Source organism: Roseateles chitinivorans, assembly GCF_002761755.1.
Lineage (GTDB): Bacteria > Pseudomonadota > Gammaproteobacteria > Burkholderiales > Burkholderiaceae_C > Roseateles > Roseateles chitinivorans.
The window spans coordinates 1-45140 of record NZ_PEOG01000049.1 but is presented as its reverse complement, the minus strand read 5'-3'; the positions used below and the strand labels follow the sequence as shown (position 1 = coordinate 45140).

At 68.7% G+C, this 45140-nt stretch carries 44 protein-coding genes and 1 tRNA gene; 17 read left to right on the top strand and 28 right to left on the bottom strand.

Translation table 11 applies throughout. The features are described from left to right. The 3 genes from CS062_RS27305 to CS062_RS27380 all read left to right on the top strand — a co-directional run. A partial coding sequence (locus tag CS062_RS27305; RefSeq protein WP_143742392.1) for a translocation/assembly module TamB domain-containing protein occupies window positions 1-4172 on the top strand: 4172 nt, incomplete at its 5' end. 124 nt (window positions 4173-4296) lie between these two features. Beyond that, window positions 4297-4371, top strand: a tRNA-Arg gene (locus CS062_RS17320). Between the two features lie 241 nt (window positions 4372-4612). Continuing rightward, window positions 4613-4786, top strand: a complete 174-nt coding sequence (locus tag CS062_RS27380) for an Arm DNA-binding domain-containing protein (protein ID WP_368372860.1) — start codon at window positions 4613-4615, stop codon at window positions 4784-4786. On the opposite strand, the gene CS062_RS26260 is transcribed toward CS062_RS27380, so the two are convergent. From CS062_RS26260 to CS062_RS26255, 3 genes are all read right to left on the bottom strand, one after another. Then, window positions 4712-4951 (bottom strand): hypothetical protein, encoded by a 240-nt coding sequence (locus CS062_RS26260; protein WP_158238817.1) that lies wholly within the window; start codon window positions 4949-4951, stop codon window positions 4712-4714. The genes CS062_RS27380 and CS062_RS26260 overlap by 75 nt on opposite strands. A gap of 247 nt (window positions 4952-5198) precedes the next feature. After that, entirely contained in the window at window positions 5199-5939 is a 741-nt protein-coding gene (locus CS062_RS17310) for an SOS response-associated peptidase (RefSeq protein ID WP_099862836.1), read from the bottom strand. Window positions 5940-5942: 3 nt separating this feature from the next. Further along, window positions 5943-6107, bottom strand: a complete 165-nt coding sequence (locus tag CS062_RS26255) for a hypothetical protein (protein WP_158238816.1) — start codon at window positions 6105-6107, stop codon at window positions 5943-5945. 1411 nt (window positions 6108-7518) lie between these two features. On the opposite strand from CS062_RS26255, the gene CS062_RS25905 reads away from it, so the two are divergent. After that, window positions 7519-8007: a hypothetical protein gene (locus tag CS062_RS25905; RefSeq protein WP_143742391.1), complete on the top strand. Its 489-nt coding sequence runs from the start codon at window positions 7519-7521 to the stop codon at window positions 8005-8007. A 27-nt stretch (window positions 8008-8034) separates the two neighbouring features. Next, complete coding sequence (locus CS062_RS25900; RefSeq protein WP_143742390.1) at window positions 8035-8907, top strand: RAD23 family protein; 873 nt, start codon at window positions 8035-8037, stop codon at window positions 8905-8907. Between the two features lie 72 nt (window positions 8908-8979). On the opposite strand, the gene CS062_RS17305 is transcribed toward CS062_RS25900, so the two are convergent. Beyond that, window positions 8980-10133 (bottom strand): IS3 family transposase gene (locus CS062_RS17305; RefSeq protein WP_099862835.1). Its coding sequence is split into 2 segments (ribosomal slippage): window positions 8980-9893 and window positions 9893-10133, totalling 1155 coding nucleotides; the frame shifts between segments, so codons are not numbered across the junction. A 259-nt stretch (window positions 10134-10392) separates the two neighbouring features. After that, complete coding sequence (locus tag CS062_RS17300; protein WP_099862834.1) at window positions 10393-10734, bottom strand: cupin domain-containing protein; 342 nt, start codon at window positions 10732-10734, stop codon at window positions 10393-10395. A 324-nt stretch (window positions 10735-11058) separates the two neighbouring features. Here CS062_RS17300 and CS062_RS17295 point away from each other — a divergent pair, with 324 nt between their 5' ends. After that, window positions 11059-12504 carry a S41 family peptidase gene (locus CS062_RS17295; protein ID WP_099862833.1) on the top strand — a complete coding sequence of 482 codons (1446 nt, stop codon included), beginning with the start codon at window positions 11059-11061 and terminating at the stop codon, window positions 12502-12504. A 163-nt stretch (window positions 12505-12667) separates the two neighbouring features. On the opposite strand, the gene tatC is transcribed toward CS062_RS17295, so the two are convergent. The 12 genes from tatC to argB form a co-directional block, all read right to left on the bottom strand. Further along, on the bottom strand, window positions 12668-13462 hold the full coding sequence (gene tatC, locus CS062_RS17290; RefSeq protein WP_099862832.1) for a twin-arginine translocase subunit TatC: 795 nt from the start codon (window positions 13460-13462) through the stop codon (window positions 12668-12670). Then, window positions 13459-13944, bottom strand: coding sequence for a Sec-independent protein translocase protein TatB (gene tatB / locus CS062_RS17285; protein WP_099862831.1), 486 nt, complete (start codon window positions 13942-13944; stop codon window positions 13459-13461). The genes tatC and tatB overlap by 4 nt, the downstream gene beginning before the upstream one ends. Window positions 13945-13955: 11 nt before the next feature. Continuing rightward, window positions 13956-14186: a Sec-independent protein translocase subunit TatA gene (tatA, locus tag CS062_RS17280; RefSeq protein WP_091725763.1), complete on the bottom strand. Its 231-nt coding sequence runs from the start codon at window positions 14184-14186 to the stop codon at window positions 13956-13958. A gap of 195 nt (window positions 14187-14381) precedes the next feature. Further along, complete coding sequence (locus CS062_RS17275; protein ID WP_099862830.1) at window positions 14382-14729, bottom strand: histidine triad nucleotide-binding protein; 348 nt, start codon at window positions 14727-14729, stop codon at window positions 14382-14384. A gap of 79 nt (window positions 14730-14808) precedes the next feature. Further along, window positions 14809-15210, bottom strand: coding sequence for a DUF4870 family protein (locus CS062_RS17270; RefSeq protein WP_099862829.1), 402 nt, complete (start codon window positions 15208-15210; stop codon window positions 14809-14811). Continuing rightward, window positions 15207-15575, bottom strand: a complete 369-nt coding sequence (locus tag CS062_RS17265) for a phosphoribosyl-ATP diphosphatase (RefSeq protein ID WP_099862828.1) — start codon at window positions 15573-15575, stop codon at window positions 15207-15209. The genes CS062_RS17270 and CS062_RS17265 overlap by 4 nt, the downstream gene beginning before the upstream one ends. Window positions 15576-15580: 5 nt before the next feature. Beyond that, window positions 15581-15973, bottom strand: coding sequence for a phosphoribosyl-AMP cyclohydrolase (gene hisI / locus CS062_RS17260; RefSeq protein WP_099862827.1), 393 nt, complete (start codon window positions 15971-15973; stop codon window positions 15581-15583). Between the two features lie 46 nt (window positions 15974-16019). Beyond that, a complete protein-coding gene (locus tag CS062_RS17255; protein WP_099862826.1) occupies window positions 16020-16502 on the bottom strand; it encodes an NUDIX domain-containing protein in 483 nt (160 codons plus the stop codon). Then, on the bottom strand, window positions 16495-17448 hold the full coding sequence (locus CS062_RS17250; protein ID WP_099862825.1) for an ATP-binding protein: 954 nt from the start codon (window positions 17446-17448) through the stop codon (window positions 16495-16497). Before CS062_RS17250 ends, CS062_RS17255 begins: the two co-directional genes overlap by 8 nt. Before the next feature lie 56 nt (window positions 17449-17504). Continuing rightward, a complete protein-coding gene (gene slmA / locus CS062_RS17245; protein ID WP_091725790.1) occupies window positions 17505-18143 on the bottom strand; it encodes a nucleoid occlusion factor SlmA in 639 nt (212 codons plus the stop codon). 164 nt (window positions 18144-18307) lie between these two features. Continuing rightward, on the bottom strand, window positions 18308-18997 hold the full coding sequence (locus tag CS062_RS17240; protein ID WP_091725793.1) for a response regulator: 690 nt from the start codon (window positions 18995-18997) through the stop codon (window positions 18308-18310). 214 nt (window positions 18998-19211) lie between these two features. Continuing rightward, a complete protein-coding gene (gene argB / locus CS062_RS17235; RefSeq protein WP_099862824.1) occupies window positions 19212-20126 on the bottom strand; it encodes an acetylglutamate kinase in 915 nt (304 codons plus the stop codon). Window positions 20127-20226: 100 nt separating this feature from the next. On the opposite strand from argB, the gene CS062_RS17230 reads away from it, so the two are divergent. The 3 genes from CS062_RS17230 to CS062_RS17220 all read left to right on the top strand — a co-directional run bounded on the left by CS062_RS17230 (window position 20227) and on the right by CS062_RS17220 (window position 22039). Further along, window positions 20227-21129 carry a cation diffusion facilitator family transporter gene (locus CS062_RS17230; protein WP_099862823.1) on the top strand — a complete coding sequence of 301 codons (903 nt, stop codon included), beginning with the start codon at window positions 20227-20229 and terminating at the stop codon, window positions 21127-21129. Then, window positions 21126-21563, top strand: coding sequence for a D-aminoacyl-tRNA deacylase (gene dtd, locus CS062_RS17225; protein WP_099862822.1), 438 nt, complete (start codon window positions 21126-21128; stop codon window positions 21561-21563). The genes CS062_RS17230 and dtd overlap by 4 nt, the downstream gene beginning before the upstream one ends. A gap of 92 nt (window positions 21564-21655) precedes the next feature. Continuing rightward, on the top strand, window positions 21656-22039 hold the full coding sequence (locus CS062_RS17220) for a VOC family protein (protein ID WP_099862821.1): 384 nt from the start codon (window positions 21656-21658) through the stop codon (window positions 22037-22039). 122 nt (window positions 22040-22161) lie between these two features. Here the strand turns inward: CS062_RS17220 and CS062_RS17215 are convergent, their stop codons facing one another. From CS062_RS17215 to CS062_RS17175, 9 genes are all read right to left on the bottom strand, one after another. Next, a complete protein-coding gene (locus CS062_RS17215; RefSeq protein WP_099862820.1) occupies window positions 22162-23127 on the bottom strand; it encodes a tripartite tricarboxylate transporter substrate-binding protein in 966 nt (321 codons plus the stop codon). A 139-nt stretch (window positions 23128-23266) separates the two neighbouring features. After that, window positions 23267-24550 carry a phenylacetate--CoA ligase family protein gene (locus tag CS062_RS17210; RefSeq protein WP_099862819.1) on the bottom strand — a complete coding sequence of 428 codons (1284 nt, stop codon included), beginning with the start codon at window positions 24548-24550 and terminating at the stop codon, window positions 23267-23269. After that, the gene (locus CS062_RS17205; RefSeq protein ID WP_099862818.1) at window positions 24550-24840 is read right to left on the bottom strand and encodes a hypothetical protein; all 291 of its coding nucleotides are present in this window, start codon (window positions 24838-24840) and stop codon (window positions 24550-24552) included. Before CS062_RS17205 ends, CS062_RS17210 begins: the two co-directional genes overlap by 1 nt. A 45-nt stretch (window positions 24841-24885) precedes the next feature. Then, window positions 24886-25692, bottom strand: a complete 807-nt coding sequence (locus CS062_RS17200) for an ABC transporter ATP-binding protein (protein ID WP_099862817.1) — start codon at window positions 25690-25692, stop codon at window positions 24886-24888. A gap of 172 nt (window positions 25693-25864) precedes the next feature. Next, complete coding sequence (locus CS062_RS17195; RefSeq protein WP_438270483.1) at window positions 25865-27211, bottom strand: ABC transporter substrate-binding protein; 1347 nt, start codon at window positions 27209-27211, stop codon at window positions 25865-25867. A 106-nt stretch (window positions 27212-27317) separates the two neighbouring features. Further along, on the bottom strand, window positions 27318-28382 hold the full coding sequence (locus CS062_RS17190) for a branched-chain amino acid ABC transporter permease (RefSeq protein WP_099862816.1): 1065 nt from the start codon (window positions 28380-28382) through the stop codon (window positions 27318-27320). 117 nt (window positions 28383-28499) lie between these two features. After that, a complete protein-coding gene (locus tag CS062_RS17185; RefSeq protein WP_099862815.1) occupies window positions 28500-29429 on the bottom strand; it encodes a branched-chain amino acid ABC transporter permease in 930 nt (309 codons plus the stop codon). A gap of 13 nt (window positions 29430-29442) precedes the next feature. Continuing rightward, window positions 29443-30414, bottom strand: coding sequence for an ABC transporter ATP-binding protein (locus tag CS062_RS17180; protein ID WP_099862814.1), 972 nt, complete (start codon window positions 30412-30414; stop codon window positions 29443-29445). Beyond that, window positions 30414-32360, bottom strand: coding sequence for an AMP-dependent synthetase/ligase (locus CS062_RS17175; RefSeq protein ID WP_099862813.1), 1947 nt, complete (start codon window positions 32358-32360; stop codon window positions 30414-30416). The genes CS062_RS17180 and CS062_RS17175 overlap by 1 nt, the downstream gene beginning before the upstream one ends. A 192-nt stretch (window positions 32361-32552) precedes the next feature. On the opposite strand from CS062_RS17175, the gene CS062_RS17170 reads away from it, so the two are divergent. Next, complete coding sequence (locus CS062_RS17170; protein WP_099862812.1) at window positions 32553-33344, top strand: Crp/Fnr family transcriptional regulator; 792 nt, start codon at window positions 32553-32555, stop codon at window positions 33342-33344. Between the two features lie 71 nt (window positions 33345-33415). Here CS062_RS17170 and CS062_RS17165 read toward each other — a convergent pair whose 3' ends face one another. Next, the gene (locus tag CS062_RS17165) at window positions 33416-34006 is read right to left on the bottom strand and encodes a GNAT family N-acetyltransferase (protein ID WP_099862811.1); all 591 of its coding nucleotides are present in this window, start codon (window positions 34004-34006) and stop codon (window positions 33416-33418) included. 323 nt (window positions 34007-34329) lie between these two features. On the opposite strand from CS062_RS17165, the gene CS062_RS17160 reads away from it, so the two are divergent. The 6 genes from CS062_RS17160 to CS062_RS17135 all read left to right on the top strand — a co-directional run bounded on the left by CS062_RS17160 (window position 34330) and on the right by CS062_RS17135 (window position 43326). Continuing rightward, window positions 34330-35013, top strand: a complete 684-nt coding sequence (locus CS062_RS17160) for a response regulator transcription factor (protein WP_099862810.1) — start codon at window positions 34330-34332, stop codon at window positions 35011-35013. Further along, complete coding sequence (locus CS062_RS17155) at window positions 35003-36385, top strand: sensor histidine kinase (protein WP_099862809.1); 1383 nt, start codon at window positions 35003-35005, stop codon at window positions 36383-36385. Before CS062_RS17160 ends, CS062_RS17155 begins: the two co-directional genes overlap by 11 nt. A gap of 111 nt (window positions 36386-36496) precedes the next feature. Then, window positions 36497-37345 carry a translesion DNA synthesis-associated protein ImuA gene (gene imuA / locus CS062_RS17150; RefSeq protein ID WP_099862808.1) on the top strand — a complete coding sequence of 283 codons (849 nt, stop codon included), beginning with the start codon at window positions 36497-36499 and terminating at the stop codon, window positions 37343-37345. After that, complete coding sequence (locus tag CS062_RS17145; protein ID WP_099862807.1) at window positions 37293-38768, top strand: Y-family DNA polymerase; 1476 nt, start codon at window positions 37293-37295, stop codon at window positions 38766-38768. The genes imuA and CS062_RS17145 overlap by 53 nt, the downstream gene beginning before the upstream one ends. 13 nt (window positions 38769-38781) lie before the next feature. Continuing rightward, on the top strand, window positions 38782-42057 hold the full coding sequence (locus tag CS062_RS17140; RefSeq protein ID WP_099862806.1) for an error-prone DNA polymerase: 3276 nt from the start codon (window positions 38782-38784) through the stop codon (window positions 42055-42057). Between the two features lie 459 nt (window positions 42058-42516). Then, window positions 42517-43326 (top strand): alpha/beta hydrolase family protein, encoded by an 810-nt coding sequence (locus CS062_RS17135; protein ID WP_143742389.1) that lies wholly within the window; start codon window positions 42517-42519, stop codon window positions 43324-43326. A 136-nt stretch (window positions 43327-43462) separates the two neighbouring features. Here CS062_RS17135 and CS062_RS17130 read toward each other — a convergent pair whose 3' ends face one another. Then, the gene (locus CS062_RS17130) at window positions 43463-44500 is read right to left on the bottom strand and encodes a hypothetical protein (RefSeq protein ID WP_233218112.1); all 1038 of its coding nucleotides are present in this window, start codon (window positions 44498-44500) and stop codon (window positions 43463-43465) included. A gap of 178 nt (window positions 44501-44678) precedes the next feature. Here CS062_RS17130 and CS062_RS17125 point away from each other — a divergent pair. Then, on the top strand, window positions 44679-45140 hold a 462-nt coding region (locus CS062_RS17125), incomplete at its 3' end, for a hypothetical protein (protein ID WP_143742388.1).

Sequence of the window (45140 nt, the reverse complement as noted above, 5' to 3'; positions counted from 1 at the left end):
GCCGCCGTGGGCGCGGACTGCTGTGGGTGCTGCTGGCCGTGCCGGTGCTGGTGGGCCTGCTGCTGCTGGCGCTGGTCTGGGCGTTGAAGACCGAAGGTGGCACCGCCTACGTGCTCGCGAAGGTGCCGGGGCTGTCGCTGCAGAACGCGCGCGGCCGCCTGCTGGGCGACTTCGATGTCGACCGCGCCGAGCTGGTGCTGCCCGGCACCGAGGACCGCATCGTGCTGGAGCAGCTGCAGTGGCGCCATGTGCGACTGGCCTGGAACCGATCGCCGCTGCTGTGGGGCGAGGTGCAGGCCGATCGGCTGGCCGTGGCGCGGCTGCGGGTGCAGATGGCGCCCAGCGCGTCGACCGAGCCGGCGAAGCCGCCGCTGAGCCTGCTGTCGCCGGTGGCGATCACGATCGCCGACCTGGAGATCGGCGAGCTCTTCGCACCCGGCCTGGACCAGCCGCTGCGCGGCCTGCGCGGCAGCGCGGCGCTGGGCACCGACGGCGGCGAGCAGCATGCGCTGACGGTGAAGTCGCTCGCCTGGCAAGGACTGACCCTCGCCGGCGAGGCCCGCATCGCGACGCGCGGCGACCTGAAGCTCGCCAGCCGCTGGACGCTGAGCCAGCCCACCGGCGAGCTGCCGTGGACGGCGCCGTTCCAGCTCGATGGCGCGCTGGCCGACCTGACGCTGAAGGGCTCGCTCGAGGCGGCGAAGCAGCGGCTGCAGGTGCAGGCGCGGCTGCAGCCGTTCGCCCCCTTCCCCGTCGCCCAGCTGCAGGCGCGGGCGCAGGAACTGGACCTGGCCGCGCTGCTGCCCGGGACCGACGGCGTGCCACGCACCGGCCTGACCGGCCTGGTCACGATGACGCCCAATGCCGACCGGTCGCTGAGCGTCAAGGCCGACCTCGACAACGGCGCGTCCGGTCGCCTCGACCAGGACCGCCTGCCGCTGCGCGCGCTCCAGCTGGACCTGCTGCTGGACCCGTCGAACTGGACCCGGCTGCGCCTGCCCCGGCTCGATGCGCAGCTGGCCGGCGGCGGCCGGCTGCAGGCCGTCGGCCAGACCAGCCAGGCCGACGGCAGCGCCCTGACGCTGCGCCTGACCGGCCTCGACAGCCGCCAGATCGATGCGCGATGGCCGCTGGTCCAGGCGCGCGGCGAATTGAAGCTGGGCACCCCGGCGAGCCTGACCCAGCGGAGCGCCGACCCGGTCCTGACGGTCGAGGGCGACCTCGCCGGTGTCCTCGGCCAGGGCAAGCTGCAAGCGCCGCTGGAGCTGACGCTGGCCGCCGAACTCCGCCAACGGTCCGTCGCGCTGCAGCGGCTGCAGGCCCGCTCCGGACCGGCGACGCTGAAGGCCGAGGGCGAGTTCACCCTCAACGAGACGCTCACCCTCGCCGAGGGCTGGAAGACGCGGCTGGAAGCCTCGGTGCAGGGGCTGGACCCACGCCGCCTGAGCGCCGAGCCGGTGGCCGACGGCGCGCTGCCGCAGGCGCTCAACGGTCGCCTGCGGGCGACGCTGCAATCGGTTCGCGGCAGTCTCTGGCCCCAGGGCAAGGCCGAGTTCGACCTGCAGCCCAGCCAGTGGCAAGGCCTGCCGCTGAGCGGTCAGGTCCGCTACAGCCGCAACGGCGCGGCCACGCCGGACCTGTTCGCCGACCTGAAGCTGGCCGACGCCACGCTGCTGGCGCGCAGTCGCATCAACGCTTCGGCGCGTCGCGAGCAGGTCGACCTCTCGATCGAGTTGAACGCGCCGAAGCTGGCCAGCCTGCAGCCAATGCTGCGGGCCCAGTTCCCGCAGGCCACGATCGTCGGCAGCGCCCAGGCGCAGGCGACCGTCGTGCTGATCCAGCCCGGTGCCCGCCAGGCGCAGTACGGCAGCGACGGCAAGTGGCAGCTGCAGGGCCTGGGCCTGTCCGGCGTGCCGGGCCTGCCGGCGAATTCCGGCAGCCGGCCGGCGCTGCAGCTCGACGCCGCCTCGGGCCAATGGTCGCTGTCCAGCCTGAAGGACGCCCGGCTCGCCTGGACGACGCAACTGCGGCAGCTGCGCCTGCCGCAGCAGAGCACGCGGCTGGACGAATTGCAGCTCGACCTCTCGGGCAGCTGGCTCCAGCACCGCCTGACGCTGACGACCCAAGGCCAGGTCCCGCTGCCGCCGGTGCTGACGCAGGCCACGGCGACGAAGGTGGTCGCGCGCGCGCAGGCCGCGAGCGGGCCCGGCGGCGCGCTCGCCCAGACCGTGCCGCTGGACCCGCAGGGCGCGCGTGCCCGACTCGCGCTCGATGGCGCGCTGGACACCGACCCGCTGCAGGCCTGGCGCCAGGGCGCGACCTGGCAGGCCCGCAACCTGGCGCTCGCGCTGGAAGCCAGCCAGCAGTCGACGCCGCTGCTCAAGGCTGGCCCGCTGGCGCTGGCGCTGCGGCTCGACCGCGGCCTCGATCCGCGCCAGGCGACGCTCGCGCCGGGACGGATGGAACTGCTCGGCGCAGGCCTGCGCTGGGACCGGATGAACTGGCAGACCTCGTCGCAGCCTGGCTTGCCCTCGGGCGAGTGGGATGTGCAGGCGGCGCTCGAGCCACTGGCCGCGGCGCCGGTGCTGAACAAGCTGCAGCCCGACTTCGGCTGGGGCGGCGACCTGCAGATCGAAGGCCGCTTCAAGTCGCGACGCGACGCCCGCGGCCTGACGCTGGACGCGATGATCGAACGCACCCGCGGCGACCTGACCGTCACCGACGAAGTCAGCACCCAGCGCCTGGGCCTGACCGACCTGCGCCTGGGCGTGATCGCCGACCAGGGCGTGTGGCACCTGGTGCAGGGCGTGGCCGGCGAGAACATGGGAGCGGTCGGCGGCGCATTGACCTTCCGCGCCGCCAATGCCCATGCCCTGCCGACGCCGGGCGCCAAGCTCGAAGGCGGCATCGAGGCCAGGGTCGACAACATGGGCAACTGGGGCCCATGGCTGCCCGCCGGCTGGCGCCTGGGCGGCAGCCTCGCGGCGACGCTGAGCTTCGGCGGCACGCTGGGCGCCCCCGAGATCCGCGGCCAGGCCGGCGCGCAGAAACTCTCGCTGCGCAATCCGCTGATGGGCGTGGACATGCAGCAGGGCGAGCTCGCGCTGACCATGAGCGGCCGCGAGGCCCGGCTGGAGAGATTCAGCGCCCGGGCCGGCAACGGCACGGTCAACATGGAGGGAACGCTGCGCTTCGGCGCCCAGCCCAGCGCCGACCTCTCGCTGAAGGCGGACACCTTCGCGCTGCTGCAGCGGGTGGATCGCCGCGTCGTCGCCACCGGCGCCGCGCAGCTCAAGGCCAGCGCGCAGCTGCTGGACCTGAAGGGGCAGTTCGTCGTCGTCGAGGGGCTCTTCGACTTCTCCCGCGGCGACGCGCCGCAGCTCGACAGCGACGTGCAGGTCGTGCGCCAGAGCGCGCCGCCCAAGGCGGTCGACGGCAGCGGCAAGCCGATGCGGCTCAAGCTCGACCTCGACCTGGACCTCGGCAGACGGCTGCAGCTCAAGGGCTACGGCATCGACACGCGCCTGCGCGGCCTGCTGCATGTGGCGCAGGACGGCCAGCCGCGGCCGCAGATGACCGGCGAGGTCCGCAGCGAAGGCGGCACCTTCAACGCCTATGGACAGAAGCTGGTGGTGGAGCGTGGCGTGTTCAGCTTCGTCGGTCCGCTGGACAACCCGCGCCTGGACGTGCTGGCGATCCGGCCCGGCATGGAGAACGAGGCGGTGCGCGTCGGCGTGACCGTGACCGGCACCGCCACCAGCCCGCGGATCCGGCTCTACTCCGAGCCCGACATGAGCGAGACCAACAAGCTGTCCTGGCTGGTGCTGGGCCGCTCGCCGGACAACCTCGGCCGCAGCGACACCGCGCTGATGCAGCGCGCCGCGATGGCGCTGATCAGCGGCGACGGCGAGAGCGCCAGCGACAAGCTGATCCACAACATCGGTCTGGACGAGCTGTCCTTCAGCGGCGAGGGCGACGACGCGCGCGGCACCGTCGTGCGGCTGGGCAAGCAGGTCAGCCGGAACGTCTTCGTCGCCTACGAGCGCGGGCTGAATGCGACCACCGGCTCCTGGCAGGTGATCTACAAGCTCGCGCAGCGCTTCACGCTGCGGGCGCAGGCCAACGAGTACCAGCAGGGGCTGGACGTGATCTGGCAGTGGAAGTGGGAATAGCCCCCGGTCGCGCTGCCGTGTCGGGCGGCCACGGCGCCCGGCACATCCGCGGCGGCGAGTCGCGCCCCTTCCATGCGAGAATCCGCCGCTTTCGCGCAGCGGCCCCACCGGGCTGCTGCGTGGGCTCTCCGTAGTTCAATGGATAGAACGGCCGCCTCCTAAGCGGCAGATACAGGTTCGATTCCTGTCGGAGGGACCACCTGGTTTGCCCAGGCGGTTTCTCGCAATGCTTCCCGCGCCTGAGAACCCCAGTACGACGGGGCTTAAGTCGTCCCGCAAGGTTCCGAGCCAACCCACTTCAGCCCATATAGTCGTGGGGAACGTCGAGGGGAACGTCGAGGGGAACGAACAAAGAACACCCCTTGATCGGCTGTTTTTGTTCCCCCTCATGCACAGATATTCAATGCAAAGCGGCGGTCTGTCCTGCCGACAAGACTCGCGTGCGACTGTCTGATGCAGGCAGCCTATACCTCGAAGTCGCGCCAAGCGGATCGAAGCGCTGGTTCTGGAAGTACCGGTTCTTCGGCAAGGAAAGCGGGCTATGTGTGGGCTTTCAACTGCTCAAGAAACTTGATCGAGTGGAACGTCGCCTCTGGCGGTCGCGCCTTGTGTGAGCCGCCGTCCATCGGCCAAGCCCATAGCACCTGCGTGAAGCTGGTGCGCTTCTTTCGATACCAGGTGTCCTCGACTCCACCAACCAGGATCCCGCGCTGCTCGATCCTCAGAACGCGGGCATCGACCAGCTCCACGGACCAGCCCGATTCAACCAGTTCGGGCATCAGCGTGCACACTCACAGGCCACGCTCATCCCGACCCTAGTAGGCGCTCCGGTTGAAACTCAGATGCCCTGCCAGAAGCCTTTGAGCCCGCAGTTCCGCCGGCGTCAACTTGACGCCGCGCGACCGCATGGACCAACATGGCGAATACTGTATTCGCATACAGTATATCCAGCGGATGCACAGTGCGGCGGTCACCACCTTGAGGAGCGGATCGCTGCCGTGAGCTCGAGCACGCTGGCGTCGAGATCTACTTCGCCGCGGCGAGCAGCTCGTCCGTCGCGATCGCGTCGGCCTGGTCGAAGAACTCGGCCGGCGCGGGGTGGATCAGATCTCGCGCCTGGTCCACGGATCCGGACAACCACGTCGACCAGGCGGCCGGCTCGAGGTGGACCACAGCGCGCTTGTCCTGCGTGTCCGGCGGCGCCTTCGGGTCTGGCTTGTGCAGCCTGCCCAGCATGGGGTGCCCGTCGCAGTTGCAGGTCAGCATGGTGTACGACGGCATGATCTCGCCGGTCTCCGGGTGGGTCCAGTGGTTCCAGATGCCAGCCAGCATCCAGGGCTGGCCGTCAGCTCGCTTGAGCTGCCACCACACTTTGCGCCCTGTCTCCCTGTTCGGCTCCTGATACCAGCTCGCGGGGATCAGGCAGCGGCGCCCTTCGGCCCACGCCGCGCGGAAGGCGGGGCTTGTCGCGACGGTCTCCGATCGCGCGTTGTTCGTGCTCCTCGGCCTAGCCGCGCCCAGCTTCTTCCCCGCGGTCGCCTTCGGCTGGATCATTTCCTTGCGCGCCGGCGCGCCTAGTCGGATCAGGCCCCACTGGCCCACTTCGCCCACGAGCTCGCCGTCGACGTCGGCGCGAAGGAAGAGCCCCGGATCGAACGGTCCCACGAAGGGCTTCGCCAGGTCGTCAGGAAGCCAGAACTTGGCGAGGTGCCGGCGGATGTAGACCTCCGGGTCGGTTTTCGGCGACATGCGGTAGAGGTTGCACATCGCTCAGGCCTCCGCCGGCGGCGCTGCTGCGTCGGCGCCGTCCGCTCTCCCCTCGAAAGCCATCGACGCGATCGCGTCGATCGCCGCGCTCCTGGCCAGCTCGGGCAGCACGTGCTCGCCGGCGAGCGGCACGCGCGTGATCTGGTCGGGACTGTCGCCGACCCCCATCACAAGGACCGCGACGAAGGTCCCCCGCTCGGTCTAATCGACCTCGACATCAGCCCAAAAATTCTCAGCGTCCATGAGACGACTGTAGGGGCCGCCGGCGGCTCGTGGAAGCTGCTTCTCCAAAATCGGAACGGTGTCTGCAACCCCCTAATCTTACTAACCGGAGTTAGCGACATACGGAAATTCTCATTTAAATCAACAGCTAGGAACACACATCAACCCTAACCTCTTTCTAACCTCAACCTCATCAGATTAGGAAGTTGAACCTTAACTGTCATTAAAAAATTTATCCTTTGAAGTCAATCACTTACGGAATATTAGGTCAAGGGTTAGGTCTAATTAGGTCCACACCCTAATCAGAAAATCGCATATAGGACAATGACTTACCTCGCTTTTTCAGGGGTGGTTAGGAAGGTTAGGGAGTTCCCGAGCGGGTTCCCTGAAGGCCACCGAGCGACATGTGGTCGGTGACGTCGCGGGGGCCTCTGCCGCGCACAGCTCGGGCCGGCGGCGACCGCAAAACTCCGGCAGAACCCGTCACCGCGACTGTGCGCATCTGGACCGCGCCAGGCCGCACGGCGCCGAGCGCGGCGCCCATCCGGCACTGCCGTCGAAAGCGCCCCATTCAGCGCGCGGGCGGGGCGGGGTCCCGAGCGCGCGCTAGAGGATTTGGTCGGCGGCAACGGCATTCGGTCCCTAGGTACGCCTCGGCGCCTCCTCGCCAAACGTTCGGCATCGGGCGGCGAGCCATGATCAAACGCGGGCTTAGCTAAGTACCACGCAACCACGTGCTGCGCCCCACGCTTCCTCATTTTGCCGACCAACGCGAGGCTGGGTTGATTAGTTGTTCGGCATTCCACCCGGCTTGGTCGCGACCGCAGACGGGTTGCCAACCGGTTGCGGCTTGGGAGCACAGCGGTTGCCAGCTGGTTGCCGAAAGGTTGCCAAGTGGACACACGACCAATGCGATATCCGAGCGAGCGATGCCCCACCCGGGAAGCTGCATCTCGTCATCCGACACTTTGGACGCTTCTAAAGGTGCGCCACTGGCACAGCGGACTCGCGACATCGGCTCGGCCTCCCGATCTTTGGCCGCTGGCGCTGGGCGATGGACGGTGGATCGAACATGCAATCGCTGTCGAAGCAAGAGCTAATTTCGGCTTTGTACCGATCGCTTCGGGGCTTTCACGTCGCCTTAACGAGCCTCAACCTCTGGGGGGGTAGCTTGCCTCACTCCGCGATGGCAAATTCTCTTCCGACGTGCTCATACGTCGACTAAATGGGAGTATAAGTAACGCGCATTCTCCAAGCCGCTTTGGCTTTGACGGCATGCTTGGCAATTGGGCCAGCTCATGCTCAATGTGAATCCGAGACGAAGCAAAAAACTGAAGTTCGGGCCGACGGTACGCGGGTGAAGACCTTAACTTCGTCGTGCGCCACCATTTCCCCAATTTTGCCGACCAGACCCATTGCCAAGCCCCAAATCGAAGACGGCGGAAATCAGTATCAGATTTCTTTCGAATTGGGGCAGGTTGAGGTCAACGGCAAAAATTTGTACAATCAGCAGGCTTGGTACGATACCTTTGAACCCTTCTATAACAGCAACGAGGTTGGAAAGGAGGGTGGAGGCGCAGGTGGTGGTGGCATTACTCTTCCAGAGGGAGCCACCAAGATGGACAAATGCAAAGCGGTAGTTGATATTTGCGTTGGAGACGCAATGCGTCTAATGAATAATTTAAATACTGGCGTCTGTCAGACGATCGAGCGAGGCTGGTTCCAGCTCGGCTCGCAGCATATAGCGGCTAAGGCAGCATGTATTACCGGGAATGAAGCGGTATTCCGCAATACACGAGATAACGTCTGCCCACTTAAGATGGCGACTTGCATGGCGCAGGAATAACTTCAGTCGGCAGGCTCGGCAACGGTAATGAAAAAGACTATTCTTCTGGCGATATTTGTGATCGTGGGCGGCGTAGGCATCGTGACCTACGTTCGGGATGGAAGTACGTCGTCGCCGACGTCCCATTCGATTCGTCCGGAAGAGGATCCAAGTTCCACCGCGTCAAGCGCACCGGTTTCCTCACCACGCGTTCTGACGCAAATGGCCGAGCCTGCCAGCGCCACCGCCGCTGTAGCCCTGTCGAAGTCTTCCACTCGCGAGTCTGCGGCGGCAAAGGTCGAGGCAGCGCGCTCCTCCAGGGATCCACTTTCGTCTTACCAAGCTGCAAAGCAGATCGATGCTTGTGCGTCCGTGGACAGCAATCTTGAGGCTTGGATGTCAGCGCTTACGCGCGCCGTAAATAATTCTGAACAGCATCGCGCGCTTACAACGCTTGTGCAGCTGACGCAAGCTCAACAACGTGACTGTCAGACCCTGTCGTCGGAACAACTCTCGCAGCGAGACAAGCTACTGGAAACTGCCGCTCAAGGAGGCGTCGAAGGTGCAGCATCCGAATATTGGGAAACCGTGCCATCTCGTCGCGGAGAAAAGTGGCTTCACGACGGGGTACAGCAGGATGCCAAACAAGGCGATACGGCAGCCCTGTTCGCTGCGGCGAACAGGGCGACCCAAATCACGGCGGATCCAGTCGCGGCGGCTGCTTATCGAGTTGCCCTAATCCGCATTGCGGAGTCCAGCTTTGGTTCATCTTCAGATAAGGCTTACGCGTCGATTGCCGCAGGATGGCCTGTCCCTCAGACAAATTTAACGGAAGACGAGCGAAAGCAAATTCAGAAACTTGCCGCCGAGATTGAGCTAAATGCGGAAAAAAGGCGGGCGAAATCGTCGCCAAAGAACTGACCTTACAGCGAAGGCGCGTTAACAGCACTTCTTGTATACACGGCTCATAAGCAGTGAATCGCCCCGGATTTCCTAGACAGTTCTGAGCCGTTTGGAATGGCGACGCTCGAACTCGGCGGGCGATGTGCCGCCGGCAGTACCGTGGCGCCACTTGGGGTTATAGAATATCTCGATGTAGCTGAAGACGTCGGATCTGGCTGCATCTCGTGTCGGGTAGATCTGCCGACGAATGCGTTCCCGCTTGAGCAACTGGAAGAAGCTCTCGGCCACGGCGTTGTCGTGGCAGTTGCCGCGACGACTCATGCTGGAGACGAGGTTGTGCTCGCGCAGGAAGTCCTGCCATTCATGGCTCGTGAATTGGCAGCCCTGGTCCGAGTGCAGCATCACCGAGGACTGGGGACGCCGCCGCCAGAGCGCCATCAGCAACGCGTCGAGGACCAAGGTCGTGTCGATGCGACTGCCCATGGACCATCCGACGACCTGTCGTGAGAACAGGTCCACGACCACCGCCAGGTACAGCCAGCCTTCGTGCGTGCGGATGTACGTGATGTCGGTGACCCAAGCTCGATTGGGCTCGTCGACGGTGAACTGTCGTTGCAGGTGATTTGGCGCCACCACGGCGGGCTTGCCACCACGCATGCCGGGCCGACGCCGGTAGCCTGTCTGAGAGCGCAGTCCTTCGCGCTTGAGTAGCCGCGCCACGCGATGCTTGCCGCAGCGCTCACCGAGGTCGCGCATGTCCAGAGTGAGCTTGCGGTACCCGTAGGTCCCGCCACTCTCGAGCCAGGCATGCTTGAGCAGCCCAAGCAGCCTGCGGTCGTCCAGCTCGCGCGGACTCTGCGGCTCGGACCTCCACGCGTAGAAGCCGCTCGGGTGGACCTGCATCACGCTGCACATGCGTCGCACGCTGTGCTCATGCTCGTGCTTCTTGATGAACGCGTACCTCACCCGGACTGCTTGGCAAAGTACGCTGCGGCCTTTTTTAGGATGTCGCGCTCCTCGGTCACGCGTTTGAGCTCGGCCTTCAGTCGTCGCAGCTCTTCAGCCTGCGAGTTGGCCACCTGCGGCTCAGGTGCCGGCACGCCATAAGCCTTGATCCACTTGTACAGACTGTGCTGACTGACGCCGATTCGCGCCGACACCTCAGCGACCTTGTGGCCGCGTTCGGTAATCTGCTTGACCGCCTCGATCTTGAATTCTTCCGGGTAGGGTTGGTTCGTTTTCATGGCACCTCCTATTGGGCCTCAAGTTCTGAGGCTCGGAGATGTCCAGCAAACCTGGGGCGATTCAGTAAAGCAATGGCTCGACGAAGTGGTCAGTGTGGAAACCGAATCGTGATCCCAGGTGGGGAAACATGTGGGGGAACAAGGGTGCTTCGGCGCCCTTTTTTCATAGGAAGAATTGATTCCTGTCGGAGGGACCAGCGCCCCTCGTTCCGGCCCCGGCGCCGGTGTCAGCGCCGGTGTCAGCGCCGGTTCCCCGCCGCTAGCGCTTCAGCACGATGGTCACCAGCGCCGACGCGTCCACGACGCCGGTCACGCCGTGCACCACCCCACCCTCCAGATAGCAGAGCTGCCCGGCGCGCAGGCGCTGGCGCTGCTCGGCCCCGTCGCGCAGCACGCTCAGTTCGAGCTCGCCTTCCAGGCAATGGAGCGTGATCTCCCCGTCCACCTTGTGCGGCGGCAGCGACTTGCCCTGAGGCAGCACCACCCGCATCACCTCCAGCCCCTCCGACTTGAACAGCGCCGAAGACGGCGTACCGGACAGGGCGGCGCCAAGCGGCGCGACATCGATCGGCTGGGCGGGGGCGGCATGCGGCAAGGCCATGGCTCTGCTCCTGAAGGGCTGACGAGGGCGGCGCGGAGTCCGCGCCGCGGCTGGCGATCGGGTCATCATGGCACCGTCCGTCGCAGCGCGCACGTCCGGCGTGGGCCGGCCCTGCCGGAAGTCATCGCGGCCCGTGACGAACGGGATCGGCAAAGCGCCAGGATTGCGCGCGGTACGCGTAAAAGCGGGGTAAACCGACTTTTCATGCCGGGCCGCCTTTTTGCCCGACGCATATACTGGGAACGCCTTTGTTCCGTCCCGCGCAACGGGGACGAAACATGCGGCGCCAAGCAGCCAGGCTGTACTGATTCAAGGTTTTTCATCATGGGCGCCAAACTGAAAGTCGCGGGCTGGGTCGCGTTGGGAGCGATGGCCGGGGTCATGACGACGATGCAGCTGCAGGCCAATGCGCGCAGCACGACCAGCCCCCTCCCGCTCGAGGAACTGCAGCAGCTCGCCGCCGTCTTCGGGATCGTGAAGTCCGACTACGTCGAAGCCGTCGACGAGAAGAAGCTGATCAACGACGCCATCTCCGGCATGGTCAGCGGCCTGGATCCCCACTCCCAGTTCTTCGACAAGAAGAGCTTCAAGGAATTCCGCGAAAGCACCTCCGGCAAGTTCGTCGGCGTCGGCATCGAGATCGGCATGGAGGACGGCCTGGTCAAGATCGTCTCGCCGATCGAAGGCAGCCCCGCCTTCCGCGCCGGCCTCAAGAGCGGCGACCTGATCAGCAAGATCGACGACACCGCGGTGCGCGGCCTGACGCTCGACCAGGCGGTCAAGAAGATGCGCGGCGAACCGGCCACCAAGGTCACGTTGTCGATCTACCGCAAGTCCGAGAGCCGCACCTTCCCGATCACGATCACCCGCGAGGAGATCCGCGTCCAGAGCGTGCGCGCCAAGATGGTGGAACCGGGCTACGCCTGGATCCGCGTCAGCCAGTTCCAGGATCGCACCGTCGAGGACTTCACTCAGAAGCTCGCCGACCTGTACAAGCAGGACCCCAAGATCAAGGGCGTCGTGCTGGATCTGCGTAACGACCCGGGCGGCCTGCTCGAGGGCGCCGTGGCGATCTCCGCGGCCTTCCTGCCCAAGGGCGTGGAAGTGGTGTCGACCAACGGCCAGCTCGCCGAATCCAAGGCCAGCTACCGTGCCGATCCCGACTTCTATGCTCGCCGCGGCTCCGGCGACCCGCTGCGCCGCCTGCCGGACGCGCTCAAGAGCGTGCCCCTGGTGGTGCTGGTCAATGAAGGTTCCGCCTCGGCCAGCGAGATCGTCGCCGGCGCGCTGCAGGACCACAAGCGCGCGACGGTGATGGGCCTGCAGACCTTCGGCAAGGGCTCGGTGCAGACGGTGCGCCAGTTGGGCCCGGATACCGCGGTCAAGCTCACCACCGCCCGGTACTACACGCCGAGCGGCCGCTCGATCCAGGCCAAGGGCATCGTCCCGGACATCCCGCTGGACGAGACCGCCGAGGGCAACGTCTTCGCCGAGTTGCGCATGCGCGAGGCCGACCTCGAGAAGCACCTGCACGGCGCCGACGAGAAGACGGAAGAAGCGCGCTCGAAGGAGCTCGAGAAGATCCGCGAGGAGCGCCGCCAGAAGCTGGAGGCTGACTACGCCAAGCGCGCCGAGCCGCCCAAGCCGCTGCCCGAGTTCGGCAGCAGCGAGGACTTCCCGCTGCGCCAGGCGCTGAACCAGCTGCAAGGCAAGCCGGTCGCGGTCTCCAAGGTGGCCCAGGAACGCAAGGCGGAAGCCAAGACCGAGTGAGCCGTGGCGCCGGTCGCTCCGCCGCCCGACGCGCGGTGGGCGACTCGGTCCACCAACAGCGCCTGATTGCGCCCAGTAGCGCCCAATGGCGCCCAATGGCGCCCCCAATGAAAAACGCCCGGTGCGATGCACCGGGCGTTGTTGGTTGGTGGGTACCTCCGGTTCAACCGGCCGTGGTGCCCTTGTGCTCCTCGGTGTCGTCCGGCGCGCGCGTGTAGCGGGCGAAGGCATTGGCGGCCCACAGGCCCACCTCGTACAGCAGGCACATCGGGATCGCGAGCGCGAGCTGCGAGACGATGTCCGGCGGCGTGATCACCGCCGCGATGACGAAGGCCAGCACGATGAAGTAGCCGCGGAACTGCTTGAGCTGCTGCACCGTGACGATGCCCATGCGGGCCAGCACCACGACCACCACCGGCACCTCGAAGGCGGCACCGAAGGCGATGAACATGTTCATCACGAAGCCCAGGTAGGCCTCGATGTCCGGCGCGGCGGTGATGCTCTTGGGCGCGAAGCTCTGGATGAAGGTGAAGACCTTCCCGAACACGAAGAAGTAGCAGAACGCCACCCCCGCGAAGAACAGCAGCGTGCTCGACACCACCAGCGGCATCACCAGCCGCTTCTCATGCGAGTAGAGCCCGGGCGCGACAAAGGCCCAGACCTGGTACAGGACGACCGGCAACGCGAGCAGGAAGGCCGCCAGCAGCGTGATCTTCAGCGGCACCAGGAAAGGCGACAGCACATTTGTCGCGATCATCGAGCTGCCCTGGGGCAGGTGCGACACCAGCGGCACGGCCAGCAGGTCGAACAGACCGCCCGGACCCGGCCATGCGCACAGCAGGCCGAAGGCCACGCCGATCGCCAGCAGCGCCCGGATCAACCGGTCGCGCAGCTCCATCAGGTGGGACACAAAGGGCTGTTCGGTGCCGGCCAGTTCGTCTTCTTGGGGGCTGCTCATGAGGCTCGGCGAGGAGGACGGAAGCGCGCCACGCGGGCCGCGCCGGATTGGGCATGGCGTTTCACGCCCAGCCGCTGCTTGTACCAGAGCGGCGTGGCGCCCCGCTTCAGGCGCCAGTTCTTCTTCGGATGCGCGTAGACCGGGACCACGCTGTGGCCGCCGATCAGCCCGCCCTCGGACGAGGTGCCGTCCACCGACAGGTCGGACCAGGTCGACTGCAGCGCCTGATTGGCGGAATCCACCTGCTCCTGGACGCTGGCCTGCACATCGCTGACGGCGGTCTCGAACTGGCCTTTCATCTTCTGGAGTTCCTCCAGCTCGATGGACCGGTTCACTTCCGCCTTCACGTCGGCCACGTAGCGCTGCGCCTTGCCGAGCAGCGTGCCCACCGTGCGGGCCACCCGCGGCAGGCGCTCAGGGCCGAGCACGACCAGCGCCACCGCGCCGATCAGCATCAGCTTGTCGAAGCCGAAATCGACCATGCGGGTCGCGCTCAGCTACGGGTCTTGGCGTCGACGTCGACGGTGTTCGGATCGGCCGCCTTGTTGGTGTTGGCCACCTGCTGCGGCGGCGCGTCGGACGAGGTGCCGTCCTTCATGCCGTCCTTGAAGCCCTTGACCGCGGCGCCCAGGTCGCCGCCCACATTGCGCAGCTTCTTGGTGCCGAACACGGCGATGACGACCACCAGCACGATCAGCCAGTGCCAGATGCTCAAACTACCCATGACATTCTCCAGAGTCGGAAGTCGAAATTCTAAGGGCCGCTCATGACAGGCATACCGGCGATCTGCGCCCATCCCTGCCCGCATCAGCGGCTTATGCGCCTCACCTCACCCGCAGGGCGAACCTAAACCCTCATATACCGAGCGGTCGGCGTTGGCTTCGCCGGGCGTGGCTGCCCGCGGAAGTGGAGGCGGCAATCAGCCCTTCAACCAGGGGCGGGGCCCGCCGATCGCATGCATGTGGAGGTGGAACACCTCCTGGCCGCCGTCCGAACCCGTGTTGACCACGGTGCGGAAGCCGTTGGTGACGCCCAGTTCCTTCATCAGCCGGGGCACCAGCACCGACATCTTGCCCAGCAGCGGCGCATGCTCGGGCTGCAGGTCGGCCATGCTGGCGATGTGCTGCTTGGGAATCAGCAGGAAATGCACCGGCGCCCACGGGTGGATGTCGTGGAAACCGATCACATCGTCGTCCTCGTAGACCTTCTTGGCGGGAATCTGGCCCTGGACGATCTTGCAGAAGATGCAGTTGGGGTCGTGGCTCATGGTGGCGGCGGGGCGGCGGTCAGGGAATCCGGCGGACCGGGATCGGGCAGTGGGGGCGCGGGCGAGGCGCGATGGCGCCTCAGGTCGGCATCGGCCGGCGGTCGTTCATCGCCAGCCAGCCACGCACGATGCGGTACAGGAACCAGATCGAGATCAGGCACCACGCGATCCAGCCCGGGATGATGAACAGCAGCCACAGCGGGATCGTCACCACGTACAGGATCCCGCACCACAGCACGCTGCGCAGGCGCCAGGAGAAGTGGGTCGCCTGCCAGGTGCCGACGGCCTCGTCGCGCTTCACCAGGTCGACGATGACGGCGACGATCAGCAGCACGATGCTGGCCTGCACGCCGGGCAGCAGCGCGCCGATGGCGACGATGGCGTGCAGCACGTAGCTGATGATGCCGACGGTGCGGAGGCTGGCCTCGCGCTGGGGATCGAGGACGACGGACGGCGGTTGCGGTTCGAACGACTCGGTCATGGGCGCTCCTGCGGTTGTCTGCTGGCGAATTCTTCCAGGCCGGACAGGCCTTCGCGGCGGGCGAGTTCGGCCAGCACGCGCTCGGGTCGCACGTCGAGCGCGGCCAGCGCCACGATCGAGTGGAACCAGAGGTCGGCGACCTCGTAGACCAGCTTGTCCGGCGCGCCGTCCTTGGCGGCGATCACGACCTCGGTCGCTTCCTCGCCCACCTTCTTGAGGATCTGGTCCAGGCCCTTGGCGAAGAGCTTGGCGACATAGCTCTTGTCGGGATCGCCCTCGGCGCGGCGTTGCGCGACCACGTCGCCCAGGTGGGCCAGCACGTCGCGCGAGAGGGACGCGCCGGCGGCGGTGTTGTCGGTGCTCATCGCGCTCAGGCCTTGTAGATGGTGGCCGGGTCCTTGAGGACCGGCTCGACGGTCGTCCAGCGCCCGTGCTCGAGCTTCTGGAAGAAGCAGCTGTGACGGCCGGTGTGGCAGGCGATGCCGGGCTCATGGCCGTGCTGGGTGATGGTCAGCAGCACCACGTCGTTGTCGCAGTCCAGGCGGATGCCGTGGACCTGCTGCACATGGCCGGACTCCTCGCCCTTGTGCCACAGCTTCTGGCGCGAGCGGCTCCAGTACACCGCCTCGCCGAGTTCGGCGGTGCGGGCCAGCGCCTCGCGGTTCATCCACGCGAACATGAGGATGTCGCCGGAGCCCTGCTCCTGCGCGATGACGGGCACCAGGCCGTCGCGGTCCCATTTGATCTGATCGAGCCAGTCCATCGCGGCAGTGTAGTCCGGGCCTGCCGCCGGCAGCGGTCGTGCGCACTCAGACGACATGGGTGAGCCCCACATGGAAGCGCTCCGCCGCGAACCACTGCAACACCGGGATCGTGCCCGGCAGCACCGGCTGGACCTGCACCGGCAGGTGCTGCCAGCTCATGGACTGGCCTTCGCGCATCTCGAACTCGCCGGTCCATTCATAGACCTTGCAGAAGTGCAGCCGCACCTTGGCATGCGGGTACTCCATCAGCTCGATCTTCCAGGGATGGGCGGCGCCGATGGTGATGCCGAGTTCCTCGTGCAGCTCGCGGCGCAGCGCCTGTTCGACCGTCTCGCCGGCCTCCAGCTTGCCACCCGGGAACTCCCAGTAGCCGGCGTAGACCTTGCCCTCGGGGCGGGAGGTCAGCAGGAATTCGGTCTCCCGGCCGCTCGCCTCGCGGCGCACCAGGACGCCGACGGCGACATCGACCGGTACCCGGTCGGTGGCGGCGGACGGGCTGTGCGGATTGGCCTGTTGCGGCTCAGACATGGTCCAGGCCCTCCGGCGCGTCGCCATCCGTGCTTGCAGGGGCCGCCGCGACCGGTGCCGCGCCCTCGTCGGCGGCGCCGCGGCCGGCCAGGTCCCGGGCGAACTGATAGGCCACCCGGCCTGAGCGCGACCCACGCTCCAGCGCCCAGACCAGCGCCGGCTGACGCGCCGCCACGATGCGGGCGCCGTCCAGGCCGAAGTGCGACAGCCACTGGGCGACGATCGCCAGGTACTCCTGCTGGCTGAAGCTGTAGAAGCTGATCCACAGCCCGAAGCGCTCGGACAGCGAGATCTTCTCCTCGACCGCCTCGCCGGGGTGGACCTCGACGTTGCCGTCGCGCTCCGAATGGGTGTAGCCCAGGTTGTCCTTCATCTGCTCGGGCAGCAGGTGGCGGCGATTGCTGGTGGCATAGATCAGCAGGTTGTCGGTGGCGGCGGCGACCGAGCCATCCAGCATCGACTTCAGCGCCTTGTAGCCGGCCTCGCCCTCGTCGAAGCTGAGGTCGTCGCAGAAGATCACGAAGCGCTCCGGACGGTCGGCGACCAGGTCGGCCAGGTCCGGCAGGTCGACCAGATCGGCCTTGTCGACCTCGATCAGGCGCAGCCCCTGATCGGCGAACTCGTTCAGGCAGGCCTTGATCAGCGAACTCTTGCCGGTGCCGCGCGCGCCGGTCAGCAGCACGTTGTTGGCGGGCTGGCCCTGCACGAACTGGCGGGTGTTGCGCAGCAGGCGCTCCTTCTGCGGCTCGACTTCCTTGAGGTCGTCCAGGCGGATCGTCGACAGGTGCCGCACCGCTTCCAGCCGCGCGCTCGCGCCGCGCTTGCGGTAGCGGAAAGCGACCGCCGCCTCCCAGTCGGGCGGCGTCAGGGGCTGGGGCAGCACGGCCTCCAGGCGGCTCAGCAGCGCGTCGGCGCGCCGCAGCAGGGCATCAAGGGCGTCGGACATGGGGCCGAGTGTAGGGGCCGCGCCACCGGTGGGCGGGCGCTGAGCGGTCCCCGGACTCAGGCGAGCATTCGCATTGCGGCATCCAACTGTTCGGTGGGAAGCCGCTTGAAGCCGGAACGCGCATAGCGCTGCAGCCGGCCGATGATGAAGCTCACCAGCACCGAGGCCTGCGCCTGGGCCTCGACGGTCGGGGTGCTGGAGCCCGAGGCCTCGGCCGCGGTGCGCAGCGCCTGGCGCAGCGAGGATTCGACCTTGTCGAAGAACTGGTTCATGCGCGCGACCAGGCGCTCGTTCTCATAGACCAGCGCGTCGCCGACCATCACGCGGGCCATGCCCGGGTTGCGCTCGCCGAATTGCAGCAGCACCGCGACGATGCGCTGCGCCTGGGCCAGTCCGTCCGTCTCGCGTTCGGCGATCTGGTTGAGCAGGGAAAAGATGCTGGTCTCGATGAACTCGATGAGGCCCTCGAACATCTGGGCCTTGCTGGCGAAGTGCCGGTAGAGGGCGGCCTCGCTGACTTCCAGCCGCGCGGCCAGCGCGGCGGTGGTGACCCGCTCGGCGCCGGGCTGTTCCAGCATGCTGGCCAGCGTCTGCAGGATCTGCACCCGGCGCTCTCCCGGCTTGAGCCGCTTGCGTGGCAGCTCGGCCGGCTTGGCGGCGGCGGAGTCCGAGGTATCCGGTGGGCTGGTGTGCATGGGAGGGGCCGAAGTGTGCGGCGATTCTGGCACAGCCCGAACGCCGCCTTGACGGCGATGCCGGACGATGTACGCCACCACTTGCGGGTCGGAGAGCCCCCTGTTCGCTCGCCAGGCGTCGGCCAAGGGCGCAGCCGCCCGGCTCCTCCGGCCTCCCGCGCCGGTCAGTCGCGCAGCCAGCCCAGGCGACGCGCCTCGTAGATGGCCTCGACCTTGGAGCGCACCTGCAACTTGCGGTAGGTGCGTTTCACGTAAGTCATGATCGTGTGCGGCGACACGTTCATGAACTGCGCGATCTCGTCGAAGGTGAAGCCCTTGGCGGCCAGGTGCAGCACCCGCGATTCCTGCTCGGACAGCGCCACCACCTGCTCATCGACCAGCGGCATCGGTGCCGACTCGCCGAAGCCGCGCGGATGGGCACCCGCCCCTTGCGGCGCCAGGCGCAGCAGCAGGCGGCGCGCGATCACCGGGGAGATCGGACTGCCGCCCGCGCGCAGCGAGCGCAACTGGCCGGGCAGGTCCAGCGCCAGCGAGTCCTTGAGCAGGTAGCCGGTCGCGCCGGCTTCGATGCTGGAGAGCACATGCTGCTCGTCGCCGAAGACCGAGATGACCATCACCTCGCACTCGGGCGCGACATGGGCGGCATGGCGGATCAGTTCGATCCCGCTGCCGCCGGGCAGGTCGAGGTCGACCAGCAACACGTCGGGACGCGTCTGGTCGAACATCTTCCGGCCCTGCTGGAGATCGGTGGCCATGCCCACCAGACGGATGTCCGGCGCTTTTTCCAGGGCATGGGCGAACGCTTCGCGGAAACGAAGCTGATCCTCGACGATCAAGACGCTGAACAGTGACATGCAATCCCTCACGGCTATGGAGCCGTTCCGGGGCGCATTCTGGGATGTCGCGTCTTTCAGCGGCAATCCCCAGCTTGCAGTGGTATGACCTTCGACCATCCCCGACTCCTGAGCGATACGCGAGGGCAAGCCTCGCGCCCGGAAACGACCGAGCCCCCTCGTTTGGAGGGGGCTCGTCGGGGGAAATCACCGCGCCGAGGCGGCGGTCATCCGGTCAATGCGAGCGGATCATCGTGCCGTAGGCCTGCTCGGACAGGATCTCCAGCAGCATCGCGTGAGGCACGCGGCCGTCGATGATGTGCACCGCCTTGACGCCGCTGCGGGCCGCATCCAGCGCCGAGGCGATCTTGGGCAGCATGCCGCCGGACAGCGTGCCGTCGGCGAAGAGCTCGTCGATCTCGCGGGCCGACAGGTCGGTCAGCAGGTTGCCCTGCTTGTCCAGCACGCCGGGGGTGTTGGTCAGCAGCACCAGCTTCTCGGCCTTGAGCACCTCGGCCAGCTTGCCGGCGACGACGTCGGCATTGATGTTGTAGCTCTCGTTGCTCTCGCCGAAGCCGATCGGGCTGATCACCGGGATGAACTGGTCGTCCTGCAGCGCCTTCACGACGCTGGGATCGATCGCGACGATGTCGCCGACCGAGCCGACGTCGTGTTCCTTGGACGGGTCGTCCTTGTCGACCATCTTGAGCTTCTTGGCGCGGATCATGCCGCCGTCGCGACCGGTCAGGCCGACCGCCTTGCCGCCGGCGACGTTGATCAGGCCGACGATGTCCTGCTGCACCTCGCCGGCCAGCACCCATTCGACGACGCTCATCGTCTCCTCGTCGGTGACCCGCATGCCCTGGATGAAGTGGCCCTTCTTGCCGAGCTTGTTGAGCGCGTCCTCGATCTGCGGGCCGCCGCCGTGCACCACCACCGGGTTCAGGCCGACCAGCTTCAGCAGCACCACGTCCTCGGCGAAGTCCTGCTGCAGCGCCGGATCGGTCATCGCGTTGCCGCCGTACTTGATGACGATGGTCTTGCCGTGGTACTTGCGGATGTAGGGCAGTGCCTGGGACAGCAGCTCCGCCTTGTCGCGCGGCGGGATGTGGCTGAGGTCGGCGTCGTGGACGGGCGGGGTGTTGCTCATGGTGCTGTCCGGATGAGGCGGAAGGGGTGGCGGGGTGAACCCTCCAGGGAGGGCGCGCAAGTCGAACGGGCGCCATTCTAGGACCGGCAAAATCGGCGCCATGCAAGTGCAGCAATACCTGAAGCTCTCGGTCCTGGTGGCGGTGCTGACCATCGCCCTGAAGACGGCCGCCTGGTGGTGGACCGGGTCGGTGGGCCTGCTGTCGGATGCGCTCGAATCGGGGGTGAATCTCGCCGGCGCCCTCTTCGGCCTGGCGATGGTGACGATCGCCCGCCGCCCGCCCGACGAGGACCACCCCTTCGGCCACCACAAGGCGGAGTACTTCTCCAGCGCCTTCGAGGGCGCGCTGATCCTGATCGCGGCGCTGGGCATCGCCTGGGCGGCCATCGACCGCTTGCGCGCGCCGCAGCCGCTCGAGCAACTGGGCGTGGGCATGGTGCTGTCGCTGGTGAGCACGGCCATCAACGGCGCGCTCGCCTGGAAGATGCTGCGGGCCGCGCGCGTGCACCGCTCCATCGCGCTGGAGGCCGACGCGCGCCATCTGTTCACCGACGTGTGGACCTCGGTCGGCGTGGTGGCCGGGCTGATCGGCGTGATGGTCACGGGCTGGACCTGGCTGGATCCGCTGCTGGCGATCCTCGTGGCGCTGAACATCCTGCGCGAGGCGGTGCACCTGATGTGGCGCTCCACCGCCGGGCTGATGGACATGGCGCTGGATCCCGAGGACCAGCGGGCGATCTCGTCGGTGCTGCAGGGATTCGAGTCGCCCGAGCTGCGCTTCGACCACGTCGCCACGCGCGTGGCGGGGCAGCGACGTTATGTCGACTTCCACCTGCACGTGCCGGCCCGGTGGACGCTGGGCGAGGCGGCGAAGCTGCGGGGCGAGGTCGAGCAGGCGCTGATGCGCGCCCTGCCCGGCATCCGCGCCAGCATCCAGCTGTTGCCGGTGAATGTCGAGACGCGCTTCGAGCAGCAGGCCGCCAAGGAAGGAACGCCGGAATGATCGCGCTGCTCCAACGCGTGAAGGAAGCCCGGGTCGATGTCGGCGACCACTGCACCGGACGCATCGGGCCCGGGCTGCTGCTGCTGGTCTGCGCCGAGCCGCAGGACGACGAGGCGGTGGCCGACAAGCTGCTGCAGAAGATCCTGAAGCTGCGGATCTTCAGCGACGAGGCCGGCAAGATGAACCGCAGCCTGCAGGACGTGGGCGGCGGACTGCTGATCGTCTCGCAGTTCACGCTGGCGGCGGACACCTCCGGCGGGAACCGGCCCAGCTTCACCGGCGCCGCGCCCGCCGAGTCCGGACGCCGGCTCTACGACCACCTGGTGCGCTCAGCCCAGGCACAGCACCCGGTCGTGCACACTGGCGAATTCGGCGCCGACATGCAGGTCAGCCTGGTCAACGACGGGCCGGTGACCATCCCGATGCGGATGTGACGGCGCGCGGCATGGCCGCCATCCCGACCGGAACGTCGACTCGAACGACCTCGAACCACCTTGAACGAACACCCGATGAAGGGGAGCCAACGATGATCAGCTACGTGACCCTGGGCAGCAACGACCGCCGCGCGGCGAAGGCCTTCTACGACGCGGCGCTGGCGCCGCTGGGGCTCAAGCCCGGCTATGCGGATGACGAGATGGTCGGCTACGGCCCCGAGGGCGGCGAGACCCAGCTGTGGATCGTGCAGCCGTTCAACGGCTTGGACGCGACCGCCGGCAACGGCACGATGCTGGGGCTGGCCGCCTCGACCCGCGCCCAGGTCGACGCCGTCCACGCGGCGGCACTGGCCGGTGGCGGCCGCGACGAAGGCCGTCCCGGCCTGCGCGAAAGCTACGGGCCCAATTTCTACGCGGCCTACTTCCGCGACCTCGACGGCAACAAGCTCTCGGTGGTGTGCCGCTCGCCGGCCTGACGCCACCTCGCCGCCCGGCCGGGCCCGGCAACGGCCGCTCATGAAAAAGCCCGCCAGGTGGCGGGCTTCTCGTGGTCGATCGGTCGGCGACCGCCGGCGATCGGTCAAGCGTCGGACGGCAATCAGTCGGCGTATTGGCCGGCCGCCTTGATGACCGGGGTCCACTTGTTGATCTCGGCCTCGACGAACTTCTTGTGCTCGGCCGGATTCACGCGGTTGTCGGTCACGATCACCGCGCCCAGCGCTTCCTCGCGCTTGTGGAACTCGGCATCCTTGAGCGCCGTCTTCAGCGCGGTGTTGATCTTCTCCAGCACGGCCTTGGGCGTGCCCTTGGGCGCGTACATGCCGTGCCAGATCGACACGTTGAAGCCCTTCACGCCGGATTCGTCCAGCGTCGGCAGCTTGGCCAGCGAGCCGCCCAGGCGCTTGGGCGTCGAGACCGCGAAGGCCTTGACCTTGCCGCCGTCGATCTGCGAGGTGGTGTTGGTGGTCTGGTCGCACATGATGTCGACCTGGCCGCCGATCAGGTCGGTCATGGCCGGGCCGGTGCCCTTGTAGGGGACGGTGGTCATGTCGATCTTGATCGTGCTCATGTAGAGCAGGCCGCACAGGTGCGAGGCCGAACCCAGGCCCGCGTTGGCCAGGTTGATCTTGCCCTGGTTGGCCTGGAGCCACTTCTGCAGCTCGGCGTAGTTGTTGGCCGGCAGGTTCGGACGGGAGATCAGCGTCATCGGCACTTCGTTGATCAGGCCGAGGTACTCGAAGTCGTCCAGGGTCTTGTACTGCAGGTTGCGGTACAGGGCCGGCGCGGTCGACATGCCGATGTGGTGCAGCAGCAGGGTGTAGCCGTCCGGCGCGGCCTTGGACACCTTGGTGGCGCCCAGCGTGCCGCCGGCGCCGCCGACGTTCTCGATCACGATGGTCGCATTCAGCGGCTTGCGCAGCGCCTCGGCCAGGTCGCGCGCGACCTTGTCGGTCGGGCCGCCGGCGGCGAACGGAACGACGATGGTCACCGGCTTGTCGGGATATTCGGCCCAGGCGGCGCCGACGCTCAGCAACGCGACACAGGCGAGCAAGGTCTTCTTCATGGCTGTCTCTTCCTCGATGGAGGTGTGGGTGATGGCGCGGATGCTAGGTCTCCGCCCTTCCCTGCAACCTTCGGAAACTACGTAAGCCGGGATAGCCCGGGGCATGAGACCGGGACATCTGCCGCGAAACAGCGGGAAATCAGTCGAACTTGCGCAGGTCCTCGATGACCTTTCCGTCGTTGGGCAGCGCGCCGGCCGCGACGAAGGCCACCTCGCCGCGCAGCTTGGTCACCTCGCGCAGGGCGACGGCCAGTTGGTCCGCCAGGCCCTCCGGCACGGCGCCGGCGGTCTCGACCCGCAGGGTCATCCGGTCCTGCGCCATCTCGCCCTCGACGACCAGCCGCCCGCGCTTCGCCTGGGGAAAGCGCCGCAGCACCTCGGCCACCTGGCCGGCATGCACGAACATCCCGCGCACCTTGGCGCTCTGGTCGGCGCGCCCCATCCAGCCCTTGATCCGCAGGTTGGTGCGCCCGGTCGGGCAGGTGCCCGGCAGCACCGCCGACAGGTCGCCGGTGCCGAAGCGGATCAGCGGGTAATCGGGGTTGAGCGTCGTGACGACGACCTCGCCGACCTCGCCCTCGGGCACCGGGTCGCCGGTGCCTGGCCGGACGATCTCGACAATGACGCCTTCGTCGACCACCAGGCCCTGCCGGGCCGAGGTCTCGTAGGCGATCAGGCCCAGGTCGGCGGTCGCGTAGCACTGGAAGCCGGTCACGCCGCGCTCGACGCACCAGTCACGCAGGGCGGCGGGGAAGGCCTCGCCGCTGACCAGCGCCTTGCGCACCGACAGCGGCTGGCCCTGTTCGGCCGCCTTGTCGAGCAGGATCTTCAGGAAGCTGGGCGTGCCGACGTAGGCGTGGGGCCGCAACTCGGCCATCGCCTGCAGCTGCAGCTCGGTGTTGCCGACGCCGCCGGCGAAGACGGTGCAGCCCAGGGCCTCGGCGCCGCCTTCCATCATGGCGCCGGCGGGCGTGAGGTGGTAGCTGAAGGAGTTGTGGACCAGGTCGCCGGCACGCAGGCCGGCCGCGTGCAGCGCGCGGCCGACACGCCAGTAGTCGCGGCCCAGGCCTTCGGGCTCGTAGATCGTGCCGGGTGACTGGAACACGCGGCGCGCGCCGGCGTCGCGCTTCAGGCCGCGCCAGCCGATCGTCGCGAAGCCGCCGAAGGGCTCGAAGGCCCCGCGCTCGCGGTCAGCGCGCACCGCCTGCTGGCGGGCCAGCAACTCCGACTTGCGCGTCACCGGCAGACGGGCCAGGGCGGCGCGGCTGCGGACGTGGTCGGGCTCGACCTCGGCCAGCAGTTCCGCGAAGGCGTCGGTGTGCTGCCGCGCATTGGCGATCTGGTGCGGCAGGGCCGCCATCAGGGCGGCCTCGCGGAGCGCGGGATCCCGGGCCTCGAGGGTGTCGTAGAAGTCCGCGGTCATCACTCGTCCGCCCATTGCGCGAGCCGGCGCTTGAGATCGTCCTGGAGCTTGCGCACGTCGGCGGCGCTGCGGCAGACGCGAGTCTCCCAGTCGGGACTGCGCATCGGCTTCTTCGCCAGCCGGGCGGTGATCTGTCCCTCGCCGGCGGCGAGCTGGAGCACTTCGCTGCCTTCGAAGCTCCAGGCGTCGCCGCGCTCGGTCAGCTGGCGCAGGTCCCGCAGCGCGCGGCGGAGCTGCACGAGCGCCTCCTCGGCTTTGAACGGCGGGGGCGCGAAGAAGTCGTTGTCCATGAACTGCTCTCCCTTGATCTCCTGGAATTGCCCTGAGCCGCCGACTCAGGCCAACCAGCGCTTGCGGCGCTTGTAGCTCTTGACGTCGCGGAAACTCTTGCGGTCGGTGCCGCCCATGCCGAGGTAGAACTCGCGCACGTCCTCGTTGTCGCGCAGCGCCCGGGCCTCGCCGTCCATGACGACGCGGCCGTTCTCGAGGATGTAGCCGTAGTCGGCGTAGCGCAGCGCCATGCTGGTGTTCTGCTCGGCGAGCAGGAAGGTGGTGCGCTCCTTCTGGTTGAGGTCGCGGACGATCTCGAAGACCTCCTCGACGATCTGCGGCGCCAGGCCCATCGACGGCTCGTCCAGCAACACCATCTTCGGGTTGGCCATCAGCGCGCGCCCGATCGCGCACATCTGCTGCTCGCCGCCGGAGGTGTAGGCGGCCTGCGACGTGCGCCGCGTCTTCAGGCGCGGGAAGTAGGTGTAGACCTTCTCGAGGGTCTCCGCCACCGCCGCCTTGCCGTCCTTGCGGGTGTAGGCGCCAGTCAGCAGGTTCTCCTCGATCGTCAGGTGCGCGAAGCAGTGCCGGCCCTCCATCACCTGGATGACGCCGCGGTCCACCATGGCCGAGGTGGACAGGCGCTCGATGCGCTCGCCGCGCAGCTCGATCGAGCCCTTGGTCACCTCGCCACGCTCGCCGGCGAGTAGGTTGCTGACGGCGCGCAGCGTCGTCGTCTTGCCCGCGCCGTTGCCCCCGAGCAGCGCCACGATGCGCCCTTCGGGCACCTGCATCGACACGCCCTTCAACACGAGGATGACGTGGTTGTAGATGACCTCGATGCCGTTGACGTTGAGTAGCACGTTGCTCATGGGATGCGAGTCCTTGGCAGCTCACCCGCCCCTTGGGGGCGGGACGGGGTGGGGTGACATCTGCCCCGCCCGCTTGGAGGGCGGGGATGGGGTGGGAGCGAAACGATGGAGAAGGCTTCCAGAGCCGTGTTCACCGGGTGAATGGGAGCTTCCAGAGTTCCGCTGCGCGGCATCAGCTCTGGCAGTCCGCGGGCGAGCGCCGCGTGACCTTCTTGTCGCTGGCGTACTTGTCCGCCGCCGCCTTCACCATCGGCTTGAGGATCTGCTCATCGGCCTGCAGCCAGTCGGACGTGAAGTTCCACTTGCTGCCGTCCCAGGTGTGGACGCGCGCCCAGGTGGAGCCCATGTGGTCCTGGCAGGAGGTCGAGATCGGCCGGATCAGGTTGCCCAGGCCCAGCGCATCGAGCCGCTTCTGGTCGATCGACAGGTTCTCCAGGCCCCAGCGCACCTGCTCGCCGGTCATCACCTTGCCCTTGCCGAAACGCTCCTGCGCGCGGCGGATCGCCTCGACGCTCAGCATCGAGATGATCATCCCGCGCGTGTACAGCACCGAGCCCACCTCGTCCTTCGGCCCGCTGCCCTGGCCCTTCTCATGCACATGCTTCAGGATGTCCTGCATGACCTTGGCCTGCTGGCCCGAGCCATTCAACGCCAGCGCGTTGTAACCCTTCGCGCCCTCGCCCACGTCCTTGACGTCGGGCTCCGCGCCCGCCCACCACACGCCGTACATCTTCTCGCGCGGGTAGCCGGTGGCCTGCGCTTCCTTCAGCGCCGTCGAGTTCATCACGCCCCAGCCCCACAGCAGCACGTAGTCCGGACGCTGCTGGCGCACCTGCAGCCACGCCGACTTCTGCTCGACGCCGGGCGCGGTCACCGGGATCTTCACCAGCTCGAAGCCATGCATCTTCTGCCGCTCCTCCAGCAGCGGGATCGGCTCCTTGCCAAAGGGCGAGTCGTGATAGACCAGCGCGATCTTCCTGCCCTTGAGCTTGTCGAAGCCGCCCTCCTTCTTCGCCAAGTGCTGGATCAGCATGTCGGCCGCCGTCCAGTAGCTGCCCATCATCGGGAAATTCCACTTGAAGACGTTCCCGTCCTGCGACGCCGACAGCCCGTACCCCAAGGTCACCAGCGGGATCTTGTCGTTGGGCACCTTGTCCGTCAGCGCGAAAGTGATGCCCGTGGCCTGGGGATCGAAGAGCGACGCGCCCTTGCCCTTCAGGCGCTCGTAGCACTCGACGCCCTTGTCGGTGGCGTAGCCGGTCTCGCATTCCTCGAAGGTGATCTTCACGCCGTTGATGCCGCCATCGCGCGCATTGATCAGCTTCAGGTAGTCCTGCTTGCCGTTGGCCCACGGCGTGCCGTTGGGGGCGTACGGGCCCGTGCGGTACACCAGCAGCGGGATGAACTGCTCCTTGGCCTGCGCCAGCGCGGCGCCCGGGCCGCCCAGCACGCCAGCCGCCGCGGCCGCCAGCATCACCGCGGCACGCGCCGCCTTCATCGTGGACTTGTTCAGCTTCATCGGTCTGTCTCCTGGTGGCACTCGTGATGCCTTGTTGAATGTGTCGGAACCGGTGGGACTGCGGGAACTTCGGAAACCGGGGATCAGGCGCGGCCGACCCGAAGGGTCAATGCGGGAACGGCCACAGCCGCAGCTTCTCCTTCGCGATCTGCCACAGGCGGGCCAGGCCATGCGGCTCGACGATCAGGAAGAACACGATCAGCGCGCCGAAGATCATCGTGGTCAGGTGCGAGGCCAGCGCGGTGTCGATCGGGATGCCGAACCAGTACGGCAGGTTGTCCAGCATGATGGGCAGCACCACCAGGAAGGCGGCACCGAAGAACGCGCCGGCGATGGAACCCAGCCCGCCGATGATCACCATGAACAGCAGCTGGAAGCTGCGATCGATCGAGAATGCCGCCGGCTCCCACGAGCCCAGGTGCACGAAGGCCCACAGCGCGCCCGCCACGCCGACGATAAAGCTGCTGACCGCGAAGGCACTCAGCTTCGCCGCCATCGGCCGGATGCCGATCACCGCTGCGGCGACGTCCATGTCCCGCATCGCCATCCAGCTGCGGCCGATGTGCCCGCGCACCAGGTTCTTCGCGATCAGTCCGAACACCAGCACGAAGCCCAGGCAGAACAGGTACTTCTGCACCGGCGTCTCCACCGGCAGCCCCAGCACCGACAGGCCGGACACGCCCACCGACCCCGACGGCGAATCGTTCGTCAGCCACTTGATGCGCAGGAATGCCCAGTCGCAGAAGAACTGCGCCGCCAGCGTCGCGACAGCCAGGTACAGGCCGCGGATCCGCAGCGACGGAATGCCGAAGAGCACGCCCACCACCGTCGCGCACAACCCGCCCAGCAGGATGGCGGCGATCACCGGCATGCCGTCCACCCGCGCCAGGAAGTTGAACGCCGCGTAGGCCCCCACCGCCATGAAGCCGCCGGTGCCCAGCGAGATCTGCCCGCAGTAGCCGACCAGGATGTTCAGGCCCAGCGCCGCCAGCGACAGGATCAGGAACGGGATCAGGATCGCGCGCAGCAGGTACTCGCTCGCGAGTCCCGGCACCACGATGACCGCCAGCGCCAGCAGCATCAGCATTGCCACCCGGTCCTGCGCGATCGGGAAGATCTGCTGGTCCGCGCCGTAGCTCGTCTTGAACTGGCCGTTCTCGCGATAGAGCATGTTGTTCTCCGTTCAGACCCGCTCAGACGCGGTCGATGATCTTGTAGTTCCGGCCGGGCCCCTGGCCCTTGACGTTCACTTCGTTCACGTCAGCCTCCTCTGAAAGATCATCGATCGCTACACGCGATCGATGATCTTTTCGCCGAAGAGGCCCTGCGGCCGCAGCAGCAGGAACACCAGCGCCAGCACGTAGGCGAACCAGATCTCGATGCCGCCGCCCAGCGCCGGCCCGAGGTAGATCTCCGACAGCTTCTCGCCGACGCCGATGATCAGTCCGCCGATGATCGCGCCCGGCACCGAGGTCAGCCCGCCCAGGATCACCACCGGCAGCGCCTTGAGCGCGACCAGCGACAGCGAGAACTGCACGCCGAGCTTGGAGCCCCAGATGATGCCGGCCACCAGTGCGACGAAGCCCGCCACGCTCCACACGATCACCCAGATGCGCGACAGCGGAATCCCGATCGATTGCGCCGCCTGGTGATCGTCCGCCACCGCGCGCAACGCCCGGCCGGTGCCGGTGAAGCGGAAGAACAGCGTCAGCGCCGCGACCAGCGCCGCGGCGATCAGCGCCGCCGCCAGGTCCTCCTGGTTGACCATCACGCCGCCCTGGAAGCGCTGCTCCATCAGGAACACCGGATCCTTGGGCAGGCCGACGTCGATCTTGTAGATGTCCGAGCCGAACAGCGTCTGCCCGAAGCCGTCCAGGAAGTAGGTGATGCCCAGCGTCGCCATCAGCAGCGTGATGCCCTCCTGGTTGACCAGGCGCGAGAGCACCAGCTTCTGGATCAGCCAGGCGACCGCCACCATCAGCGCCATCGCCACGAGGAACGCGAGCAGGTTGACGGCCAGCTTGCCGCTCAGGCCGGTCCAGCGCGGGATCCATTCGGCAAAGCGCGCCATGGCCAGCGCCGCGAACAGCACCATCGCGCCCTGCGCGAAGTTGAAGACGCCCGACGCCTTGAAGATCAGCACGAAGCCCAGCGCCACCAGCGAATACAGCATGCCGGTCATCAGGCCGCCGATCAGGGTCTCGAGGAAGAAGCCCATCGTCGTCTCCCGTTCAATGCGACGCGCCGAGGTAGGCGCGGATCACGTCCTCGTTGGCGCGGACCTCGTCAGGCTTGCCGTCGCCGATCTTGCGCCCGTAGTCCAGCACGACGACACGGTCGCTGATGTCCATCACCACGCCCATGTCGTGCTCGATCAGCACGATGGTGGTGCCGAACTCGTCGTTGACGTCCAGGATGAAGCGGCACATGTCCTGCTTCTCCTCGACGTTCATGCCCGCCATCGGCTCGTCGAGCAGCAGCACCCTGGGCTCCATCGCCAGCGCCCGGCCCAGGTCGACGCGCTTCTGCAGCCCGTAAGGCAGCCGTCCCACCGGGGTCTTGCGATGCGCCTGGATCTCGAGGAAGTCGATGATGCGCTCGACGTGCTCGCGATGCGCGGTCTCCTCGCGCTCGGCCGGACTCCACCATGGATTGCGGAACGCCTGCGCGAACAGCCCGGTGCGCATGCGCAGGTTGCGGCCGCTCATGATGTTGTCCAGCACGCTCATGCCCTTGAACAGCGCCAGGTTCTGGAAGGTCCGCGCGACGCCCATCTCGGCCATGCGGCGCAGCCGGGTGCGCGGGCTCAGCAGGCGGACATCCTCGCCGCGGAACAGCACGCGGCCGGCCTGCGGCTGGTAGACGCCGTTGATGCAGTTCAGCATCGAGCTCTTGCCGGCGCCGTTGGGGCCGATGATGGCGCGGATCTCGTGCTCGCGGACGTCGAAGCTGATGTCGTTGAGCGCCTTCACGCCGCCGAAGGACAAGGTGATGTTGCTGACCTCGAGGATCACCTCGCCGACGCGACGCGTCGCGGAAGGCGTGGCGGTCGCGGCGGGCGCGCCGGGGTCCGTGGCGCCCGGCGCGGCGGCATCTTGAAACAGCGCCGGGGCGGGCGCGGCGGCGGAGGCGCCGACGGATGCGCCGACGGATGCGCCGAGAGTGCCGGCGGCAGAGGCTGTGGCGGTGGCAGTGGCGCTCATCAGGCGGCCCTCCGGGTCGGCGAGAAGGTGCGGGCCTCCTCGATGCGCAGGTCGGCGGCGACCTTGCCGGTGCGGCCGTCCTCGAAGCGGACCGCCGTCTCGATGAACTGCGACGGCTTGCCGTCGTAGAGCGCGTCGATCAGCACGCGGTACTTGTCGGCGATCGCGCCGCGGCGGACCTTGCGGGTGCGCGTCAGCTCGCCGTCGTCGGCGTCGAGTTCCTTGTGCAGCACCAGGAAGCGGGTGATCTGGCTGCCGGCCAGGCGCTCGTCCTGCGCGAGGTCGGCATTGACCTTCTCGACGCAGTCGCGGATCAGCGCGTAGACCTCGGGCTTGCCGGCCAGGTCGGTGTAGCCGGCGTAGGCCAGGTTGCGACGCTCGGCCCAGTTGCCGACCGCCTCGAAGTCGATGTTGATGAACGCGCAGACGCGATCGCGCCCATCGCCGAAGGCGACCGCCTCCTTCACGAAGGCGAAGAACTTCAGCTTGTTCTCCACGTACTTGGGCGCGAACATGGCGCCGTCGTGCGCGCCGCCGCTGAGGCGGCCGACGTCCTTGGCGCGGTCGATGATCTTCAGGTGGCCGCCGGCATCGAGGAAGCCCGCGTCACCGGTGCGGTACCAGCCGTCGGCGCCCAGCACCTCGGCCGTCGCGTCCGGGTTCTTGTAGTAGCCCTTGAGCAGGCCGGGCGATCGCACCAGGATCTCGCCGTTGTCGGCAAGGCGGATCTCAACGCCATCGATCGGCACGCCGACGGTGTCGGCGCGCGCTTCGTGATCCGGCTGCAGGCAGACGAAGACCGCGGTCTCGGTCGAGCCGTACAACTGCTTGAGGTTGATGCCGATCGACCGGTAGAAGCTGAAGAGGTCCGGCCCGATAGCCTCGCCGGCGGTGTAGGCGACGCGCACCCGCGAGAAGCCCAGCGCGTTGCGCAGCGGCCCGTAGATCGCGAGGTCGCCGAGCCGGTACTTGAAGCGGTCCCAGGCGCCGACCGGCTTGCCGTCCATCAGCGAGGGCCCGACGCGATGGGCCAGGGCCATGCAACGGGCGAACAGCCAGCGCTTGGGCGCGCCGGCGTCCTCCATCCGGATCATCACGCTGGTGAGCAGGCCCTCGAAGACGCGCGGCGGGGCGAAGTAGTAGGTGGGTCCGATCTCCTTGAGATCGATGCTCACGGTGCTCGCCGACTCGGGGCAGTTGACGACGTAGCCGCAGGCGAGCCACTGTGCGTAGCTGAAGATGTTCTGGCCGATCCACGCGCACGGCAGGTAGGCGAGCACCTCCTCGTCATGCGTGAGCCGGTCGAAGCGCGCGCCGGCCTGGGCGCGGTCGATCAGCGTCGCATGCGTGTGGACCACGCCCTTCGGATGGCCGGTGGTGCCGGAGGTGAAGAACATCGCCGCCACGTCCTCGGCGCGGCCGGCCTCGACCTCGCGTTCGAACCAGCCCGGATGCCGCATCGCATGGGCACGGCCGTCGTCGCACAGGCCGTCGATCGAGGCCAGTCCGTCGGCGGCGTAGTGACGCAGGCCGCGCGGATCGTCGAACCAGACACGGCGCAGCGCCGGGCACTGGTCGCGGATTTCGAGCAGCTTGTCGACCTGCTCCTGGTCCTCGACGACGGCGAAGGCGACCTCCGCGTTGTGCAGCGGATAGACGAACTCGGCGGCGACAGCGTCCTGGTAGAGCGGCACCGGGATCGCGCCGAGCGACTGCGCGGCGAGCATCGCCGCATAGAGCCGGGGACGGTTCTCGCCAATGACGACGAGGTGCTGGCCGCGCGTCATGCCGGCGGCGGCGAAGCCATGCGCGAGGTCGCGCACCAGCGCGGCGAGCGCCGACCAGCTCAGCGTCTGCCAGATGCCGAGCTCCTTCTCGCGCAGCGCCGGCGCGTGAGGGCGCTGGCGGGCGTGATCGAGCAGCAGGCGGGGGAAGGTCTGGTCCACCGTCGTCTCCTTGTGGTCCCCGCTGTCGCCTCTCTGGCGGAGGCGCTCATGCCGCGGGGGTTGATGGACTGTAGGCCGGCTCATTGACGCCGTGTTGTCGTTGCGACGACATTCCTAGGGAGAGTTCGGGGCAGCGTTTTCCCCAGGGGGTCGCGTCAGGCTGTTGTCATGCGCCGGCGCGATGAACGGGGGATGGCCTCGATCACCGACACCGCTGTCCACGCCGCGCTGGGTTCGCCGTCCCCGCTGCCCCTGCGCCCGCCCCTGTCCGGGGCCGTGCCGACGCAGCCGCTGCGGCTGCGGGCGCGGGCCGCGAGCGCGCAGGAGATGGGCGCCATCCCCTGGCTGAAGGCGATCGAGCCGGAGCTGCGCGAACGCGTCTCCGCCAGCATCCAGGTGGCCGAGGTGGAGGTCGGCGAGCGCATCTGCCGCATCGGGCGCGAAGCCAATTTCTGGTTCGGTGTCATCGACGGCCTGCTCAAGATGAGCAACGACGAGGCGGCGGCGCGCCAGGTCACCTTCACCGGCGTGCCGCCGGGTGGCTGGTTCGGCGAGGGGACGCTGCTCAAGCGCGAGGCCTACCGCTACAACATCCAGGCGCTGCGGCGCAGCGTCGTCGCCGGCTTGCCGCTGGACAGCTTCCATGAATTGCTGGAGACCAGCCTGGCCTTCAACCGCTACGTGCTGAACCAGCTCAACGAGCGGCTGGGCCAGTTCATCGCCGCCCGCGAGATCGACCGCCAGAGCGATCCCGACCTGCGGGTCGCCCGCAACCTGGCGGCGCTGTTCCATCCCCAGCTGTATCCCGGCGTGAACGGGCTACTGCGCATCACGCAGCAGGAACTGGGGCATCTGGTGGGGCTCTCGCGCCAGCGCGTCAACGAGGCCCTGCGCCATCTGCAGGCGCAGCGGCTGATCGCGGTCGAGTACGGCGGGCTTCGCGTGCTGGACCTGGGGGGACTGCGGGTCTATCCGCAGCAGTAGCGGCGCCGGGTGGGCGCCGGGTGGGCGTCGGTCCGCGGGCTGAAGGCCAGCCCAGGCGACCACCAGATTCCTTACGCGCCGAACGGCGTGGCCTCGGGTTGCGCCGGCGGATGCGCCGCGTACTGCGCGGCGTTGATCTCGTAGAGCAGGCTGGCCGCCTCACCGGGATGCTCGGCGACCGAGCCGGTCAGCCGCAGCCCGACGCGCTCCAGCGTCTTGCGCGCCGCGGTGTTGCCCGGCGCCAGCAGCGCCTGCACCGAGGTCGCATGCAGGCTGTCGAAGGCCAGCGCCAGCGCCGCCAGCGACATCTCCGCCGCGTAGCCGCGCCCCCAGTGGTCGGACAGGAAGTGGAACTCCAGCAGCAGCGCCGGCGCGCCGCAGATCCGCCCCCGGCTCAGGCCGCCGAAGCCGATCGCCCCGAGCGACGGCTGCTCGCGCAGCGCGACCGCCCACGGCCCCAGCCCGTCCCGCGTCCACAGCGCGCGCCATTGCTCCAGCCGCTCGGACATGGCGGGACCGCCGGATTCGAATCGACGATTCGCCGGGTCGCACAGCAGGTCGCGGAAGGTCCGGGCGTCGGCGGCCGCAGGCGGGCGCAGGGTCAGGCGGGGCGTCTGGGTGAGCCGCTCGACAGCCGGGATGGAGAAGATGGGGGCAAGCATAGGGGTTAACCCGTAAATTATGCGCCCCTGGCGGATTTCAAGCCATCTCCCGACCGCTCGGTCGGTGACGGCAACGGGACTTGCGTCACGAAAGGTGACGAAGCCGTTGAAACCCTGGAAGTTTTGGCATCTTGCGCGCACATCGCCCGATCTGACGGCGTCCGTTAGACCGCCGTGGCGTGCGACAGCCCCAAGACAGGTCGCCGCAGACCAACTGGCATAGCATTCCCGGCATACGCGGGGCCTGCGGGGGAGCGATCCCCCGCCTGGGCTCCCTCCCCAGGACGACGCGGCGCCCGGCGCCGCAGGAACGTGAGCTCGTGATGAAGCTGCTGGTCATCGAAGACAACCCGGACATCGTCGCCAACCTGTTCGCCTACCTCGAGCCGATGGGTTACGAGCTGGACGTGGCCCGCAACGGCCTGGGCGGGCTGGCGCAGGCCGCCGCCGGCTCCTACGACGCGATCGTGCTGGACCTGACCCTGCCCGGCCTGGACGGACTGGACGTGGCCCGGCGGCTGCGCAAGGATTTCCGCCGGCCGACGCCCATCCTGATGCTGACCGCGCGCGACACCATCGCCGACAAGGTCACCGGCTTCGAGAGCGGCGCCGACGACTATCTGGTCAAGCCCTTCTCGCTGGTCGAACTGGAGATCCGCCTCAAGGCGCTGATGCGGCGCTCCCACGGACTGAACCTGAGTTCGGCGGTGAGCTACGCCGATGTGAGCTTCGACCCCGACACCCTGGAAGCCACCCGCGCCGGCAAGCCGCTGCAGCTCACGCCCACCGGCTACAAGCTGCTCTCCGCCCTGCTGCGCGAGGCCCCCAAGCTGGTCCGCCGCGAGGACCTGGAACGCGAGGTCTGGGGCAACGATCCGCCCGACAGCGACGCGCTGCGCACCCATATCCACGCCCTGCGCGCGGCGCTGGACAAGCCCTTCCCCGTCCCGCTGCTGAAGACCCATCCGGGCATCGGATACCGGCTGGTGTCGCCCGATGCGGGCTGAGTCCCCGGGGATCCGCCGCCCCTGGCGCCTGCGCTCCACCGCCGCGCCGACGACGCTGCGCACGCGCGTCGCCGCGGCCTTCCTGCTGCTGACCCTGCTGGTCTGCGGCGCCTTCGCCGTGGCGGCGGTGCGCATCGCCTCGAGCATCGAGGACCGCCTGATCGACCAGCGCCTGGGCCGCACCGCCGACGAGCTGATCGCCCGCGAGCGACAGGGCCTGGAGCCCGACCTGCCGCCCAGCGTCACGCTCTACCGCGGCACCGAGATCCCGGCCCCGCTGCGCGGAAAGCCGCCCGGCAAGTACACGCTGCCGCAGGACGGCCAACTGGTCAGCGCGCTGATCCGGGACGACCTCGGCCCGGTCTTCGTGCTGACCGACCGCGACGAGGACTTCGCCAAGATCGAGGCCGGCGTGTACGGCCTGCTCGGCCTGGCCTTCGTCTGCTGCCTGGGGCTGGCGCTGTTCCTGGCGCAGCTGACCGCGAGCCGCATCGTCGCGCCGGTGACCGCCCTGGCCCGCGCGGTGGAAACCGGCGCCGCGCCGCGCGAGTACCCGCTGCAGGATTCCACCGACGAGCTGGGCGTGCTGTCGCGCGCCTTCGCGGCCAAGACCGAGGCCCAGCAGCGCTACCTGGACCGCGAGCGCTGGTTCACCGGCGATGTCAGCCATGAGCTGCGCACACCGCTGGCGGTGATGCTGGGCGCCGCCGAGGTCCTGAAGGCCCGCCTGCACGGCCGCGACGACATGGTCGAGCTGGCCGAGCGCATCCGCCGCACCGCCGCCGACACCAGCGAGCGCGTCGTGGCGATGCTGCTGCTGTCGCGCGATCCGGCCAGCATCGGCGCGCCGCCCACCGCGGTGCTGCCGCTGCTGCGCCAGGAAATGGAGCGCTGCCGGCCGCTGCTCAAGGGCAAGGACGTCGAGATGACGCTGCATGCCGCGCCCGATGACGCCGGCCTGGAAGTGCCCGCGCGGCCGGAACTCGCGGCGATCGCGCTGGGCAACCTGATCCGCAACGCCTGCCAGTTCACCGAGGAGGGCCGCGTCGACATCCGGCTGGAGGCCGGCCGCGTCGTCATCGAGGACACCGGCATCGGCATTCCGCCAGCCGTGCGCGACCGCATCTTCGACCGCTTCATGCAGGTGGACCCGGCCGGCGCCGGCAGCGCCGGGCTGGGCCTGGCCATCGTCAAGCGCGTGGCCGAGCACCTGGGCTGGACCGTCAGCCTGGAAGCGCCCGCCCACGGCGGGACGCGCTTCGCGCTGAGCTTCGGGCAGGCATCCACAGGCCGCGCGGGCCCCGATGACGGCCCCAACGACGGCCACGATCGCCGGCCGCAGGCCCCGGAGCGGGACATTCTCCCCACTTGAAGCGACACATCCGCTGGACGGGTCGGCCGTCCACCTATACTGTATGCATATACAGTCCCCAACGCCGGTGTCACGACCGGCGTTGTCGTCTCTCCCGCCGACCGACCCGCCATGTCCGCCCTGCCCTTGCCCCTTCCCCCCGCCGTGGCCGAGGCCGTCTGGCGCGGCGACGCCCTGGGCCGCGGCACCGACACGGTCTGGCCCAGCGGCTTCGACGCGCTGGACGCTGAACTGCCCGGCGGCGGCTGGCCCGGACGCCAGCTGACCGAGCTGCTGCTGCCGCAGTTCTCGCTGGCCGAATGGCGGCTGGCCGGCCCGGCGCTGCGGCGAGTGGTCGCCGACGGCGCCGCGGTGGCGATGATCGGCCCGCCCAAGCGTCCGCACCTGCCCGGCCTGATGCACCTGGGGCTGGACGAGCGCCACCTGGTCTGGATCGACGCGCGAGCGCCCTCGGAGCGGCTCTGGTGCGCCGAGCAGCTGATCAAGTCCAACGCCGCCGGCGCGGTGCTGGCCTGGATGCCGCAGGCCGCGCCGGAACAGCTGCGGCGACTGCAGGTGCTGGCGCAGTCCTTCGAGGGGCCGGTGTTCCTGTTCCGGCCGCTGGCCGCGCGCCACGATCCCTCGCCGGCGCCGCTGCGGCTGCAGGTGACGATCGATGTCGACTGGGCGCTGGACGTCCTGATCCTCAAGCGCAAGGGCCCCGCCCATGAGACGCCGCTGCGGCTGGCGTCCATTCCGGGCGGGCTCGAGCGGGTGCTGACGCCGCGGGTGATGCGGCCCAGCACGATGCGCCCGGTCGCGCCGGTCGCGCCGATCACACCCGAAGCAGTGCCCGCCGCACCGTCCGCCGCCTTGTCCGAATCCCCGCGCGAGCCGCAGCCGCTCGCCCTGTTTCCGGAGCTGACCGATGTTGTGGGTCGCCCTGATCCTGCCGCCTCGTCCGCCGGCGCCCTCCGCTGATCCGGTCGCGCCGCCGGACCACCCCTGGGGGATCTGTCCGGAGGCGCAGGCAGGACTGGCCGTGTGGTGTCTTCAGTTCACGCCGCGCGTGGCGCTGATGGAGGACGCCGTCGTCATGGAGGTCGAGGCCAGCCTGCGGCTGTTCCGCGGCCTGGGCGCGCTCCAGGCGCGCATCGCCGACGAGGCGCCGGACCTGGGCGCCGTTGGCATCGGCTGGGCGCCGACGGCCACCGCCGCGCTGGTGCTGGCGCGCTGCGGCGTGCCAGACCTGGGCGGCCGGCTGCTGCAGGCGGTGCTGGATCCGCTCCCGCTACAGGCGCTGAGCGCAGGCGCCGACCACGCCGAGCCGCTGAGCCGCGCCGGCATCAACACGCTGGGCCAGTTGCGGGCCTTGCCGCGCGGCGGCATCAGCCGGCGCTTCGGCGCGGCGCTGCTGGCGATGCTGGACCAGGCCTACGGGCTGCGCCCGGAGGCGCACCGCTGGGAGGTGCTGCCCGAGGATTTCCACGCCCGCATCGAGTTGCCCGGCCGCGTGGACCACGCGCCGGCGCTGCTGCTGGGCGCGCGGCCGCTGCTGATGCGGCTGTGCGGCTGGCTGGCCGCCCGCCATGCCGGTGCGACCGGCGTGACGCTGCACTGGGTGCATGACTCGATGCGCGCCAAGGATGCTGGCGACGGCGGGTCGCTGACGATCCGCACCGCCGAGCCGATCCGCGCGCTCGAGCACTTCTGCCGGCTGATGGCCGAGCACCTGGCCAAGACCCGGCTGCTGGCGCCGGTGGGCGAGCTGCGGCTGGAGGCGATCGGGGTCCAGGCCCTGACCGAGGACAGCGCCTCGCTGCTGCCCGACACGGTGCGCACCGGCGAGACGCTCTACCTGACGCTGGAGCGCATCGCCGCGCGCCTCGGCCCGGAGCGGGTGCTTCAGCCGGCGCCTGGCGACGATCACCGGCTCGAATGGATGACGCGCTGGCAGCCCGCCACCGACAGCCAGCGCGCCGGCGCCTCGGGCAACGGCCGCCGCCGCGCGGTGGCGCGGCCCGCGCCGTCCATGCCCGAACCCGGCTTCCTGCTGGAGCCGCCGCTGCGCCTGGCGCTGCGCGATCACCGGCCCCACTACCAGGGCGCGCTGACCTTGCTGGTCGGCCCCGACCGCGTCGAGGGCGGCTGGTGGGACCGCCTGCCGGCGCGAGCACCAGCGGACGCGGCAGTCGAGACCGGCGCCGGCGTCCGGGACCAGACCGCGCCGGCCTTCACCGCGCTGGTGCCGCGGGACGACGCGGCGATGGTGGCGATCGGCCACCGCAACGTCGTGCGCGACTACTGGATCGCGGTCAACGACAACGCCGGCGTCGTCGCCATCTTCCGGCAGCCGCTGGACGATGGCGGCAGCGCCTGGTTCCTGCACGGCGTCTACGCCTGAACGGAGTCGAGCGATGACCGCCCCGCCTGCCCTGCCCGCCGCGCTGCCGGACTACGCCGAACTGCGCTGCCTCAGCAACTTCAGCTTCCTCAAGGGCGCCAGCTGGCCCGAGGAACTGGTCGAGCGCGCCAAGGAGCTCGGCTACAGCGCGCTCGCGATCACCGATGAATGCTCGATGGCCGGCATCGTGCGGGCGCATGTGGCCGCGAAGCGGCACGGGCTGAAGCTTCTGGTCGGCAGCCAGTTCCGCATCGACCCGCGCGACGGCGCCGACCCGGACGAGCCTCCCTTCACCCTGGTGGCGCTGGCCTGCAACCTGAACGGCTACGGCAACCTGTGCCAGTTGATCTCGCGGCTGCGGCGCTCGGCCGACAAGGGCAGCTACCGCTGCACGATCGACGACTTCGGCCCCCAGGCGCTGGATGACTGCGTCGTCATCGCCTGCCCGGACCGGCATGCGGCGGCGGCGCCGCTGCTGGCGATGTCGCGCTGGCTGCTGTCGCGCTTCACCGGCCGCTGCTGGCTGGGCGTGACCCAGACCCGCGAGCTCGACGACGAAAGCCGCCTGCTGCGGCTGCGCGAGGCGGCCGCGCTGACCGAGATCCCGCTGGTGGCCGTCGGCGACGTCACCATGCATGTGCGCAGCCGCAAGCCGCTGCAGGACGTGTTGACCGCGACCCGGCTGGGCCGGCCGCTGACCGAGTGCGGCCAGGCGCTGGACCGCAACGCCGAGCGCCACCTGCGCGCGCGCGGCCGGCTCGGGCTGGCCTTCCCGGCCGCGCTGCTGGCGGAGACCCTGCAGGTGGCCGCCCGTTGCGACTTCAAGCTGGACGAGCTGCGCTACCACTACCCGTCCGAGGTGGTGCCCAAGGGCGAGACGCCGGCCAGCCATCTGCGCCGGCTGACCTATGAAGGCGCGGGCCGGCGCTGGCCCGACGGCATTCCTCCGATGGTCACCGAGCAGATCGAGCGCGAGCTCGCGCTGATCGAGGAACTGCGCTACGAGCATTACTTCCTCACCGTGGCCGACATCGTCCACTTCGCGCGCTCGCAGGGCATCCTGTGCCAGGGGCGCGGCAGCGCCGCCAATTCCATCGTCTGCTACTGCACCCATGTGACCGAAGTCGATCCGCAACGGATGCAGGTGCTGTTCGAGCGCTTCATCAGCAAGGAACGCAACGAGCCGCCGGACATCGACATCGACTTCGAGCACGAGCGCCGCGAGGAAGTCATCCAGTACCTCTATCGCAAGTACACCCGCGAGCGCGCGGCGCTGGCGGCGGTGGTGATCTCCTACCGCGTCAAGAGTGCGCTGCGCGACGTCGGCAAGGCGCTGGGCTTCGAGCCGGAGACGCTGGACACGCTGTGCGGCAACCACCAGTGGTGGGACGGCCAGACCATCGACGCGGAGCGGCTGCGCGAATCGGGCCTGGACGCCAACGACCTGGCGGTGCGGCAACTGGTGGAGATCACCTCGGAGCTGCTCGGCTTCCCGCGCCATCTGTCGCAGCACCCGGGCGGCTTCGTGCTGACGCAGGGGCCGCTGACGCGCATGGTGCCGGTGGAGAACGCGTCGATGCCCGATCGCACGGTGATCGAATGGGACAAGGACGACCTCGACGCGATCGGGCTGCTCAAGGTCGACGTGCTGGGGCTGGGCATGCTGACGGCAATCCGCAAGACACTGGACTTCATCGGCAAGCGCCAGCGGGCGCCTTTCGAGGTCAAGGACATCCCGATCGAGGACAAGGCCACCTACGAAATGATCCAGCGCGCCGAGACGATCGGCGTGTTCCAGATCGAAAGCCGGGCGCAGCGCAGCATGCTGCCGCGCCTGAAGCCCAAATGCTTCTACGACCTGGTGATCGAGGTCGCGATCGTGCGTCCCGGGCCGATCCAGGGCGGGATGGTGCATCCCTACCTGCAGCGGCGGCAGGGGCTGGAACCGGTGGTCTATCCAAGCGGATTGGAATCGGTGCTGGACCGCACGCTGGGGGTGCCGGTGTTCCAGGAACAGGTGATGCAGATCGCGATGATCGCGGCCGGCTTCACCGGCGGCGAGGCCGACGAGCTGCGGCGCTCGATGGCGGCCTGGAAGCGCAAGGGCGACCTGGGGAAATACCGCGAGAAGCTGATCGAGGGGATGCGCGCGCGCGACTACCCGGTGTCCTTCGCGGAACAGATCTTCGAGCAGATCAAGGGTTTTTCGGAGTACGGCTTCCCGGAGTCGCATGCCGCGTCGTTCGCGCTGCTGGTCTACAGCAGCAGCTGGCTCAAGAAGCATCGCCCGGCGGAGTTCCTGGCGGGGATGCTGAATGCGCAGCCGCTGGGCTTCTATTCACCGAGTCAGCTGGTGCAGGACGCCAGGCGCAATGGTGTCGAGGTGCGGCCGCCGGACGTGATGCACAGCGACTGGGACTGCACGCTGGAACGTACCGATGGCCGGGTGATCCGGCCCACGCGTCGCGGCAAGGAGGCCGAGGCGCTTGATGCGCGGCCGCTGGACCAGGACGGCATCGCGCAGGACGAGGACGGCGACCCCCATCTGGAGTCGGACGAAGCGCTGGCGATCGACGCGGCGCCGGTGGCGGTGCGGCTGGGACTGCGGCTGGTGAAGGGCCTGCAGCAGGCCTCGGCGGCGGCGATCTGCCTCGAGCGCAGACGCGGCCCGTTCAACGACGCGGAGGACCTGGCGCGCCGCACCGGCCTGAACCAGCAGCAGATGACGATGCTGGCGGCGGGCGACGCGCTGACGAGCCTGAGCGGGCATCGGCGCCAGCAGATGTGGGACGCGGCCGCGCAGCACGCGCCGCCGCCGCTGCTGTCGACGGCGCCGGTGCAGGAGGACTTCCTGGCGCTGCCGCAGGCGCCCGAGGGCGAGGAGATCGTCTTCGACTACGCGTCGCTGGGCCTGACGCTGCGACGGCATCCGCTGGCGCTGCTGCGGCCCTTGCTGCGCGAGCAACGCTGGATGTCGGCCCGGGAGCTCGACGAGTTGCCGGACGGCCGGCCGGCGCGCGGCTGCGGGATCGTGACGGTCAAGCAGCAGCCGGCGACGGCGAAGGGGACGATCTTCATCTCGCTGGAGGACGAGACCGGGGACATCCAGGTCATCGTGCACCGGGCGCTGTGGCAGCGACAGCGCGCGGTGATGCTGCACGCCAGGCTGATGGCGGTGAAGGGCAAGTGGCAGCGCAGCGGCGACGTGCGCAACCTGATCGCCGGGCACATGGAAGACCTGACCCCGATGTTGGGGCGGCTGAGGACGGAGAGCCGGGATTTCCATTGAATCCCTTGCCCGACATCAGGGCGATCGCGCCAGGAAGCCCAGCCGACGCAGCCGCTGAATCGCCCGCCGATCAAAGGTCAGGAAGACGGTTCCACCACGACGCCTCCCCTCAAGAGCGATCAGTCCACCGGCGAAATCGCCCCCGGCCTGGAGCAGGTCGAGTCCGGCATCCACTGCCGTTCGATCAACGTCGATCCGCGGGATCAGCAACAGCCTGGTGCTCGACGGAAGAAAGCCCAGCCCCGCATGCCATCGAAAAACCGCCACTCCCCCTGACTTCCATCAACGGTGGGAGAGAACACGCCCCATCCCTCCCTTCTCCCTCGTCTGTAGGCTCCGTCCGACGGCGCAATGCGTCATCCGGGGGGTACCCAAGGGGCCCATCCTTGCGGAAAGATCGGCTCAACTGTCCTCATGCCGACCCGCCAGTCCCCGCTGGCGTGGCCGGCCCCCGACGCCATGAAAAAGATCGCCGTCCGTGCCCGCACCCTTCCCGTCGCAGCGCCGCTCATTCCCTCTCCCTCCTGGGCCCTGCTGGGCATCGAGCCGCTGCGTGCCGCGATGGAATACGCCAGTTGCCGCCTGATGGACCGCAGCGGCCACCCGCCCGGCGACGGACATCCGGTCATCGTGTTCCCCGGCCTGGCGGCCGATGCGCAGTCGATCGCCCCGCTGGTCGGCTTCTGCCACGGCCTGGGCTACGCGGCGCGCGACTGGGGCCGCGGCCTCAACACCGGGCCCGTCGGGGACATCGACCGCTGGCTCGACGCCCTCGCCGCCGACATCGAGGCGCTGGTCGCCGATCAGCCGCAGGCGGTCTCGCTGGTCGGCTGGAGCCTGGGCGGCATCTACGCGCGCGAGATCGCCAAGCGCATCGCGCTGCCCGTCCGGCAGGTCATCACGATCGGCACGCCGATCACCGGCGAGGCGGCGCAGACCAACGTCAGCCTGCTCTATCGCTGGATCAACGGCGCGCTGCCGGTGCTCGACGAGGACTTCAAGGCGCGCCTCGTCGCCGCGCCGCAGGTGCCGACAACGGCCATCTACAGCCGCAGCGACGGCGTCGTCGCCTGGCAGGCCTGCGTGCAGCGCGAAGACCATCCGATGATCGAGAACGTCGAGGTCGACGGCAGCCACTGCGGCCTGGTGTGGAATCCCGCGGTGCTCAAGGTGGTCGCCGACCGGCTCGCCCATGCACCCGGCGCGTGGCGCCCCTATGGCGATCACGCGGACGCGGAACCGCCGCGCGCCGCCCAGCCATTGAACTGAGCCGCGGCGGTGTCGGCCACCGGCCGATGACACCGTGGGCCCCGGTCGCTACCGGATCAAGGCGATCAGGATGATGATCGGAATGGGCACGCCCAGCAGATACAGCAACAGCGAACGCATGCGAGCTCTCCTTGGTTCAGTCGACGAGGTCGCGCTGCCGGCCGCCGAGGGTGGCCAGCAGGCTCGCGGTGAAGGCGCCAATCAGCAGCGCCACGAACATCCATAGCGCCGCCGCCAGCGTCGCCTTGCGCGCCGCATCCGCCGCCTCGCGGGCACGTGTTTCCAGCGCCTGCGCTTCGGCACGGGCGCGCTGCAGCGTCTCGGTCACGCGCCGTTCGGCCTCGGCCTGCGTCAGGCCGGTCCGCTGCGCCACCAACTGCGCGGCGGCGCGCGTGTCTTCCGCGGACAGGCGCCCCTCATGGCGCAGCGCGCGCAACACGAGGCGGTGCAGGGCGGCGGACGAGTGCTCGTCCGCATGCGCCATCGACGCGTCCGGCCAGCCGCGCAGCGTCGCCGGATTGGCTGCGGCGGACGGACCGCCCGCGCCCGCGCTCGTGGTGGCGGCGGCGGAGGGCCGCAGCAGCGTGTCCACGTAGTAGCCGAGATCGTCGCGAGCCAGCGGATCGGTGCCCGCCCGGCCGTCGGCGCCCCGCTCGGCCAGCGTGCCGTCCGTATCGGCCCGGGCGCCCGTCGTCGCCGCCGCGCCCGCCGTCGCCACGCCGGCTGCGGTCGCCGCGCCCTTCACGCCCAGTCCGGCGATGGCGCCCACCGACGCGGTCAGCGTGGCCGCGGTGAACAGCGTCGCCACCGCCCAGGACAGCAGCCCATGCGCGGTATCGCGGAAGTGAACCTCGTCGGCGTCGGTGCCACGCCAGCGCACCCGCAGCCGTCCGGCCAAGTAGCCACCCAGTCCCGACGCGGCCAGTTGCGTGAAGGCCAGCCATGCGATGCCCGCGGCGCCGAGCGTGCCCGCGCTGGCGCCGTCACCGGCCCAGGGGGACACGGCGGCCAGTCCCAGTCCCACGCCGAGCAGCAGCAGGATCAGCGACAGCGCCGCCGCCGCGGCCGCGCCCGCCAGCACCGCGCCCCACGACACCGCGGAAGCCGTCCTTCCGGCGGGATAGGCACCGCCGACGCTGCTCTCGCCCGCATACCAGGCTTCGTTCGCGACCATCGCAATCCCCTCGAGTGGTGATGAGGTCTGCTGGCAAAGGACGGGCCCGAGACCCATCGACGCGGCCCCGACAGGCCTCGACAGGCCCCGGGCAGGCGGTGCCGTAACCGGTGGACGTAACGCCCGTTACGCCGATGCCGTCACATCACCCGCACGGCCCGCGCAGAATGCGTCCCCAATGACCGCCACCGTCGCCACCGTTTCTCCCGCGTCCGCCGCCGACCACATCGCGCATCACCTCGAGTTGCTGCCGCATGGCCTGCGCATCGATGGCCTGCCCGAGCTGCGCAACCGCCTGCTGCCGCGCCTGCTGGCCGCACTGCTGCAGGCGCACGAGCAGGGCCTGGCTCGCGTCGACAGCCCCTGCTCGCGCGCCGAGCTGCGCGAACGCATCGCCGGCATGGCCGAGCTGCACCGCACCCAGGTCTGGCGCGCGCTGGCGCTGCTGGACGACGGCCCACTGGCTGCGCTGATCGAGGCCAACGCTCGCAGCAGCGGTCCGTTCTGGCTGAACGCCCCGCTGCTGGCGCGTTGCCGGGTCGAGGTCGACGGCGAGCCCGCCGCCGGCGAGACCCTCGCGCGCTGGCTCGGCCAGCAGCGCCCGGTGCGCGCGCCGGTCGCCGCGCCGCTGCTAGATCGG

Bases quoted from the DNA above. Each gene is read 5' to 3' on its own strand.
- CS062_RS17215 (WP_099862820.1), bottom strand. From the start codon at position 23,127: ATGAAGAAGACCTTGCTCGCCTGTGTCGCGTTGCTGAGCGTCGGCGCC.
- CS062_RS17310 (WP_099862836.1), bottom strand. From the start codon at position 5,939: ATGTGCAACCTCTACCGCATGTCGCCGAAAACCGACCCGGAGGTCTAC.
- CS062_RS17250 (WP_099862825.1), bottom strand. From the start codon at position 17,448: ATGTCCGACGCCCTTGATGCCCTGCTGCGGCGCGCCGACGCGCTGCTG.
- CS062_RS17145 (WP_099862807.1), top strand. From the start codon at position 37,293: ATGTTGTGGGTCGCCCTGATCCTGCCGCCTCGTCCGCCGGCGCCCTCC.
- CS062_RS17300 (WP_099862834.1), bottom strand. From the start codon at position 10,734: ATGGCCTTGCCGCATGCCGCCCCCGCCCAGCCGATCGATGTCGCGCCG.
- CS062_RS17230 (WP_099862823.1), top strand. From the start codon at position 20,227: ATGCAAGTGCAGCAATACCTGAAGCTCTCGGTCCTGGTGGCGGTGCTG.
- CS062_RS17135 (WP_143742389.1), top strand. From the start codon at position 42,517: ATGAAAAAGATCGCCGTCCGTGCCCGCACCCTTCCCGTCGCAGCGCCG.
- CS062_RS17170 (WP_099862812.1), top strand. From the start codon at position 32,553: ATGGCCTCGATCACCGACACCGCTGTCCACGCCGCGCTGGGTTCGCCG.
- CS062_RS17195 (WP_438270483.1), bottom strand. From the start codon at position 27,211: ATGAAGCTGAACAAGTCCACGATGAAGGCGGCGCGTGCCGCGGTGATG.
- CS062_RS17265 (WP_099862828.1), bottom strand. From the start codon at position 15,575: ATGAGCACCGACAACACCGCCGCCGGCGCGTCCCTCTCGCGCGACGTG.
- CS062_RS17205 (WP_099862818.1), bottom strand. From the start codon at position 24,840: ATGGACAACGACTTCTTCGCGCCCCCGCCGTTCAAAGCCGAGGAGGCG.
- CS062_RS17295 (WP_099862833.1), top strand. From the start codon at position 11,059: ATGGGCGCCAAACTGAAAGTCGCGGGCTGGGTCGCGTTGGGAGCGATG.
- imuA (WP_099862808.1), top strand. From the start codon at position 36,497: ATGTCCGCCCTGCCCTTGCCCCTTCCCCCCGCCGTGGCCGAGGCCGTC.
- CS062_RS17240 (WP_091725793.1), bottom strand. From the start codon at position 18,997: ATGTCACTGTTCAGCGTCTTGATCGTCGAGGATCAGCTTCGTTTCCGC.
- tatB (WP_099862831.1), bottom strand. From the start codon at position 13,944: ATGGTCGATTTCGGCTTCGACAAGCTGATGCTGATCGGCGCGGTGGCG.
- hisI (WP_099862827.1), bottom strand. From the start codon at position 15,973: ATGGACTGGCTCGATCAGATCAAATGGGACCGCGACGGCCTGGTGCCC.
- argB (WP_099862824.1), bottom strand. From the start codon at position 20,126: ATGAGCAACACCCCGCCCGTCCACGACGCCGACCTCAGCCACATCCCG.
- CS062_RS17190 (WP_099862816.1), bottom strand. From the start codon at position 28,382: ATGCTCTATCGCGAGAACGGCCAGTTCAAGACGAGCTACGGCGCGGAC.
- CS062_RS17160 (WP_099862810.1), top strand. From the start codon at position 34,330: ATGAAGCTGCTGGTCATCGAAGACAACCCGGACATCGTCGCCAACCTG.
- CS062_RS17200 (WP_099862817.1), bottom strand. From the start codon at position 25,692: ATGAGCAACGTGCTACTCAACGTCAACGGCATCGAGGTCATCTACAAC.
- CS062_RS26260 (WP_158238817.1), bottom strand. From the start codon at position 4,951: ATGCCCGAACTGGTTGAATCGGGCTGGTCCGTGGAGCTGGTCGATGCC.
- CS062_RS17255 (WP_099862826.1), bottom strand. From the start codon at position 16,502: ATGTCTGAGCCGCAACAGGCCAATCCGCACAGCCCGTCCGCCGCCACC.
- tatC (WP_099862832.1), bottom strand. From the start codon at position 13,462: ATGAGCAGCCCCCAAGAAGACGAACTGGCCGGCACCGAACAGCCCTTT.
- CS062_RS17210 (WP_099862819.1), bottom strand. From the start codon at position 24,550: ATGACCGCGGACTTCTACGACACCCTCGAGGCCCGGGATCCCGCGCTC.
- dtd (WP_099862822.1), top strand. From the start codon at position 21,126: ATGATCGCGCTGCTCCAACGCGTGAAGGAAGCCCGGGTCGATGTCGGC.
- CS062_RS17275 (WP_099862830.1), bottom strand. From the start codon at position 14,729: ATGAGCCACGACCCCAACTGCATCTTCTGCAAGATCGTCCAGGGCCAG.
- CS062_RS17130 (WP_233218112.1), bottom strand. From the start codon at position 44,500: ATGGTCGCGAACGAAGCCTGGTATGCGGGCGAGAGCAGCGTCGGCGGT.
- slmA (WP_091725790.1), bottom strand. From the start codon at position 18,143: ATGCACACCAGCCCACCGGATACCTCGGACTCCGCCGCCGCCAAGCCG.
- CS062_RS17140 (WP_099862806.1), top strand. From the start codon at position 38,782: ATGACCGCCCCGCCTGCCCTGCCCGCCGCGCTGCCGGACTACGCCGAA.
- CS062_RS26255 (WP_158238816.1), bottom strand. From the start codon at position 6,107: ATGGGGGTCGGCGACAGTCCCGACCAGATCACGCGCGTGCCGCTCGCC.
- CS062_RS17165 (WP_099862811.1), bottom strand. From the start codon at position 34,006: ATGCTTGCCCCCATCTTCTCCATCCCGGCTGTCGAGCGGCTCACCCAG.
- CS062_RS17270 (WP_099862829.1), bottom strand. From the start codon at position 15,210: ATGACCGAGTCGTTCGAACCGCAACCGCCGTCCGTCGTCCTCGATCCC.
- CS062_RS17180 (WP_099862814.1), bottom strand. From the start codon at position 30,414: ATGAGCGCCACTGCCACCGCCACAGCCTCTGCCGCCGGCACTCTCGGC.
- CS062_RS17220 (WP_099862821.1), top strand. From the start codon at position 21,656: ATGATCAGCTACGTGACCCTGGGCAGCAACGACCGCCGCGCGGCGAAG.
- CS062_RS17155 (WP_099862809.1), top strand. From the start codon at position 35,003: ATGCGGGCTGAGTCCCCGGGGATCCGCCGCCCCTGGCGCCTGCGCTCC.
- CS062_RS17185 (WP_099862815.1), bottom strand. From the start codon at position 29,429: ATGGGCTTCTTCCTCGAGACCCTGATCGGCGGCCTGATGACCGGCATG.
- CS062_RS25900 (WP_143742390.1), top strand. From the start codon at position 8,035: ATGAAAAAGACTATTCTTCTGGCGATATTTGTGATCGTGGGCGGCGTA.
- tatA (WP_091725763.1), bottom strand. From the start codon at position 14,186: ATGGGTAGTTTGAGCATCTGGCACTGGCTGATCGTGCTGGTGGTCGTC.